The organism is Streptomyces prunicolor NBRC 13075 (assembly GCF_000367365.1).
Classification (GTDB): Bacteria; Actinomycetota; Actinomycetes; order Streptomycetales; family Streptomycetaceae; genus Streptomyces; species Streptomyces prunicolor.
Window position 1 is genome coordinate 1 of record NZ_BARF01000113.1, and the last position, 57,671, is coordinate 57,671.

Annotated in this window: 41 protein-coding genes, 1 tRNA gene, 4 pseudogenes and 1 riboswitch (1 of these 47 running past the window's edge); of the genes and pseudogenes, 22 read left to right on the plus strand and 24 right to left on the minus strand. The window is 67.6% G+C overall.

The genetic code is table 11. From position 1 onward, the window contains the following. Positions 1-170: 170 nt before the first annotated feature. From SPR02S_RS57885 to SPR02S_RS46185, 4 genes are all read left to right on the plus strand, one after another. Entirely contained in the window at positions 171-848 is a 678-nt protein-coding gene (locus tag SPR02S_RS57885; protein WP_245607744.1) for a sensor histidine kinase, read from the plus strand. Then, positions 845-1,537, plus strand: coding sequence for a response regulator (locus tag SPR02S_RS46175; protein ID WP_019063848.1), 693 nt, complete (start codon positions 845-847; stop codon positions 1,535-1,537). Before SPR02S_RS57885 ends, SPR02S_RS46175 begins: the two co-directional genes overlap by 4 nt. Before the next feature lie 63 nt (positions 1,538-1,600). Beyond that, positions 1,601-1,933, plus strand: a complete 333-nt coding sequence (locus SPR02S_RS46180) for an SCO4225 family membrane protein (protein WP_019063849.1) — start codon at positions 1,601-1,603, stop codon at positions 1,931-1,933. A 94-nt stretch (positions 1,934-2,027) separates the two neighbouring features. Further along, complete coding sequence (locus tag SPR02S_RS46185) at positions 2,028-2,426, plus strand: ANTAR domain-containing protein (protein WP_026151494.1); 399 nt, start codon at positions 2,028-2,030, stop codon at positions 2,424-2,426. 128 nt (positions 2,427-2,554) lie between these two features. Here the strand turns inward: SPR02S_RS46185 and SPR02S_RS57890 are convergent, their stop codons facing one another. Continuing rightward, positions 2,555-2,932, minus strand: a complete 378-nt coding sequence (locus tag SPR02S_RS57890; RefSeq protein ID WP_019063851.1) for a hypothetical protein — start codon at positions 2,930-2,932, stop codon at positions 2,555-2,557. A 154-nt stretch (positions 2,933-3,086) separates the two neighbouring features. Between SPR02S_RS57890 and SPR02S_RS46195 the strand changes: the two genes are divergently transcribed. Continuing rightward, entirely contained in the window at positions 3,087-3,911 is an 825-nt protein-coding gene (locus SPR02S_RS46195) for a SigB/SigF/SigG family RNA polymerase sigma factor (RefSeq protein ID WP_019063852.1), read from the plus strand. Positions 3,912-3,918: 7 nt separating this feature from the next. Here the strand turns inward: SPR02S_RS46195 and SPR02S_RS57895 are convergent. From SPR02S_RS57895 to SPR02S_RS46210, 3 genes and pseudogenes are all read right to left on the minus strand, one after another. Then, positions 3,919-4,389 (minus strand): annotated as a pseudogene (locus tag SPR02S_RS57895) (DUF5994 family protein); the annotation flags it as partial. Between the two features lie 158 nt (positions 4,390-4,547). After that, the gene (locus SPR02S_RS46205; RefSeq protein ID WP_158697988.1) at positions 4,548-4,940 is read right to left on the minus strand and encodes a hypothetical protein; all 393 of its coding nucleotides are present in this window, start codon (positions 4,938-4,940) and stop codon (positions 4,548-4,550) included. 83 nt (positions 4,941-5,023) lie between these two features. Next, a complete protein-coding gene (locus tag SPR02S_RS46210; RefSeq protein ID WP_019063855.1) occupies positions 5,024-10,132 on the minus strand; it encodes a DUF3320 domain-containing protein in 5,109 nt (1,702 codons plus the stop codon). A gap of 790 nt (positions 10,133-10,922) precedes the next feature. Here SPR02S_RS46210 and SPR02S_RS46220 point away from each other — a divergent pair. Further along, positions 10,923-11,294: a recombinase family protein gene (locus SPR02S_RS46220; protein ID WP_019063857.1), complete on the plus strand. Its 372-nt coding sequence runs from the start codon at positions 10,923-10,925 to the stop codon at positions 11,292-11,294. Here SPR02S_RS46220 and SPR02S_RS57900 read toward each other — a convergent pair. Next, positions 11,252-11,788 (minus strand): annotated as a pseudogene (locus tag SPR02S_RS57900) (ISKra4 family transposase); the annotation flags it as partial. The gene SPR02S_RS46220 and the pseudogene SPR02S_RS57900 sit on opposite strands and share 43 nt — an antisense overlap. 516 nt (positions 11,789-12,304) lie before the next feature. Here SPR02S_RS57900 and SPR02S_RS66500 point away from each other — a divergent pair. Then, positions 12,305-12,445, plus strand: a pseudogene (locus SPR02S_RS66500) (IS630 family transposase); the annotation flags it as partial. A 38-nt stretch (positions 12,446-12,483) separates the two neighbouring features. Continuing rightward, positions 12,484-13,644: an aminotransferase class V-fold PLP-dependent enzyme gene (locus SPR02S_RS46230; protein ID WP_052347165.1), complete on the plus strand. Its 1,161-nt coding sequence runs from the start codon at positions 12,484-12,486 to the stop codon at positions 13,642-13,644. A gap of 26 nt (positions 13,645-13,670) precedes the next feature. On the opposite strand, the gene SPR02S_RS57905 is transcribed toward SPR02S_RS46230, so the two are convergent. The 6 genes from SPR02S_RS57905 to SPR02S_RS46260 form a co-directional block, all read right to left on the minus strand. Beyond that, positions 13,671-15,128, minus strand: coding sequence for a 4-hydroxyphenylacetate 3-hydroxylase family protein (locus tag SPR02S_RS57905; RefSeq protein WP_019063859.1), 1,458 nt, complete (start codon positions 15,126-15,128; stop codon positions 13,671-13,673). A 37-nt stretch (positions 15,129-15,165) separates the two neighbouring features. Further along, positions 15,166-16,422 carry an MFS transporter gene (locus SPR02S_RS46240; RefSeq protein ID WP_019063860.1) on the minus strand — a complete coding sequence of 419 codons (1,257 nt, stop codon included), beginning with the start codon at positions 16,420-16,422 and terminating at the stop codon, positions 15,166-15,168. Between the two features lie 15 nt (positions 16,423-16,437). Next, positions 16,438-17,526 carry a GNAT family N-acetyltransferase gene (locus SPR02S_RS46245; protein ID WP_158697989.1) on the minus strand — a complete coding sequence of 363 codons (1,089 nt, stop codon included), beginning with the start codon at positions 17,524-17,526 and terminating at the stop codon, positions 16,438-16,440. A 71-nt stretch (positions 17,527-17,597) separates the two neighbouring features. Further along, positions 17,598-18,350 carry an ABC transporter ATP-binding protein gene (locus SPR02S_RS59660; protein WP_063746317.1) on the minus strand — a complete coding sequence of 251 codons (753 nt, stop codon included), beginning with the start codon at positions 18,348-18,350 and terminating at the stop codon, positions 17,598-17,600. Between the two features lie 44 nt (positions 18,351-18,394). After that, positions 18,395-19,306 (minus strand): ABC transporter permease, encoded by a 912-nt coding sequence (locus SPR02S_RS57915; protein ID WP_158697990.1) that lies wholly within the window; start codon positions 19,304-19,306, stop codon positions 18,395-18,397. Between the two features lie 81 nt (positions 19,307-19,387). Continuing rightward, positions 19,388-20,455, minus strand: coding sequence for an ABC transporter substrate-binding protein (locus tag SPR02S_RS46260; protein WP_019063864.1), 1,068 nt, complete (start codon positions 20,453-20,455; stop codon positions 19,388-19,390). Positions 20,456-21,054: 599 nt separating this feature from the next. On the opposite strand from SPR02S_RS46260, the gene SPR02S_RS46265 reads away from it, so the two are divergent. Beyond that, the gene (locus tag SPR02S_RS46265) at positions 21,055-22,458 is read left to right on the plus strand and encodes an FAD-binding oxidoreductase (RefSeq protein ID WP_019063865.1); all 1,404 of its coding nucleotides are present in this window, start codon (positions 21,055-21,057) and stop codon (positions 22,456-22,458) included. Here SPR02S_RS46265 and SPR02S_RS46270 read toward each other — a convergent pair. The 4 genes from SPR02S_RS46270 to pabB form a co-directional block, all read right to left on the minus strand. Beyond that, entirely contained in the window at positions 22,437-23,102 is a 666-nt protein-coding gene (locus SPR02S_RS46270) for an FMN-binding negative transcriptional regulator (RefSeq protein ID WP_063746318.1), read from the minus strand. The two genes, SPR02S_RS46265 and SPR02S_RS46270, sit on opposite strands and share 22 nt — an antisense overlap. 69 nt (positions 23,103-23,171) lie before the next feature. Next, a complete protein-coding gene (locus SPR02S_RS46275; RefSeq protein ID WP_019063867.1) occupies positions 23,172-24,392 on the minus strand; it encodes an FAD-dependent monooxygenase in 1,221 nt (406 codons plus the stop codon). Positions 24,393-24,397: 5 nt separating this feature from the next. Further along, on the minus strand, positions 24,398-25,891 hold the full coding sequence (locus tag SPR02S_RS46280; RefSeq protein ID WP_019063868.1) for a benzoate-CoA ligase family protein: 1,494 nt from the start codon (positions 25,889-25,891) through the stop codon (positions 24,398-24,400). Positions 25,892-25,925: 34 nt separating this feature from the next. After that, positions 25,926-28,031, minus strand: coding sequence for an aminodeoxychorismate synthase component I (gene pabB / locus SPR02S_RS46285; protein WP_019063869.1), 2,106 nt, complete (start codon positions 28,029-28,031; stop codon positions 25,926-25,928). A gap of 531 nt (positions 28,032-28,562) precedes the next feature. Between pabB and SPR02S_RS46290 the strand changes: the two genes are divergently transcribed. Continuing rightward, entirely contained in the window at positions 28,563-29,846 is a 1,284-nt protein-coding gene (locus SPR02S_RS46290; RefSeq protein WP_019063870.1) for an ATP-grasp domain-containing protein, read from the plus strand. Positions 29,847-29,945: 99 nt separating this feature from the next. Here SPR02S_RS46290 and SPR02S_RS61200 read toward each other — a convergent pair whose 3' ends face one another. Then, the gene (locus SPR02S_RS61200; RefSeq protein WP_078623206.1) at positions 29,946-30,731 is read right to left on the minus strand and encodes a chorismate mutase; all 786 of its coding nucleotides are present in this window, start codon (positions 30,729-30,731) and stop codon (positions 29,946-29,948) included. Positions 30,732-30,982: 251 nt separating this feature from the next. On the opposite strand from SPR02S_RS61200, the gene SPR02S_RS59670 reads away from it, so the two are divergent. Then, on the plus strand, positions 30,983-31,906 hold the full coding sequence (locus SPR02S_RS59670) for a prephenate dehydrogenase/arogenate dehydrogenase family protein (RefSeq protein ID WP_043258960.1): 924 nt from the start codon (positions 30,983-30,985) through the stop codon (positions 31,904-31,906). A 28-nt stretch (positions 31,907-31,934) separates the two neighbouring features. Here SPR02S_RS59670 and SPR02S_RS66570 read toward each other — a convergent pair whose 3' ends face one another. After that, positions 31,935-32,492, minus strand: a complete 558-nt coding sequence (locus tag SPR02S_RS66570) for a hypothetical protein (RefSeq protein ID WP_506410166.1) — start codon at positions 32,490-32,492, stop codon at positions 31,935-31,937. Between the two features lie 135 nt (positions 32,493-32,627). Here SPR02S_RS66570 and SPR02S_RS66505 point away from each other — a divergent pair, with 135 nt between their 5' ends. The 11 genes and pseudogenes from SPR02S_RS66505 to SPR02S_RS46375 all read left to right on the plus strand — a co-directional run bounded on the left by SPR02S_RS66505 (position 32,628) and on the right by SPR02S_RS46375 (position 46,047). Next, positions 32,628-32,858: a hypothetical protein gene (locus SPR02S_RS66505; protein WP_019063875.1), complete on the plus strand. Its 231-nt coding sequence runs from the start codon at positions 32,628-32,630 to the stop codon at positions 32,856-32,858. 377 nt (positions 32,859-33,235) lie between these two features. Continuing rightward, positions 33,236-33,328: riboswitch (ZMP/ZTP riboswitch) on the plus strand. 48 nt (positions 33,329-33,376) lie between these two features. Continuing rightward, positions 33,377-34,273: a dihydropteroate synthase gene (gene folP / locus SPR02S_RS46320; RefSeq protein WP_218006606.1), complete on the plus strand. Its 897-nt coding sequence runs from the start codon at positions 33,377-33,379 to the stop codon at positions 34,271-34,273. Positions 34,274-34,868: 595 nt separating this feature from the next. Beyond that, positions 34,869-35,459 (plus strand): annotated as a pseudogene (locus SPR02S_RS61205) (transposase); the annotation flags it as partial. Positions 35,460-36,068: 609 nt separating this feature from the next. Then, a complete protein-coding gene (locus tag SPR02S_RS57940; protein ID WP_052347166.1) occupies positions 36,069-37,892 on the plus strand; it encodes an amino acid adenylation domain-containing protein in 1,824 nt (607 codons plus the stop codon). Between the two features lie 44 nt (positions 37,893-37,936). Continuing rightward, positions 37,937-38,896 (plus strand): chlorinating enzyme, encoded by a 960-nt coding sequence (locus SPR02S_RS46345; protein WP_019063881.1) that lies wholly within the window; start codon positions 37,937-37,939, stop codon positions 38,894-38,896. Then, on the plus strand, positions 38,896-40,089 hold the full coding sequence (locus SPR02S_RS46350; RefSeq protein ID WP_106437156.1) for an alpha/beta fold hydrolase: 1,194 nt from the start codon (positions 38,896-38,898) through the stop codon (positions 40,087-40,089). Before SPR02S_RS46345 ends, SPR02S_RS46350 begins: the two co-directional genes overlap by 1 nt. Then, a complete protein-coding gene (locus tag SPR02S_RS46355) occupies positions 40,086-41,501 on the plus strand; it encodes an FkbM family methyltransferase (protein WP_019063883.1) in 1,416 nt (471 codons plus the stop codon). The genes SPR02S_RS46350 and SPR02S_RS46355 overlap by 4 nt, the downstream gene beginning before the upstream one ends. A gap of 20 nt (positions 41,502-41,521) precedes the next feature. Beyond that, on the plus strand, positions 41,522-42,766 hold the full coding sequence (locus SPR02S_RS46360) for a benzoate/H(+) symporter BenE family transporter (RefSeq protein WP_026151498.1): 1,245 nt from the start codon (positions 41,522-41,524) through the stop codon (positions 42,764-42,766). Next, complete coding sequence (locus SPR02S_RS57945; protein ID WP_019063885.1) at positions 42,763-43,524, plus strand: thioesterase II family protein; 762 nt, start codon at positions 42,763-42,765, stop codon at positions 43,522-43,524. The genes SPR02S_RS46360 and SPR02S_RS57945 overlap by 4 nt, the downstream gene beginning before the upstream one ends. Before the next feature lie 22 nt (positions 43,525-43,546). Then, positions 43,547-44,734, plus strand: coding sequence for an acyl-CoA dehydrogenase family protein (locus SPR02S_RS57950; protein ID WP_019063886.1), 1,188 nt, complete (start codon positions 43,547-43,549; stop codon positions 44,732-44,734). A 14-nt stretch (positions 44,735-44,748) separates the two neighbouring features. Then, a complete protein-coding gene (locus SPR02S_RS46375) occupies positions 44,749-46,047 on the plus strand; it encodes a cation:proton antiporter (RefSeq protein ID WP_245607746.1) in 1,299 nt (432 codons plus the stop codon). 641 nt (positions 46,048-46,688) lie between these two features. Here SPR02S_RS46375 and SPR02S_RS46380 read toward each other — a convergent pair. From SPR02S_RS46380 to SPR02S_RS46410, 7 genes are all read right to left on the minus strand, one after another. Next, positions 46,689-46,762: transfer RNA gene (locus SPR02S_RS46380), tRNA-Thr, on the minus strand. Positions 46,763-46,869: 107 nt separating this feature from the next. After that, positions 46,870-48,534 carry an alpha/beta hydrolase gene (locus SPR02S_RS46385; RefSeq protein WP_245607747.1) on the minus strand — a complete coding sequence of 555 codons (1,665 nt, stop codon included), beginning with the start codon at positions 48,532-48,534 and terminating at the stop codon, positions 46,870-46,872. A 120-nt stretch (positions 48,535-48,654) separates the two neighbouring features. Further along, complete coding sequence (locus SPR02S_RS46390) at positions 48,655-49,860, minus strand: DNA polymerase III subunit delta' (protein WP_019063889.1); 1,206 nt, start codon at positions 49,858-49,860, stop codon at positions 48,655-48,657. Positions 49,861-50,036: 176 nt separating this feature from the next. After that, entirely contained in the window at positions 50,037-53,402 is a 3,366-nt protein-coding gene (gene tmk / locus SPR02S_RS46395; protein ID WP_019063890.1) for a dTMP kinase, read from the minus strand. A gap of 167 nt (positions 53,403-53,569) precedes the next feature. Beyond that, on the minus strand, positions 53,570-56,410 hold the full coding sequence (gene topA / locus SPR02S_RS46400; protein ID WP_019063891.1) for a type I DNA topoisomerase: 2,841 nt from the start codon (positions 56,408-56,410) through the stop codon (positions 53,570-53,572). Between the two features lie 249 nt (positions 56,411-56,659). Next, on the minus strand, positions 56,660-56,857 hold the full coding sequence (locus SPR02S_RS46405; protein WP_019063892.1) for a hypothetical protein: 198 nt from the start codon (positions 56,855-56,857) through the stop codon (positions 56,660-56,662). 95 nt (positions 56,858-56,952) lie between these two features. After that, positions 56,953-57,671 carry the final stretch of a serine/threonine-protein kinase gene (locus tag SPR02S_RS46410; RefSeq protein WP_019063893.1) on the minus strand. Its footprint extends 1,801 nt past the window's final position, so only the last 719 of its 2,520 coding nucleotides appear in the window; the start codon falls outside the window, past its right edge; its stop codon occupies positions 56,953-56,955.

Sequence of the window (57,671 nt, forward strand, 5' to 3'; positions counted from 1 at the left end):
AGCCCCCACCGGCCCACACACACCAACTACCGCAAGTCCCCTTCTCTCTGTTCCTACTTGCAGCCACAGCCGCACACATCACCGCCCTGACGATCGCCGTCCTACACCGCGACACGGCTCTCCCCACCTGGGCGGTAATCCTGTTCGCAACGGCAGGGGTGTCACTGGTGATGGCCACCGCACACTGGATCGGCGCCCTCCTCGCCCACCGCACCCGGACAACCCAGGGCGCCCAAACAACACAACTAGCCACCTGGACAGAGGAAGCCGTAAGAGACGCCTGGGCCGAACGCCGCCGTATCGCAGCGGGACTGGAAACCACAGTCCTGGCCCGCACCGCAGACATGATCACGGAGGCAGAGGCAGGCCACCTGGACGAAACAGCGACCCGCGCCCGAGAGGCCCTCGCAGCGATGCGCGCCCTCCTGGACGCGGTCCGAGACGCCGACGAAACAACGACCCCCGACCTACGGCCCCAACCCACCGTCCAGGCGCTCGACTTGCTCGCCCACCAGTGCAGGGCCACCGGCCGTGACGTACAGATACGCCTCACCGACCGCGTACCCGACCGCCTCCCCACCGAGGTGGACCTCGCCGCCTACCACGTCGCCGAAACCCTGCTGGCGACCGGCGACAACGACCCCGCCGTACTCGAACTCGACGCGGACGACGGTACGTTGACGATCACAGCCACCGGCGTCCCGCGCGCCGCCGACCCCGCCGTACGGGCCCGCCTGACCGCACGGATCGCGCCGCTCGGCGGCACCCTGACGGCCGGGCACCCACCGGGCACGGTCCATCTCCGGCTGCCGCTCGCGGCGCCGGACGACGAGGAGAGACAACGATGAGCCTCAGGGTGCTGGTCGTCGACGACCAGGGCATCGTCCGGGCGGGCTTCGCCGCCGTGATCGACGCCGAGGACGACATGACGGTCGTGGGCGAGGCGGCCGACGGCGCCACCGCGGTGGTGCTGGCCGCCGAACTCGCCCCGGACGTGGTCGTGATGGACGTACGGATGCCCGAACTGGACGGTATCGCCGCCACCCGGATCATCACCGGCAAGGAGAACGCGCCGCGCGTCCTCGTGCTGACCACCTTCGACCTGGACGCGTACGTCTTCGACGCCCTGCGCGCGGGAGCCTCCGGCTTCCTTCTCAAGGATGTGCACGCCTCCGAACTCCTGGACGGCATCCGGGTGGTGGCGAGCGGCGAGAGCGTGCTCGCCCCGTCCGCGACCCGGCGGCTGATCGGCCACTACGCGTCCGGCGCGGGCACCGGTTTCCGTTCCGCCGCCGAGAACGGCCCGCGCGAGCTGGAGAGCCTCACCGGCAGCCAGCGCAACGTCCTCGCCCTGCTCGCCTCCGGCCTCAACAACGCGGAGATCGCGGCGGAGTTGGACATCACCGTCGGCACCGTCAAGTCCCACGTCAACGCCCTGCTCCGCAAACTCGGCCTGCGCGACCGCGTCCAGGCAACGATCCTCGCCTACGACCTCGGCATCACCCGGCCGAACCCGCCCGGCGCCGACCATCTCTGACGATCTGTCATAAACCGCGATCGACCAACAACCCTTCACTCAACGCCACTCAGGAGTACAGCCATGCCCAGTACCGACGCCAACGCCGCCAGCTCCCCGCTCCACCGGCTCGGCCGGAACCTCCGCAACCCCTTCGCCCTCGGCTACCTCGCGCTCTGCGTGGCCCTGCTCGTCTGGACCGTCGTCGTGAGCGTCATGGACGACTCGGGCGAGTCCATGGCGGGCGTCGTCCCGGTCCTGGCGACCGCCCCGGGCAGTCTCGTGTTCCTCGTACTGCCGGACGGCAAGGCGATGTTCTTCGTCGCCGTCGCCATCGGCGCACTGGTGAACGCCTCGGTCATCGGCTGGTGCGTCCGCGCGCTGCGCCGCGGCAACCAGGCGGACCCGACGCGCTGACCCGACCCGCTGAACCCCGGGCGGGACTAGGCTGGGGCCGCGGTGTTCGCCCTGCTTCGCATCGGGCCCAACCACCGCGTCGAAGGACTGCGGCATGAGGCACGCACCCAGCACCACGCACCACCCGACCACCACCTCCGAAGAACGGCCGCTACGACCCCTACGACCCCCGTTGACGGCCGTTCCCTCTCCCCCCGACCCGGACCTGTTGACCGAACTGGTCCAACTACGCGCCCAGAACAGTCAGTTGGCGCTCGCTCTGGAGACCCGGGCGGTGATCGACCAGGCGCGCGGCATGGTGATGGCCCTCGCACCGTGCACCGGCGACCGGGCCTGGGACCTGCTGGTGGGCGTCTCCCAGCACTGCAACGTCAAGCTCCGGGTCGTGGCGGCGGCACTGGTCGCCACGACGGCGGACAAGGCGCTCCCGGCCGATATCCAGCGGGAGTTGCGCCGAGCACTGCGCCGCCTGCACGCGGCGGACCGGCCGTAGGACGTACGGATGCCGGAGTACGTACGGATGGGGACGGCGCCGGGAGCTGTGGTTCCAACTCTCCGGTGTCTTCGTCCAGAACGGCCGACGGACGCCCCTGCTGAGTAGCCCGGCCCGCGCGACCTAAACTACCCGGGTCGTTGGGTCCGGTCGTTGTGCACCAGCCCGTCCGGATGGTCCTCCGTACGCTCACCGAGCGGAAGTACCAGTACCCGTACGGGAGTTGCGTCGTCCTCGCGCTGGATTCGCCCCACCTCCCGCCAGCCCCGGCCCTGGAGCGCGGCCAGGGTCCGCCGGGCGGACTCGTCCACCAACGTGACGCCCAGCGAGGCCTGGTGGTCGGTGAGCAGACTCTCCTGCATCCGACGGGCGAGCCCGCGCGCGTACTGGTGGGGATAGACGAGGGTCTCCAGGATCGCGAACACATACCCGGACGCGGTGAGTTGCTCCAGGTTCTGCGGCAACGGTCCGTCGAACCCCTGCCACCACGACCCGTCGCGCGGCACGGAGAAACCTGTTTGAAGCCGCTCCGCCCGGGCACCTGTCCGGTGTGCTTCGGACCGGAGGCACCCCCGTGGGAGCGGTGCCCTCTGCTCCCCAGAGTGCTGCGGTCCGCCGACCCCACGGTGAGTGACACCACCGAAGAGGGAGCACGCCCCCATGCAGCCCGACCGCACCCCCAAGTCCCGTACCACCAAACGGACTTACGACGACTCCCCCGACACCGCCGAGGCGTTCCGCCGTATCGCCGCACTGCCGGACGGTCCGGAGCGGGCAGCGCTGTGCCAGGAGGTGGTGCGCGCCTGGATGCCGATGGCCGTACGGCTGGCCCGGCGCTTCCGGCACCGCGGCGAGTCCGCCGAGGATCTCGCCCAGGTCGCCCAACTCGGCCTGGTCAAGGCGGTGTCGCGCTTCGACCCGAGTCTCGGCAACGCCTTCCCCAGCTTCGCGATTCCGACGATCCTCGGCGAGGTGAAGCGGCACTTCCGTGACGAGCTCTGGGTCGTCCACGTCCCGCGCCGGGTGCAGGAGCTGCGTGGCCAAGTCCGGTCCGCCGACCACGAGTTGAGCGCGACGCGGGGCGGGACGATCTCCGCCGTCCACGAGATCGCCACGCACACCGGCCTGACGGAGGCCGAAGTGCGGCTGGGCCAGGGGGCGTTGGAGGCCTACACCGCCTGGTCCCTGGACGCCGTACCCGGGCATCCCACGGACGGCCACCCGCTGACCGACACCCTCGGCGACATCGAGCCCGACTTCGACCTGATCGTCGACCGCGAGGCCCTGCGCCCCCTGCTGCGGGCGCTGCCGGAGCGCGAGCGCGAGATCCTCTACATGCGCTTCTTCTGCGAGATGACCCAGGCCGGCATCGGCGCACGGCTCGGCGTCTCCCAGATGCACGTCTCCCGCCTGATCACCCGCACCTGCGCCCGCCTGCACGCCCAGGTGATGGCCGAACCACGCGCGTTCAGGAAGGCGTCGTAACGCCGTCGCGCATGCTCGCCGCTTCGGCGACCAGCTCACGCCCGGTCGACGTACGCAACGGGTCGCTCGCGGCGGTCATCAGCCAGGCCGCCGTGACGGGGTCCGTCTCAGGGGGTACGACGAGCAGGTCCCAGCGGCTCGTCCGGTACGACAGGAGCAGCAGCTGGTGCGGGTCCTGCTCGGCCAGGAACCAGCCCACCTTCACGACATGCCCGTCGACCGGCACCTTGCGCGGGAAGTCGGCCGGCCAGTGCGTGGGATTCACCGTGACCCGCGTGATCCGCCCCCACAACGGATCGAGCACGGCGACCAGCGAGGGAAGCTCCGCCCCCAGATCCCGGGACCGGGGCCACCAGGCACCGTCCAGCAGAGCGGGCGCCGAACCGAGCGGGGCCAGCGACATACGAAGCGCGAGGTCGGGTGCGGGGGCGGGTATCCCGCCCTCGGGTGTCGGCGTGATGGAAACGGGCGCAGTCATGACGCGAACCCTGCTCTGGGCCGACGCGACCGGCCCGGCGTAATCAATCGCCGAAAACGACACGGGCATGGAGGCCGGTGCGCGGAATACCCTCGGTGATTTCGAGCGTACTCCTCAGGTACTAACCGGCCGCCCGCCGTTCCCGGTACTCCGCCTGCTCAGGCACCGCCCCAGCCGGTCGAGTGGTCGTCCGGGTCCTCGGTCGCGTACAGGGCGGGCCCGAGGCGCGCGGCCAGGGTGTCGCCCGCGATGTGTGTCAGGGTCACCGTCCCGCCGTCGTCGTCCGACGTCAGCTCGGCGTAGTACGCCGGGGCCGCCCAGTCCATCGGACGGTGGAAGAAGAAGTCGACCGTGTCGTCCGGATACTCCTCACGAAGCAGCGGAAGCACGGTCTCCAGGTCGTTCTCCGCGCCGTACCCGCTGATCACCACGGCAACCCGCCCCAACTCCGTCCGCCACACCCGTACATGCGCCGGGCCGACCCCCTGGCGGGGCGACCACGCGCCCTCGTCACGGATCAGCCGAGCCGGATGAGCGCCCTCAACTGCCATACAAGGCCCCCGCTTTCGACCACGTCATCATCGCGTACGACCCTCGTACTTCCGGCTTCCGGCCGAGGCACGGCCCCGTTCCGTCACCCGACCGCCGTGATCTGCCCGTCCGCCTCCTTCAGCCTGCCCTGGCCGAGCAGTTCGTCGATGTCGGAGTCGAGGAAGGCACGGATGTCCCGGCCCATGCGACGCCAGCCGAAGAACTCGCCGGTGTGCCGGACCAGTTCGTCCTGCGACATGCCCGGGCACTCCGCCGCGAGCTCGTACAGCGCCAACTGCCGCTCGGCCGGGGCGATATGCGCGGCCTTGCGGACGGCGTCGCCCGCTCCTGGAACGCGGGCGCCCAACTCGTCCCGGCCTGCCACGTCGAGGAACAGGCCGTCGACACTGACCTTCCCCGAGCGGACGAGACCGCGCACCACATCCCGTACGTTGTCGCGGATCCTGCTGCCCGCCCGGCCGACGCCCCACGCTTCCCGGGCACGCTGCACCAGCAGTTCCTCGTGGATGGGGCCCTCGATCCCGATGACCCTGGTCAGCAGCGTGCGCAGGGCCGGCCGAGCCTCCGGGGTGTGCAGTTCGTACGGCGAGGACACCGCCATCTCGCCCGTCTCGTACAGGGAGCTCCACGGCCGATCGGGCTCGGTGTCGACAGGAACGCGCTCATGGTCCGTAGGCGCGGGGGCAGTTGGCGGCATGCCGTGCCGCGGCTCCGAGGCGCCGGGCGGCACCGGCACGTCGGTGAGCAGCGGAAGCAGCCTGGGGTCCGAGGCGATCTTCGCTTCATCGCCCTCGGCGGTCACCGGCACGGGCGTCCGCACCGCCGCCGGTGCGGAGTCGGACATCGGCCCACGCTCGACCGCCAGCTCGACCGCCTCACGCAGTCTCAGCTCGGCGGCGGCCCGCCCGCGGTACCAGTCGGTGCCCCAGATCCGGTGCAGCCGCCAGCCGAGCCCGGCGAGTACCTCTTCGCGCAGCCGGTCGCGGTCGCGGGCCGTCCTCGACGAGTGGTACATCGCGCCGTCGCACTCGATGCCGAGCGCGTAGGCGCCGGGGAACTCCGGATGACGCACGCCGATGTCGATGCGGTATCCGGCGACACCGACCTGCGGCTGGACGCGGTAGCCCCAGTCGCGCAGCACCTCCAGCACCGACTCCTCGAAGGGGCTGTCCGGCTCGGCGTCGGCCTGCACCACGTCCTGCGCGAGGACGGCCGGACCGTTCTCGGCGTACTCCAGATACCGCTTGAGATGCTGGACGCTCTCGTTCGGGCTGTCGGCCAGGCCACTGCCGCGGAAGGACGCGACGACCTCCATACGGAATCGCGCCCGGGTGACGGCGACGTTGAGGCGCCGCCAGCCGCCCTCCTTGTTGATGGGCCCGAAGTTCGTGCCGAACTTGCCGAGCTCGTCGGGGCCGTAGCCGATGGACATGATCATGACGTCACGCTCGTCGCCCTGGACGGATTCGAGGTTCTTGACGAAGAACCCGTCGAGCCGGTCCTCGGTGAAGCAGTGGTCCAGGTCGGGTCGGAGCAGCCGGGCCTGCTGGACGGCCTGGTCGATGGCCGCCGCCTGGGCCTGGGAGAGAGCGACGACGCCGAGGGTGCGATCGGGGCGGGTGTCGAAGTGGTGGATGACCCGCCCGGCGACGAACTCCGCCTCCTTGCGGTTGTCCCGCCGGCCGCCGCGGTCGTACACACCCTGTGCGGGGAAGAACTCGACGCCGATGTCGTTGCCGAGGTCCAGTGCTCCCGGGAAGGTCACCATCGAGTTGCCGTAGAAGGACCTGTTGCTGAAGGTGATCAGGTCCTCGTGGCGGCTGCGGTAGTGCCAGCGCAGGGACAGCTCGCGCAGCGCTCCCGCCTTGCAGGCGTGCAGCAGGGACTCGAAGGTGTCGGGGACGTCCTCGTCGTACTGATCGGAGTCGTCCTCGACCGACGAGTCGAAGAAGGAGGTCGGCGGCAGCTGCTTCTCGTCACCGGCCACGACGAGGGAATCCGCCCGGTACACGCAGTTGATGGCGTCGGCCGGGCGGACCTGTGACGCCTCGTCGAAGATGACCACGTCGAAGTGGTAGTCCGCGGGCAGGAGTTGACTGACCGTCAGAGGACTCATCATGAAGCACGGCTTGATCAGCCGGACGACGTCACGGGTCCGGCCGAGCAGTTCCCGCACCGGCATATGACGGCGTTTCAGCTCCGCCTGCTTCTTGATCACCAGAGCCGCTCCGCCGCTGAACCGGCGTGGCCGGCGTTTGTTGCACGCCTCGATCACGGCCCCGCTCGCAGCGGCGACCAGCCGACGGTCGGCCTCCTTGAAGTCCGCCACCCGGGCGTCCAGGTCCGCGGAGCGGGTCGTGGTCAGCCGGGCGTCCGTGGCCAGGAGGTCGTCCGCCCAGCACTTCAGCACCGCCTGCTCGACGACCGCCCCCAACTGCCCGGGCAGGACGCCTCGTTCGACAGCGCGGGCGACCAGTTCATCGACACCGTGACCCGCCAGAACGTCCAGCCCGGTGCGGTACGCCCGCCATTCCTCCGGGCCGCGCGGATCGGCCGAGAGCTCGTCGACAGCCTGCTGGGCCTGCTCGAACGTACCGAACAGAGCGAAGGACAACTGGACTTGGCGAGGCTCCTCGAAGAGCTCGTTCAGCGCGGTCGAGGACTCCGACCAGCGAGCGGCACGACGCGTCGCCGCATCGCACCAACTCGCCAACGCGCCCCGGATTCCACGAGCCAGCAGCCCCGGCATCGGATCGGCCTCGGTGCCGTCCGCGAGACGGGCGGTGAGCAGATCCCGCTCGGCAACTCCGCCGGCGAGCGCCGCGATACGGTCCGCTACGGCCAACACCGCGTCCAGGGAGGCCAGTTCGCCCTCGTCGCGGGGGACGTAGCCACCCAGAACCGTCTCGTGGCGAGCCACCAGCCGCGCGAACTCGGCCGCGGTGTTCTGCCACACCAGGGCATCGTTCAAGCGCTGCGGCAGGGTCTTGTCCCAAACGCCGGCTCGCGTAAGCCCGACGGCTGCCTCGCGGTCCTTCCGGTACGGGCCGGACATCCGCGAGAACACGCCCCGGTACTGCTCGGCGAACCTCTCGACCAGCGCGGACAGCCCTTCGGCCGTCAGCACCTGTTCGCCGAAGACATCCTCGGCCGCCGTACGAGCGGCCTCGCGAGCGGCGAGCGCGTCCCGCAACTCCTCGGCGGCTCGATGCGCCTCGCCCAGCCCTTCGCCGTCGAACCATCGCGCGGGCGGGCGCACCGGCGCGGCGGCCAGATCGGCGAGTTCCAGCAGGCCGAACGCGGCCTCGGCGGTTTCCGGCTTGGGCAGTCCGAACAGCTCGGCCAGTTGCGCGAGGCTTCCGGCGGGGTCGTCCGGCAGTCCGGTGCCAACTGCCTGTGCCGCAGCGGGATCACGACCGGGCAGGCCCGCTTCCAGGATCCGTACGATCTGCCGTACGTCGTGCACCGTACGCGGTTCGGGAGTCGTCGCCCCGAACGGGCGGCGTTCCGCGGCCGTCCGCAGATCCGCGAGCGCGTCCGCGGCCTCGGCGAGCACCGAGGCGGCGGCGGAGTCCCCCTTCAGCCCGCGCCAGACGAACGCCTCGCCCTCCGCCGCCGGCCGCCAGGCCCGGCTGATGGCGCCGGCCGCGGCCAGGATCGCCTGGAACTGCCCGGCCGCGAGCCGCCGCACCGTGCCCGTGCTCCTGGCACCGAGAGTCAGCGGCGGGGTGCCCGCCCGCTCCAGGAGAACCAGGCGGCCCAGGACATCGTGGAGCGTGCGGCCGAGTGGTTCACGGGTCAGGTTCATCGCCGCCGCGTAGGCGGACAGCTCCTCGCGCAGGCGCCGGGCCCGGTCAAGTTCGTGCTCGGCCGCGCCGGTGATCCGCACCTCGGTGGTCAGCACCCGTTCGAGCTCCGTCGCCACCGACTTCTTGCTGGTGTCGCCGCTGTGCAGGGCCATCACGAAATCGCCGAGGCCGACCCCGCGAAGCCTGTTGCGGACCACGTCGAGCGCCGCGGCCTTCTCGCTGACGAAGAGAACGGAACGGCCGGCGTGCATGAGCGCGGCGATCATGTTGGTGATCGTCTGGCTCTTGCCGGTACCGGGCGGACCACTCATCACGAAGGAACGGCCGTCCACCGCGGCCGCGATGCACTGCCGCTGCGAGGAGTCCGCGTCCAGCACGAGCGGGGTCCGCTCGGGCAGCTGGATCTCGTCGATGCGCTCGAGCTCCGGGGGCTCGAAGCCGATCAGGTCGTCGGGCAGCCCCGCGTCGGGTCCGAGGCCGACGGCCCTGACCAGTGGATGGGCGAGGATACGCTCCTCGTTCTGCTGGAGGTCCTGGTACATGGCCTCCTTGTGCGAGGCGAACAGACCGAGCACCACACGCTGGTCGACCGACCAGCGGTCCTGCGTCCCCGCGACCTCCCGGGCCGCGGCGAGAACGGCACCGGGGTCGGTCACGTCGCAGTCGGCCACCGGGGTCCAGTCGACGCCCAGCCGCTCCAGTTTGACCGCGAGCGCGGGGTTGTGGATCCGGTCCTGCTCCTCCGCCAGGTGCAGGCGCGACTGCCCGCGGCCGTCCCGGCGAATCTCCACGGGTACCAGCAGCAGCGGAGCCGAACTCGTCTCCTCGGCGCCCGCCTCCCGCCAGTCCAGCATGCCGATGCCCAGCCAGAGCACCCACAGACCGTAGTCGTTGTACATCTGGCCGGATTTCTGGCGCAGTTGGTAGAGCGACGCGTCCAGACCGGTCTGCGTGGTCTTCTGTGTCACGAGGCCGGAGGCACGATCGGGACGACGGCCCGCGGAGCCGGTGCGGTACTCGGCGCCGTACTCGGTACTGTTCTCGGCGCCGTGCTCGGTGTCGTACTCGTAGAACACCTCGCTGTCCGGAGCCGCGCCCTCGTCGCCTTCGGCGGGTTCGGCAGGTTCGGCGTCCTCCACAGGGGCGAAGGACCAGCCTCGGCCGAGCCCCGCGAGCACCGCGGAGACATCAGGAGCCGTGATCTCCAGGGTGCCGGTCCGCGTATGGCGGAAGTTCAGCAGCCGGTTGCGCCCGCCGAGGTCCAGCAACGAGCTGCGCCAACCGCCCAGCACGACCTTCAACCGGTCGAGGGCGGGGTCACTGCCGCCCGCAGAGCCACCACTGCCACGCTGCGCGGCTCCGGTCGTGCGCGAACTGGGCATACAGACATACCTCCGGTGCAGAAGACACGCAGGAGGCAACCCACCCGGACCCCCCCAAGTCCGGTAATTATTCAGTGCCGACAGCCCGCCACACCAGCCTCAGCGGAGACACATCTGCGATCCAGGAGTTCCGCGCCCACCACCACACCCACCAAAAGCAAAAGCCCCAGGTCCCGAAGTGTTCCCTGGATGTCCGGTCTGATCACGGGATGCCGTGAAGTTCGAGGATCTGGTTCGGCAGAAGCCGTGTCGGCCTTTGTCCCACGCACCTGGGCCCTTGACCTCGGTTCTTCCGAGGGCCGGCGGCGACGTGGCGAGTGGCTGTTTTCCTGATCTCACCGGTGTCGTGGGCTGGTGGCCGACCGTCAGGTGTGGGCCGGGAGCTGAGTGGCCCGCTGCCAGGCGGTGGTGAACGCTGCTGTCCAGGGCCAGACGCGGTCGAGGTCGAGGGTGCGCCGGCGGGCGTGGGGGAAAGAGCCGGGCGGGCAGGTGGTACAGCTTCATGCTGATCGTCTCCGGCTCCGCGGCGGCGAGTTCGGGCTCGTCGTGCAGGAGGAGGAGCCGGTTCCAGGCGTCGAGGTCAGCGGCGATCGTGGCGGCCGGCACCCGGGCGGCGTTCAGCTGCCGGGACTTCGAGGGCAGCAGTCCGAGGCCGACCCGCTTGACCGCTTTGACGCGGTCCTCGGCCTCGGCATGATCACGCCAGAAAGGGTCGACGAACCATACGGCCCGGAGCCGGGCACCCCGGACAGTCCCTGGTGGACAGGGACGTTCGTGGCGATGATCTTTGGTGCGGCTGGTTTTCACCGAGTTCGCGGAGATCGGCTCGATGCAGGGGGTGGTGCGGTTCCTGGTGGAGAACGGCCTCGAGATCGGGGTGCGGCAGCGAAGTGGTCCGGACCGGGGCGAGATCGTGTGGAAGCGTCCAGCCCGGACGACGGTGACCTGCATGCTCAACAGTCCGGTCTACGCCGGGGTCTACGTGTATGGCCGCCGTCCGCTGGACCACACCGTCCCGCGTGGTGCGCGGGGCGGCGCCCGGCGACGGACCGCCCGCCGGGATGGCTGTCCGACGTGGATCGAGGACGGGGTGCGGATCCTCTCAAGTGACGGTCGGGATCAAGCCGTGAGGCTGTACTTCTGCTGGTCGGGGTCGAGGTAGAGGCGTTGATGTTCACGGGTTGCGGGCCGCGTGGAAGACCCGGTAGTTGTCGAAGTCTCCGTTCGTGATCAGCGCGCGGAGTCGGAGGACGGCTTCGGGACCGTCAAGGCCCCAGCGGGCGCCGGTGATATCGAGACGGTCGGCGATCAGGTGACGACAGGCGCCTTCGACAGGGCCGTTGGCGATCGGCCGGCCGGCCGCGAGGGCGGTGTCGTAGTGAAGCTGATCGAGGTGGCCGGCGAGGTAGCGGGGCAGGTGGTGACTGCCCCGCGGCGGGCGGCAGGAAGCCGTTCAGCTGCAACCTGAGCGGTCATCTCGGTGGCGGCGCACTCGGCGTGTCCGGCGAGGATCGCGGTGAGTTCGTCCGCGGCCCAGGTCTCGGCCGCACGGCTGCCGGGCGAATGGAAAACATGCGCGGCCGTCCAGCGGTACTCGGCGACGTGCACGAAGTCGAGCAGAACGATGAGGCGGATGTCGCGGCGGGCGGCTTCGGCATCGCCGATCAGCTCAACCGCGACGGCTTCCGCTCGGCACGCGGTGACGACCCCGTCCGCCGACGCGTCGTCGCACAGGTCCCCCAACGCAACGGCAGACCACTGCCGCCCCAGACGGGGCCACGGCCGGTCGATCCTGCCGAAGCGCCCGGGAACACGAGTGGTGGCTGGGCGACCTCGCCGCCCACCTCGGCTGCACCCTCCGCACCGTCCACAAATGGATCACAGACGGGCACCTCACCGGACGACAGGAGACACAGCACCCCTGCCGGTTGATCATGAGCGCCCCACCAGGCAAGTTCACCGAACTCGAAGAACGCCTCGCCAAGCCGCGCGGGCGACGCACCCACCCCGCTTCGCCGAACTCCTCGACGAAGGCAACTCATGGGCGCAGCCTGCTTGACGCATCGAAAATTCCAGCCACCACATCAGAGATGTGGTGTTCGCCGAGGACGCCTCCACCGTCCGCACCGGCAGCGCGCCGCGGGCGATGGCCGCCCTGGACGGACCCAGGGCAGACCACTGGCGAACCTCGCCGAGCACGCCAGCGACCAACTGACCGCACTGGTCAAAACTCGGCCCAAATGGATGCAATACAGGCCCGGCTTCCTCGACGGCTACCTCACCAATACCGGGCTGAACCTCACGTCCTCGTAACCCCGCCGCTATTCATCTCTATGCATTTGCGAGGTGGCATGGATACACCACTGGACCGTGATCAGTTTCCCGTTTGTCGGCAATGGGCGTATCTCGACAACGCGGCGATCGGCCCGATACCTTTATCCGCTGTTGAAGCGATGGGCCATCACACCATGGAGTTGGCGACGTGCGGCGGACTCACCTTCGACGACCACCAGGTCAGCATTGAGCGGATACGCGCGGCGGCGGCGCGGATGATGGGGGTGCCCGCCACGGATGTCGCGTTCGTAAAGAACACCACCGAGGGACTTGGCTTCATCGCAAACGGGTTGCAGTGGGCGCCGGGCGACCGGGTTGTGGTCCCCGCTCTGGAGTTCCCTTCAGCCACCTTTCCCTGGTCCACGCTCCAGGACCGCGGCGTGTCGGTGAGCTTCGTCCACCCCCGTGGACCTGGCCGTACCCTCCCGGTCTCGGCCTTCGCCGAGGTCATGGATGCCGGCCCGGCACCGAAGCTGGTGGCCACGAGCTGGGTGCAGTTCGGTCGCGGATGGCGTACGGATCTAGCTGAGCTGGCCGAAGTGTGCCGAGAGCGGGGTTCCCTACTGTGCGTCGATGCCATCCAAGGGCTCGGCGTCGTTCCGGCCCGGTTCGAGGAATGGGGCGTTGACTTCGCCGCAGCCGATGGGCACAAATGGCTGCTGGGCCCGGCGGGCAGCGGAGTGCTATACGTGCGCCGATCCCACCTCGGGCTGCTCCGCCCGCTGGAACCGGGCTGGCACTCGGTCCGCAATCCTCAGGCGTGGGACGAACTGACCTTCGATCCCGACGACACTGCGCGTCGACTGGAAGGCGGCATGCTCAACGCCGTCGGCATCTTGGGGATGGGGGCCTCCTTGACCATGTTCGAAAACGCTTCGGTGGCAGCGGTCTGGGAGCACGTCCATCGACTCTGCGAACACGCGGTCGCCCGCCTGAGGGAGGCCGGAGCGACCGTGCTGTCCAGTCGCTCACACGAGGGGCGTTCGGGAATCCTGACGTTCAGGGTGGGGGGAGTCGCCCCTGAGGCGGCCGTCACCGCTCTGAAGGAGGCAGGCGTGGCATGTTCGGCCCGTGGCGGCGGACTGCGCGTCTCACCGCACGGCTACAACAATGAGGAGGACATCGACCGTCTCGTCCGGGCTGTCGCGATACTGCGCCACAAGGGCCAGCACAGATGACGGACCGGAGAAGAGCAGAAGTAAGCTCAGTTCCCGTCGTCCTTCTTCGCCCCGGGCAGTACGAGCCAGCCCCGTGCGAACTCCTCCGCCTTCTCCGTGTCGGCCAGTTGCAGGAAACGCTCTTTCAGGACATCCGGGGGACCAAGGTAGAAGCGCTCGTAGAGCAGATGACGACCGCCGAACTCTCCCACCGTCAGCTCGGATGCCAGCCGCAGGAGAGCCGCGTGCTCGTAGGCATTCAGCACCTGACCGGAGAAATAGTCACACAAGAGCGATGCGGCGGGTCCTGACAGGTCGGCTTCGGACGGGCGCATGATCAATCCGCTGGAGCCGATCAGCTGAAGGAACTCATTCATCCGTGGGAAGAACGTGCTGCTCAGGACGGAGGACGAGCCGAGCGGGGCCGTGGCCGGCACGTGATACCCCCCGGGCCCAGGGCTCGCCAGCGCTTCGGCGGCCGTGACCAGTGAACGAAGGGTCTCGGCCATCGCCGCCATCTCCCCCAGCATTACCCGGGTGGGAGCCTGCCGGTCGCGCCCGCTCACCCGGGCCAGCAAGCTCGCGACGCCCAGCAGGAGTTCGGCCTTCACCGCCGCGCGAACCGAGCTCTGGTGCCACTGATAGGTGGTCATGCCGGTCTCCCGGCGCAGCGCATTGGCCAGCTCCACATCGCCGTTGATGAACACGTGGTCCCAGGGCACGACGACGTCGTCGAAGACACACAGCGCGTCCATCTCGTCAAAGCGTTCACTCAACGGCGCATCGAAGAGCCGTGCGTCACGCGCCAGGGGGTCTCGGCAGAGGAGACGCAGCCCCGGGGTGTCGATCGGTAGCGCGAACGCCAGCGCCTGGTCGGCCTCCGCCGGGGCCAGGGGCCGAAAAGGGTAGACGAGCAGCGCGTCCGCGACCGGCGCGAGCGTAGCGAGCATTTTCATCCCCCGGACCACGATGCCCGCCTCCGACTCCCCCGTCTTGCGCAGGGTCAGCGGCTCGCCCTCATCTCCCTGGTACCGATCGCGGGGCGGATCGCTGATCGCGTGGGTGTGGCACAGATTGTGCTGCCGAGCGTGGTGGTAGTAGGCGACGACGTGGTCCGCGAACCGCGCATCGCGTCGGCCAAAGACCTCGCTGGAGGCATACCAGCTCGCCAGCAAGGTCGCCAGGAAGTCAGGGCTGCGGCCCATGAGGCCTGCCGTGGCCCGCGCGATGACATCAAATGATCGTCCGCGTGCGCCAACACCCGCGGCATCCGTGGCCAGAGCGTAGGACCAAGGAATGTCCTCACCGGTCCGAGGACAGGTCGTCATCAGTTCGTCACGGGTGCCGGAGTCGTGGTGCAGATCCAACAACGCGGCTATGGACTTCGCGCTGCCGCGCAACGCGCTGTGAGATGTGACGTCGGTGACCGCGTCACCATTGATGATCACGTCACGGTGGTCGCGGAGCGCGCAGAGATACCGCTCTCCTGTTCGCATGGTGGCCATGAAGACCTCCTCATCCGATGTCTGGCAAAGGGATGTGTCAGGGATTGTTCGCGCAGACCAACTGGTTGGCCTTCGCGTAGCATGCGGCGGCGACCAGCGCGAGTCCGGCGGTGGCGATCCAGATGACGCCGTCGCCGTAGTGCTCGCGGGCGGGCAGGCCGACGGCGGGCGCGACCGCGCTGCCGACCCACATCGTCGAGGTGACCGCGCCCACGTAGGCACCCGTACGGCCTTCCGGCGCAACCCGCACCACTAGGGCCTCGCTCGCAGGGCCCCAAACCATGTCGCCGAGAACGAAAGCGACGATGAACAACAGCAGGCTTCCAAGCGCGAAGCCCTCCCAAAAGAGCGAAAAGGCGAACCCCATCAACAGGACGCCTCCAGTGAGTCGACTGGCGGTGGAGAACCCGCGGAACCAGCGTTGAACACGAAACTGACCCACCAGGCAGAGCAGTGGCCCGAGCGAGTAGATCAGCCCCCATTCGCTCGCCGACACCGCGTGGCTGCTCACGACCAGGATCGGAATCAACGACTCATAGACGTAGACAATGGTCCACGCGCTACCCGACCCGGCAAGCAGCAGCAGGAGTCGACGATCCGTCAGCATCGACGCCGCAGGCACCGGGGCGGCAGCGGAGCTCGTGGACGTCCCGGAATGGGCGCCGATCCGCCGGTCCCGGTACAGCGCAACGGCTGGCAGCAGTGACAGGGCGTAGAGAGCGCAAACACCGATGCGGAGCGCCTCCCAGCCCCAAAGCAGCAGGCCTGCTCCCAGCACCGGGCCGCACAACAGCCCCACGTTGAGTACGAGCCGGAAATCGGCGAACGACTTCTCACCCGTTCCCGCATCGCTGAGCAAACCAATGAGGGTGCGCTGCGCCACCCCGCGCAGCGGTTGTGTGCCGGCGATCGCCACCAGCGCGCCGACACCGACCCACGTGTCGACGGGGAGTGCGAGGACCGCGGTGGCGAGGACATGTAGCGCTGAGATACCAACGATCATTCCGCGAGCACCATACCGATCCACGGCAGACCCAGCGGCGAACGCCCCAGCCGCCCCCGCCAGTCCGGCCAACAACAACGCTGTCGATACGGCGCCTATGTCGGCATGGCGCGCCTCTATCAGCCAGAGCCCGAAATAGCCCATCAATGCCCCGAAGGCCGTCATGTTCGCCCCGACGATGGCCAGCACCGGCAGCAGGACACGCTCGAAGCGACCGCCGAGCACAAGGGTCAACGTGCTCCTACACGCCGAGGCGAGTCGGTGAACGACGGTCTCGCTCAACATCTGCATCCTTCGCATCATTGGCTACGAACGCGGCGGCGACAGTTGGGCGAGATCGAGGACCCTTCGCTGGATCTGCGGGGCAAAGCTCTTGACATAAGCGATCTGCTCGACACCTGCACACCCTCGGGATTCTTTAACCTCTCCAGCCCCTATGGAGTAATGGATCGCGGAAAGCCCACGGCTCTGTGCCAGCCTGACGAGTTCATAGAAAATAAGGCCGAAATAGAGCGGCAAGGACCCTTTGACCGAGTAGTCGAAGCCCGCCTGCCGTGCATAGAGACCATGTCCGTGCGTGAAAATCAGTACGAATCCACCGAGTTGACCGTCGACTTCCGCCGTGACTACCTCGGAATGCCCCGCGACGCTGTTGGAGATGCTATGGAGGACGGCGCGGAGGGATGCCTCGTCCCCGACGGTGCCATGCCGGTCATAGAGCTGGGCTTCAAGGGGGGCCAGTTGTCCGACCAAATCGTCGGACAGCGAACGGACACGATAGGTGACGCCCGCAGCCTCGAGTGCGCGCATATCACGTCTGACGCCGCCGCGCCGGTGCGTCCGGAGGCGAGCCAAGTAACCGGCAAAATCTTCCGACGGCGGTAACGTCAGCGAGTACGTCGTCTCGCAGTGGAGCGCTGCGTACCCGGCCTGTTCCAGAACCGCTCTGAGCCCGTCGTCCGTCGCGTCGACGTAGAGGAAGGCAACCGACTTGAGCGCGTCGTCCCGGGCTACGCGCTCAGCCTTCTCGACGACGGCTTCGTACATTGCGCGCTGTGTTCTCATATCAAGGTCGTCAGCTGCGGCGATCCCGGAATGCGACGGATTGCGCGCGCCACAGGCCAGGCCGGGCATCAATTGTTTACTCCACCCCGTCGGCAGGCCCGTTGCCTCGACACTGATCCGGTCGATTACGTGGTCTGGACGGCAGAAGGTGAACGGGGCCTCCAGACTCAGGGGGTAGGCGGGCATCACCGCACACAAGCGATCACCGTCGACTGCAGTGAAGTAGAGCGGCGGGCGATCGGCGGTCCGCTCAGCGTGTCGCAGCCAAGGACTCGACGAATAGAAACCTCCGTCGGGTTGTAATGAATCCCACTGGATGAGGTCCAGCAATTCTAGACGACGGTGTACCGGGATAGAAAATCTCACGCCTTCAACCTTATCGACACCGGGTAACTTTGAATTCACTCAAGACCGCTCTTCTTTTCCGTCTGAAGGTCGGCCAATGTGCGCTCCACGAAATCGATCTTCTCGCCGATGATTTTTTGAGACAGCGTTCTCGGCCTGGGGACATCAATATGTTCGACATGGCGGACCCGGCCACCGTGAAGAATCATCACCCGATCGGACAGCAACACCGCCTCGCTGGCGCTGTGCGTGACAAGGATTATCACCTTTTTCGTGGTCTTCCAGATATTCAGCAGCTCCGATCCGAGTCGTCGCCGGGTCAACGCGTCCAAGGACGCAAATGGCTCGTCCATGAGGAGCACTGGCGGATCGATTATTAAGGACCTCGCGATGGCGACTCGCTGACGCATCCCGCCGGACAACTGACGCGGGTAGAGACCACGAAAATCCGACAGATCCATCATCGCAAGCAGGGCTTCCACACGTTCGCTCATCTCGCGTCGCGAATTCCTGGTTACGGTGAAACGCAGCCCAAACCTGACATTCTGCTCCACGGTCAGCCACGGGAAGAGGGCATAGTCCTGAAATACCACACCACAGGAGACGCGGCCCGGTACCACTTGCTGCCCTGCGACCGATGCCGAACCCTCAAAGCTCTCCAAACCGGCCAGACAGTTCAACAGGGTACTTTTCCCGCACCCACTGTGGCCGACAATCGACACAAACTCATTGTTTCCGATATCAAAATTCAATCGATCCAGAACAACATTATCACCGAAACGCTTCGTCAGATCCCTGACTTCCAGCATGTTCCTCCGCCACAAGTAAAGTCGGTCAGGCAAAGTCCCGGACGTCAGCCGACTACGGTCTCGACATGCCACCTGCAGAATCTACGTTTCGCCAGGAGAAGTATCCGGTCGAACAGGGTCCCGAGAACTGCGACGGATACGATCCCGACAAATACCGCAGGCGTGTCGAAGACCTGGCCAGAGTTCAGGATCAGATAGCCGATGCCGTTGTCCGCACCGATCATCTCGGCGGCGACGATGACCAGGAGTGCCATGGCGATCCCGATGCGCAGAGCATTGAATATCGCGGGGGCGCTGATGGGGATGACGACATACCGGAAGGTTCGCCACCGGCCTTGGCAGTTCAAGGTCCGCGCCCCGCGAAGGATCTCCTCAGGAACGGAACGCACCGCTCCGTGGACGGCGATGAGCACCGGGAAGAATACCGTGATCCCAATAAGCACATATTTCTGCAGCTCACCGGTGCCCAGCCACAGCACTGTCAATGGCACCAGAGCCAGGGGGGATATGGAGCGCGCGGCCTGGACGGGCCAGTCGAAGATGTCCTCCGCAAGGGGACTGCTGGCCAACACATAGCCGCAGATGATAGCCGCACCGCCGCCGACGATGAATCCGACCACCACGCGGCGCAGACTGGTGCCGAGGTCCTCCTGATAGACGCCGCTCGACCACAAGGTACGGAATTCTGTGATCACAGCGCCTGGCGAGGCCACGAAGAGCGGATTGAGTACTCCGGTCACGACCAGCAGCTGCCACGTCGTTATCAGACAGGCCAACGCCACCATACGGCGGAGCAGGCGACCGGACGGCCAACGGAGCGATGACCGAATCACGCCCCGCCGAAGCGCCGGCTCGGCGATTGGCGTGCGGTCACTCTGTCCTCCGAACCCGGTGCCTTCCTGATCGGCATCAGCCGGTCGCTTGGCGCGCGGACCGACCCGCCCGTTCTCTGTCACGGCTGCCCCACCTCTCTCAATCAACGCATGCTCTCCGCGCACGCACGCGACGGCGCCCCCGATCATGCGTTCCTCAAGTATTTAGCTGTCCGCGTGCCAGGCTTGCTGTGCCTGCTGGACGAGACTGCCGTATTCGTAGATGGCGTCGACATCCACTGAATGATCGATCATGTCCCAACGACGGAGGGCGATTTCATCCTGCGGCACCGTCGAACGCGCTATCGGAACATAGAACTGGGTCTGAAAACCATCGAGCCGGTAGCCGTCGACCCAGTCAGCCGCGGACGCCGCGGTGATACCGAGGTTCTTCAGAAGGACGTTCTTTGCCTCCTGCTCATGGTTGACTATCCAGTTGTTCGCATCGAGCGTAGCCATGAGGAGGGCAACGACCGCCTTCGGCCGCGTCTTCAGGAAATTGCGGTGAAAAGCGAAGCTGGCCATATTGTAGTTGTCGTACGGCGGGGCGCCGAGCACATTCGTGAGGATATGCCCGTAGCCCTGTGAAACGATTCCCAGGGCAGTGACATAGTCCATCAGGGCGGCATCGACGGTGTGATTCTTCAGCGCTGCGCCCATCGCCGAGAAAGGCATCCGACTGGATCGGATGTCGGCAGCGCCGGTGCCGACGTGCAGCCCGTTTTGCGCCAGCAAAGTTCTGGCCTGCATAAAGAATCCGCTGACAACGTCGTGGGTTGCCAGGGTCTTGCCCCGGAGATCGCTGATCTTATTGATCCCGGACCGCGCGACGATGGCTGTACCGGGGTGATCCGGCGTTGCTTTGACCCAGAAAGCCGGCACGGGCACAAGCGGACCCGATTTCGCCGTTATGATCTTTTGCGTAGCGTATTGGATTGCGAGCGGAGGCAGGATCGTAGTCACATCCGCGCGGCCGGTGACGACCGGCGGGTAGAGCGATCCACCGCCGGTGGTGTTCACGTATTTCAACGCAAAGCCGTGCCGGGTGTCGAAGTGTTTCTCCCGGATCACCCAGAAGGGAAGATATGTGGATGTCGGGAAGCCCGTCATCTTGATGACGCCGTGCGGCAATGATTCGTCCGAAGAGTCTTCGGAATTCCCGCATCCGGCGGCCAGGAGGAGCGGGAACGACGTAAGTAACGCGACCGCTTGGCGGCGGCTGAGCTGGGACACCTCGATACTCCCGCAAACCTAGATGTCGAAATTTCAGAAACAAGTGATACGACCGATAAGCCGTGCCGGCCGGAGCGAGACTTCTCGCACGGTGTGGCCTCGGAAAATCAGTGAACCCATTTCAGGACCGGTATGGGGCACTCCAGGTCACCAACGTAATCGTGCGTGGTTCACCGGATATCAGGCTACGGTGCCGCACTGCCATGGTCGCGTCAACCCTGAACTACGTGTCCGGCTCACCCGCCGGCACCGCATGACGGTCCGTTCACTGTTGCCGCCGCTCACCCCGCGCCCACATGCTGCCGGACCACGGCAACCCGCCCCTCGGGAGCGAGTCGACCGTCCCCCCGTCCCCCCCGTCCGCACGGATCAGGAGAACGCGCGAAAGCCCAACTGAAAACCTGACGCGTACTGCAGGAAATCCACTACTGTCGCCACCCGAGACAGGGCCGTCCTGACCATCCATCTTCAGCAAGGCCGTACGAACCTCGGATACGGCGAATAAAAAGCGATCGGTGCCGAGCGAGTTCGAAACAATGAGCATGCGGCATTACCCCGGGAGCCCAATCATGGGTCAAGGCGAACCAGAGGAGTCCCCGATGGCAAGTACCTCGCGTCCCGACGAAGCGTCGGTCGAGCACCTCCGCAGTCACCTGCGTGGGGTGGTGATCACCCCCGACCATGCCGATTACGACAGCGCACGGTCAGTCTGGAACGGCGCCATCGACCGCCGTCCCTTCGTAATCGCCCGACCGGCCGGCACGGCCGACGTCATCACGACTCTCGCGTTCGCCCGTGAGCATCGTCTCCCGGTGGCAGTACGCGGCGGCGGTCACAACGTGGCCGGCTTCGCCACAGTCGATGACGGTATCGTCATCGACCTGTCGGCGATGAAAGGTATCCGAGTGGACCCGGTCGCCCGGACCGTTCGAGCCCAAGGCGGGGCCTTGTGGAGCGAGCTCGACCAAGAGACCCAGGCGTTCGGCCTCGCGACCACTGGCGGGCTGGTCAGCAGCACCGGGATCGGTGGTTTCACCCTCGGCGGGGGAATCGGCTGGCTGATGCGCAAACACGGTGTCGCTGCCGACAACCTCATCTCGGCCGATGTGGTCACTGCGGACGGCGAGTTGGTCATCGCGGATGAAGAGGGCAACCCCGAACTACTGTGGGGATTGCGCGGAGGCGGCGGGAACTTCGGCGTCGTCACCGCGCTGGAATACCGCCTGCACCCAGTGGGCCCGACAGTGTACGGCGGGGTCATCTTCCATCCGGTCGAGCGAGCGGGGGAGCTGCTGCGCTTCTATTCGGAATGGACACGCAGCCTGCCCGACGAGCTGACGACGATGGTGGTGTTCCTCTCCGCACCGCCCGAGCAGTTCATCCCCGCCGAGATGCACGGCCGACAGATGATCGCCGTCGCCTGCTGCCACACCGGCACAGCAGCCGAAGGGGAAGAGTCGCTCAAGGCGCTCCGGGACTTCGGGGATCCGGTCGCCGATGTCGTCGGCCCCATCTCCTACAGTGCTCTGCAGGGCATGTTCGACGCCTCCGCGCCCCGTGGTATCCACGCCTACTGGAAGACGCACCATCTTCCCGATCTGCCGGAATCCGCCATCGACACGATCGTTGCCCAGGCCGCGGCCATGACCGAGCTCTTCCCGCTCAGCGCCGTCCACCTGCACCACGTGGAGGGCGCCGTCGCGCGCGGAAGCTCCGACCAGGGCGCATTCTCCCATCGGGACTCTCGTTTTGTCCTGAATCTCCTTGGCCAATGGATGCAAGACGTCACAGCGGACAGTCATATCAGTTGGGTTCGGGACAGCTGGGAGGCGCTACGCCCGTATGCCACCGGGAGTCCGTACCTCAACTTCCTGGGTGACGAAGGGAGTGCGCTCGCTCGCGCCGCCTACGGCGCCGACACGTTCGCCCGGCTCACCGCCTTGAAGAAGAAGTACGATCCGACCAACACCTTCCGCCTGAATCAGAACATCCCGCCGGCCTGATCGGAACGGCTCACGGCGGCCTGGGCGTTCTCGTCCCGTTCGATATTCCGCATCGCGTAGCCATGGCCTTCGAGGTCGGCCGGCTTGGCGCGTTCCACCAACCGGTCGGCCACGGCCCGCCTGTGCGGTATATCCATATTGCCACCGAATTTGAACTTGCCATTCAATTCAAGGATCGTGAGGCGAGCACCACGAATTCCCGGGAGCAGGTGCCCGTGTGCGCTCGGGTCCGTCTTGCGGTCCGGTTCCTTCTGCTGGAGTTGACTCCGTAGCACCTCGAGTTTCGCTTCGGGCCTGCTCAACAGTTCAGCCCGGCAACGCGCCTGTACTGCGGCAAAGTAGATCGTCGGGATACCCATATCCGGATCTTCGTCACCGATGGCTCGCCAATACCCCGGTATGTAGGAATACGCCGAGGTGACACTCAGCATCACGGTGGCGCTCTCTTCCATCGCCGACCAGATCGGGTTCTTCTGCGCCAGGTGGAGGAAGACCGTCTCGTCATCGACCACGACGAACTGGGTCGGCACCACCACTGGAACCTCTCGATCCCTGCCCCCGGCGACAAGTTGCCCGAATTCATGGGTCCGAAGGAACTCAAGCGACTCTTCACGACTCGCACGATCGACTGCAGGTATCAACATTTTCTTCCCTTCACGGTCGGTTCGTCCGGCTCTGTTGGCGCACGAGAACGGCGCGACTGTGACGCCCCGTCAATATCTTCCACGAGTCATCCCGGATGGGTCGGCTGGGCCTGCGGCGGCGCCGTAGGGCGCCGATTCCATCCATCGGCCGCAGGCGGGTAGCACGGGGTTCAGCACGGCGGCGGCCGCCTGGCGGATACGTCCGCCAGGGCCGGGCATCAGGTGGGCCAACACCCGCTCGGTAGCGGCCGCGTTACGCAGCGCTGCCCCATGCCGTACCTCCGCGAACCGGCCAATCAACGCCGCCCGCTCCCGCTCGGTGCCGGCACGGAAAGCCTCTGCCACCGCTGAAGCGGCCACGGCGGCGTCGGCGAAGCCGCTGTTCATGCCGCGGGCGCCGAACGGCGGGAACAGGTGAGCGGCTTCCCCGATCAGCAGCACGCGCCGATGTACGTCGGTGAACTGATCGGCCACGACCCTCAGGAACCGATACGTCGACGCCCAGCGGATTGGCCCGGCATCCGAGTCGTCCACAACCAGTCGAAGCCAACGGCGGGCTCCCTCCTCGCTCCCCCAGTCCGCCGGGGAATCGTCGGGTCGGCACTGCACATCCACCTGGAAGCCTCCGGTGAACGGGACCAGGAGCACGTTTCGCCCACCGAGGCCTGGATGACGGTAGTGAAAGGTCCGCTCCCGCAAGAGAGGGCTGCCCTCGTCGGCTTCCACATCAATGACAACGTGGAACGCGTCGACAGGGGGCCCGGAAACTGCGATGCCCGTCGCTCGCCGCGCAGTGGACCGCGCGCCGTCGGCGCCGATGACATACGCCGCCGACCAACGACTCCCGTCCGCCGCACGGACCGTGACACCCTCCGACGAGGCCGACACACTCTCCACGCGGCTCCCCCATACGATCTGCACTTCCGCCGCTGTGCACGCCTGGAGCAGGAACCGTTCGGTGTCCACTTGGCGCAGGCTGGTGAAGGCCGGCATTCGGCCGAGTAAGGGCTCTGGGTAGGTTCGTTCGAAAAGCTGTCGCCCGCGATACAGCGTCCGGCGCACGCGCCAGACCAGGCCGTACCTGGCTATGGCCGTGCCCAGCCCCGGGCTCGCTGCCTCAAGCAGGCGCAGCGAGTCACGGTGCACGAAGAGGGCCCGGCTACCGGGCCGCACTCTTCCCTGTTCCTCGGCTTCCAGCAGCGTCACGGCAACGCCGCGGGCGCGAAGGCTCAGCGCCGCGGCGAGACCGGCCGGGCCGGCGCCGATGACGAGGACCGTCGGGGCCGCCACCGTGATCAACCCGCCCCTGCGCCCGAATCGGACGGATCGCGGCGCAGCATGAACCTGCGCAGCTTGCCCGTGTCGGTCCTCGGCAGTTCGTTGACGAGCCGCACCGACTTGGGGACCTTGAACGGCGCCAGCTGAGACCGGGCGAGGGCGGCAAGGTCCGCTCTCAGGGCCGCGGCGTCGATTCCCGCGGTCTCCAGGACGACGAACGCCGACAGGGTCGTCGTCCCGTCATCGCTGAGCACAGCGGCCACCGCCACCTCCCGCACGTCCGGATGCCGCGAGATGACCGCTTCTATCTCCGTGGGTGCGACGTTGATCCCACCGACGATCTCGATGTCATCGGTCCGCCCGCAGTGCGTGTAGGTGCCGTCAGAATTCCTGATGGCGCGGTCACGCGTATTGAGCCAGCCATCAGCGAGAAGCGGAGCAGCAGTACCGGACTCCGAGAGGTAACCCGTCATAACGCTCGGGCCGCGCACCCATAATTCGCCGACCGTGCCGTCCGGCACAACCCCGCCTGCGGAGTTCCGTATTTCCAACTCAAACTCCGGTACCGGCCGTCCCAGTGTCCCCAACACATTGCTGTGGACGGTGTTGGCGCAGAATGCGTGTCCGGCTTCCGTCGAACCGATCTGCTCAAGTACCGGTGCTCCCAGAAAACGGGTCAGGCGTTCTCCCGCAGATCGAGGAAGGCCCTCTCCTGCCGAGACCGCCGCGCGGACCGTGGAGAATTCCTCCGGTGCGCACGCGTTGACCACCTTGGCGTAGAAGCTCGGAACTCCGAACAGCACGGTGACACCATGGTCCCTGACCGCGGCACCCACCTCACCGGGACTGGGCCGCGCGGCAAACAGAACGGCGCTCGCACCGCATGCGAGCGGGAAAACGAGGGCGTTTCCGAAGCCATACGCGAAATAGATCTTCGACACCGACAGGATCACGTCGTCCGGTCCGATGTCGAGGACACCGCGGGCGATGCACCGCCGGTAGAAGGCCACATGGCCATGTGTGTGCACGGCGCCCTTCGGCCGCCCGGTGGTTCCCGAGGTGTACTGCACGTACAGCGGCGCATCGACGTCAAGATCGGCCGGGGCCGGCAAGGCGGCATCCGGGTCAGCGACCAGCAGCCTCTCGGGGGTGGAGCTGACCAAGTCCTCGAACCGGTCAGTGAGTTCATCACCTGCGATCACCAGGCGTGGGCGGCAGTCGGCAACGATCCGCGCGTGATCTCCCGCCGTCAGAGCGGGATTGACAATGACGGCCACCGCGCCGATAAAGGCCGCACCGAGGAAGGAGGCGACAAGACCCCCGCCGTCGGGCAGGGCGAGCAGCACTCGGTCGCCCTGGCGAACACCGCGGGCAGCCATCCCCGCTGCGGCCCGGGCCGCGAGCTGATGGATCTCGCCGTGTGTGAAGCGCCGATCGCCTTCCACGAACGCGACCCGGTCCAGCCAGCCCTCGTGCCTCGCCAAGTTTTCCAACTGGGTCGCGACATTCATAGACGTGCCTTCCTTCGCGTCGTCGCCGGTGCCCTTAGCGACGGGATGCCAGCCGTGGGCCGGGACTCGCCGGTTTGACAAGACTCACTGCGGGCAACCCGAGCATGGGCGCCATCGCCTTGAGGAGCATCTCCTCGTACTCGGCCGCCGGGTCGGAATCGAGCACGATCGCACCGCCCGCGCCGATGATCATGTCCTCTTCGGTGAACACCGCCGTCCTGATCGTGATGTTCAAATCTGCCGCGCCATCGCAGCTCAAGAACCCGATCGCCCCGGAGTAGGGGCCCCGTGCCCGGGTCTCCAACTCGTCGATGATCTCCATCGTGCGCAGTTTGGGCGCCCCGGTCATTGAGCCGCCCGGGAAGCAGGCGCGCACGCAGTCCACCGCGGAGACACCTTGGCGCAGTCGGCCGCGCACCGTCGACACAAGCTGGTGCACGGTCGCGTAGGACTCCACCTGCATGAGGTTGGGCACATGGACACTTCCGGGCTCGCACACCCGGCCGAGGTCGTTGCGGAGAAGGTCCACGATCATCAGGTTCTCGGCGCGCGTCTTCGGATCCGACGCGAGCTCCCCTCGCAGCCGCTCGTCCTCGTCGGGGGTCTCGCCTCGGGGCGACGTCCCCTTGATCGGCTTGCTCTCGACCACCCGACATCGATCGATCTTGAGGAACCGCTCCGGCGAGGAGCAGGCGATCTGCACTCCGCCTGCCGAAATGTAGGCGGAGTAAGGTGCCGGGTTCCGCCGGCGCAACCGCTCATAGAATCGGAGCGGGTCGACCACGCGGGGCAGAAGCACCGTGTTGGTCACGCAGACCTCATAGGTCTCACCCGCGAGCAGTTTCTCCTGGCAATGCAGGATGTCGGCGACATACTGATCACGGTCGCGGGCGAGGGCAGCCTCTACCAAAGGCCGCATCCTGCCCGGGTCCGGCCTCTCGGGACGATCGGGCTCCGACGCTGCGTCAGCGCTGTCGGCGGTCTTCTCGACGATGGCCTCGGCGGAGTCGAGCCACCGCAGGGCAGCCCTCTGCGACGCCGACGAGGCGTCGCTGAGGGCTACGAGATACACGGTGTCGGCGGCGTGATCGACAACCGCGAGGCGGTCGGCGAAGATCCAGACCGCGTCCGGTAAATCGGAGATGTGCTGGGCCGAACCTCCGCACTCCGCCTTGAGTTCGTACCCGAAGTATCCGATGAATCCGCCGGAGAAATCGAACGGCAGCTCAGGGGCATTCACGACGCGACGGCCGATCTCCTTGTCCAGCACCTGGAAGATGGATCCCGGCACACGGCGCACGGCACCACCGACCTCTTCGAGCGACACCTGTCCGTCGGCCAGTCGATACGTCAGCACCTCCCCCAATTGGGGGGATGCCTCGGCAAGGTAGGAGAATCGGGCCGATCCGGTGTCGGCAGAGGCGCTGTCGAGCCACGCTGTGTGCGGAGATTGGCCGAATAACGCTGAATAGAGCGTCACGCCATCAGCCCGGAATTGGACTTTTCGAGTATGCGCCGTGTATCGGCGTCCACCTGTGGGGGCAGTGACTGAACGCCCGTGCCGCGAGGAAACGATTTCGCCGAAGTTCGACAAAATCCGGGATCCGTATTCGGTGAGGACGGACTCCGGGTGGAACTGTACGCCCCAGAAAGGGAGTCGCCGGTGACGGAGCGCCATGAGGACGCCATCCTCCGAGCGGGCGATCGCCTCCAAATCAGGCGGCAGCGGTTCCCCCACGCACAACGAGTGGTAGCGCACCGCCGAGAAATCTTGAGGTATTCCGTGGAAAAGCTCATCGCCGGTGTGCCGTATCTTACTGACGAAACCGTGCCGCGCCCGCGGCGCGCGCACCACGTCAGCTCCTGCCGCCGCGCCCATCCCCTGGTGGCCCAGACACACCCCCAGTATCGGCACCCGCGCATTCCGGAGCACCTGCGCGCACATGCCGAAGTCGAGCGGAACACGCGGATTCCCCGGCCCGGGCGAGATGACAACGCATCCCAGGTCCTCGGCGAGCTCAACGCAGCGGGGGTCGTCGTTGGCAACAACCACCGGATCCACGCCGTAGACCTGCGCCATGAGCTGGTACAAGTTGTAGGTATAAGAGTCGTAGTTGTCTATGAGCAGAGAGCGGATCACGGTCCCTCGATTCCCAGAAGATCCGCCTGGCCATCGGGCGGTACCGGCAAAACCACGCAACCGACCAAAAATTGAGCGTCGTTCCCGTAACTCGGAAATTTACCTCGCTGACTGGCGATACCGGGCGGGTACCTCCGAAAATTACTCGGCGCGATTCTCACAGGTCACTCCGCAAATACACTCAAGAATCCCGGAACCGTACCCGTCGGCAGAGCGACGGCAGCCGGTCGGCGTCGGGCCGGCCCACTACGCACTGTCGCGAACGGAGCACGTGCCGAACGTGACCGCCCGGCGGACTGGTAGCCCTGACTCTTCCTCCGACCGTACCGGCCGACGAAGGCCGAGGGAACAGTTCGGAGGTTGGACGGCTGTGGAGCTCGCCTGCAATCATGTGAGTTCGAGGAGCCGCGATATTCCGCTCTGACTCATAATCAAACGTCCTGCACAAAGTGAAGTTCATGGAGGAGAAAGATCGATGTGCACCACAGAACATTACGCCCTTTCGCTGAATTACACTCTTCCGAGTTGCCGATGACAGCGCCGGACACCTTGGTGCTGATCGAGGGCGGCCGCCTGCAGCCCTTTGGTTTTGACCCCTTTCAGATCAGCAAGGACCTGGGACTGCGCACCATCCTGGTCACCGGGGATACGACCGAATACCTCAAGTCCGCGGTCTCCAGAGAGAGCGTTGAAAAGAACGTGGACAGGGTGATCGAGGCGGATATCTCCGATGCCGCGAGCGTCGTCGCGTCGCTCCGGGACGAGCATGCCGCAGGGAGGCTGCTCGGGGTGTTCTCCATTACTGAGTACTGTGTGGTGGTGGTAGCCGAGGTGGCTCACGCGCTCGGCCTGCCCGGGCTCTCGCCCGCCGCAGGCCGCGATGCCCGGCAGAAGCAGCGAACGCGGCAGATCTGCAGTACTGCCGACGTGCCCGTCCCCAACTTCGCCTGGGTGCAGTCGGCAGACCAGGCCAGGAAGGCGGCCGAAGAACTGGGCTCCCCGTGTGTGGTGAAGCCGCCCAGCGAGGCGGGTGGCATCGGGGTGAAGCTATGTTCCAGTCCCGACGAGGCAGGGCTGCACTACGACATCATCGCTGCCGCCCCTACCGACCGCCGGGGGAACCCGCGCCCTATGGGTGCCCTGGTCGAGGAGTACGTGGTCGGCTACCAAGTGAGCGTCGAAGTGGTCCATTTCCGCGGCGCGCACCACGTCATCGGAGTCACCGACGAGCTGTACGGGCCGCACCCGCACTTCGTCGCTGTGGGAGAAACCTATCCCTCCCTGCTCCCGGAGAAGACGCAGCGGGAGTGCGCGGACGTCGCTGTCAAAGCCCTTCGTGCGATCGGCCACAACTTCGGCGTGGCACATGTGGAAGTCAAAGTCACCGCCAAGGGTCCGCTGCTCATTGAGGTGAACGCCCGACTGCCCGGAGCGCAGATCACGCGGTTGATCCACGAGGCGCACGGCATCCACCTCCCGCGGGAGGTGATCAGGATCCATGCCGGGCTGACGCCGGACCTCAACACCCATCGCGACCAGGCCGCCGCGGCCCGCTACCTGACGAGTCCCGCGGCTGGGGTGCTGACCGGGGTGCGAGGTCTCCCGCTCGCCGAGGAGCTACCAGGCGTCGCCGAAGTGGCACTCTATCTGGCACCGGGTGACCGGATACAGGCCGCGGAGAACATCAGGGACGTCCTCGGCTATGTGATAGCCCTCGGCGAGACCGCGGGCGAGGCCGCCCGGCGCGCCGACGCTGCGGCCCTGGAGATCGGCTTCGACGTTGCCTCACCGGAAGTCTCAACCCTGCACGGATAGTTGAGCGACTCGGCAAGGCCGGCTGGCAGCCCCCGGCTGTCGTTCACCGCACCGGCCGCCCGGAGCCGGACGATGCGGCCCCGACGCGCCGCCTCGGTCTCAGTAGACGTTCTCCCGCTCCATCGCGGTGAACAGTTCCTTGACGTTGTTGAAACCGACGTTGTCTGTGCGGGTCACGAACTCGAGCTGCATACCGGTGTTCGCGTTGCGTCGAGTGAAGGCTTGGTCAAGCCCTGGAGAGCTGATGATTCCGGTCAACAGGTCGGCTTGCCGCTCCCGCAGATCTTCCACCACGCCCGGCTGGTCGCGCACCTCAATGGCGACGTGCTGGACTCCAGGGCCGTATTGATCGATGTACTGGCAGACGTTCGACTTCGGCGAGTCCCCCTCGCAGAGTACGAAGGTGACCCCGCCAGCCTGCATCGTCACCATCGTCATGCCACTGAACTCGCCCTCGACCTTCTGGCGTTCGACCACCTGGAAGCCGTAGCGCTCCGCAAACATGGCTACTGCCTCGTCCATGTCCCGAACAGCGATGGCAACGTGATCGATTCGGCGGGCGCGGCTTCCCAGCGCGGCTGGCGCCTGTCCGTCGACGGAGCCGATGATCTCGTTCTCCAGCCGGCATGCCTCCGCGATGATTACGTCGAAGACGTCTTCGAAATACGTCGGATCGGTCCCATGTCCGTCCGCGAACTCCCGAATTTTTGTGCGCAGCGCGTCGAGCCGTCCCTGCTGCATCATCGGAATGCCGCGATCGCGCTTGTGCTCGGCCACCCGTCGGCACAGGTCGGCCCGCTCCAGCAGGAGAGCGAGCAGAGAGTCGTTTACGCGATCGATCTCATCACGTAATTGCGTCAGTTCCGGAGTTTCGGTGTCAGCCATCGTCTTCCCTTCGAAGGCAGGTGCTGCTGGCAGTCATTCGGCGGCCCAAATTCCGGCCCCCTGTACCCGTACACGTGGCCACTGCGTTAATCCGCTGCGGCTGAGCCCGCATCCAAAATACGGCGGTCGTAAACATCGCCCGTGGAATAGGCCCATCGACTCACCATCTGATACGGGCTATAGTCTTGCATGTGACCGGAGACTCACCAATACCCGTCAGGCACCCACTCCCGGAGCATTTCAGGCGATCAGTGATCCTGGGTGGTCAGGGCGGAGTCGGGCAGTTATTTGCTGAACTGCTGGGCGATGAAGGCAAGGTAACGCTTGTCGACCTCCGCGCCAGCACACCGCCGTCCGGCACCTTCGCGATGGTGGCTGACGCCTGTCGGCCGAGCCCGCAGCTGATTGCCGAACTGGCCGATGCGGACGTTGTCATCGTCGCGTTGCCCGAGGAGGTCGGTGCTGCGGCGATAGAGGCGGCCGCAGCGCATCTGCCGCGGGGAGCGCTCATCGCGGAGACCCTGTCAGTGAAGAGCACCATCGCGGGACCGCTGGCAACCGCCGCCGAGAGGCATGGACTCGAGGCACTCGGGGTGAACCCGATGTTCGCCCCTGACCTGGGTTTTCCAGGACGACCCGTCCTCGTCTCCGAGGTGCGTGGCGGATCACGCTGCCGACGCCTGGGGATGCTGATTGAGGAGCGTGGCGGCCGACTCGTGCGCATCTCGATCCCCGAGCACGACCGGCTCACGGCATCCCTCCAGGTCGCCACACATGCGAGCCTCCTGGCTTTCGGGCTGGCATCGAAGGCGCTCGGCGCCGATGTCGCCACCCTGGTAGCGGCGGCTCCTCCGCCGCATCGGACCTTGCTGGCACTGCTCGCCCGCATCATCACAGGCACCCCCGAGGTGTACCGCGATATCCAGGCGGCCCACCCGTACGCGCACGAGGCCCGCCGGGCGGTATCGGACGCCATCACGCAACTGGATGACGCCGCCACGAGCACCTCGGCCGCCCGATTCGAGGAAATCCTCGCTGAACTCGCCGAGTGGCTGGGGCCGGAACGAGAACGGCTCGCCGGCGACTGCGCGGAACTCTTCGCCCATCTGACCGACATCGTTGTCCCGGAGCCAACCGACGACATGACGGCGCGTCCGTTCTGTACCCCACCCTGACCTGGCCGACGGTGATCCAGACGGCACACTAAGAGGTGCCGCTTCCGCCATCCACGCTGGTCAGCTCCACCAACCGGTCCGCGAATCCGTCCCACTCCCGGGCCAACGAACGAAGCAGTTCGGCCACGACGACGGTGCTGTGCGGCGGAGCGTTCGAGAATGTCTTGGACAGTCCCTCCGTCCCCGCGACCAATGTGGAGAGTAACTTCAGGATTGTCCGGCCCGATTCGGAGAATCGGAGCGAAGGGTCCTGCCGGAGGTGGCCCATGAGCTTCGTCGGCGGTCTCGGAGAACGAGACCTCGTCCCGGTAGAACGCCGCAGCGGGCTTCTCGGAGGTAGCTCGGTGCCGGGTTGAACCTCGCGTTGTCCCGCCGGGACCGGATCCTGGCCACAAGCAAGTCTGCGACGAACATCCTGCACGGTCGCCAGCGAGATACCCGCCGCCCTCGCCACCTCCCGCAGCGACGCCTCAGGTTGCTCGCGGATCAGCCCGGCTGCCTGCCTGCGTCCCTCAGCGGTGCTGAGGGGACGTAATCGGCCATCCCGGCCGAGCCGTGCGTTCGACTGTCCCATTGGGACAGTCATACGCCTGCGGATCCGTCCGACCGTACCGGCCGCCAGTCCTGCCAGGCGCCCTATAGCCCGATCCGACCAGTGGGGATAGAACTCGAGGATCCGGACCGCCGCCGCGCTGCGGTCCGCCGCGGTCAGCGGTAGGCCATGTTCGATGTTCGATCGAACCGCGAGAACAAACGCGGCCGCTTCGTCCCCGTCGAACAGGCGCGCCGCTATCTCGTCATCACCTCGGAGCTTCGCAGCTTCGAGCCGGTGCACCCCGTCGATGACCCGCATCGTCGGACAGTGCACCACGATCGGGGGCAGTTCATGTCTGACCTCAGCGAGGCTTTTGACATATTCAACGTCCTGGCCGGCAACACGCGGACTGTCTGAACAGATCAGCACTCCGAGCGGCAAACTCTGTACGGGAAGCTCTTCGTTGTGGTCAGGTGGCTGCCCACCTTCCGCCCGAGGGGGGCGCGCGCTGGTGACGCTGTTCAGTGTTCGGGAGTGGCCGTCCAAAATCCGTTCTCGCAAAACACCCTTGACCGGCTCGAACGTCTCTCGCGGTAACGCCATCGACGAATTTCCTCCCCCGGAGAAGCAAACGTGATCTTGTGGGATCCAACGAACGGCCTACCCAGTATGCCTAGCTACTGAACATCGTCAACGAGATTTCCGTCCCCTCCGCCACTACGGTGTCCGAAACCATTCGCGCCCCAACCGGCCCGTGCGAGTGTTGTATCTGATGCCCGCCTGTTGGTACCGTGCGCCCGGGCTGTGACTGGCGTGTAGAGATGGACGAAACCATCGGGGAGCAGCCCCGTCGTAAAGACGTAGCGTCGTGCGCCTGGGCTTGTGGAATCGACCTGGGAGACACGACTGTGTTGCAGCACCCCGCTTCCTTGCTTGTGGCCCCAAACCGTCCGCTACTGGTCGGGATTGTAAATATCACTGCGGACTCGTTTTCGGACGGCGGCCGGTTCCTGGCCGCCGAGGACGCGGTCAGGTATGCCCGACGGCTAAGCGCAGAGGGTGCCGACATCATCGAACTCGGGCCCGCGGCCAGCCACCCCGGAGCCGAGAAGGTGACCGCCAGTGAGGAGACGAGGCGGCTGGCCGATGTCATCGATCCCTTGGTTGCGGCCGGCATCCCGGTGTCGGTGGACTCGTTCCTGCCGGAGACTCAGCGATTCGCCATCGCTCACGGGGCCTCGTATTTGAACGACATCCAGGGATTCCCCGACCCCGGCTTGTACGAGGAACTGGCCGCCAACCGTTGCCGGCTCATCGTCATGCACTCCGTGCAGCGCACCGGGCCCGCCACCAAGGTGCTCACCGACCCCTCGGCGGTACAGGGAGGTATCGAACGGTTCTTCGGTGAGCGCCTGTCCGCGCTCCAAGCAGCGGGAATCAGCAGGGAACGGCTGATCATCGACCCGGGCCTCGGGTATTTCCTGGGCAGTACCCCGGAGCCGTCGGTGATGGCCCTGGCCAGGCTTCGGCGAACGAAGGCCCAGTTCGATCTACCGGTCCTGGTCTCGCCCTCCCGGAAGTCGTTTCTCCGTACGCTGACCGGGCGCGAGCTCGAGCACATCGGCCCGGCCAGCCTGGCCGCTGAACTGTACGCCGCCTGCCAGGGCGTGGACTTCATCCGTACCCACAATATCGCCGCCATCCGCGACGCACTCACTGTCTTCAACACCCTGCAGGCCCATAGGGAAGTCCCATCCCGAACAAGTGAGGACCGACCGTCGCAATGGCATCTCAGGGCGGTCGAGTCCTCGTCGTCCAGCGAGGCCCCGTAACTGCTTCCAGCACAGGTCGCCCCGGCGTCATCTGCCGCGACGTTACTTGCCGACGGCGACCGTCTCCGAGGCCACAGCAGTGATCACCTTCAGCCGGGTGCCATGCCCGTCATCCGATCAGCCGTTCGTGACCCCAACGACTGCTACCGGTGAGCTGAGAGGTGTTCCCCGCCAGGAGTTCGGACCACGAACACCAACGAATGGCCCCCCCCAGTCCGCGCTGTTCCACCCCAGAGGCGGGGACGGCGAGCCCGTCTGACCTGAGGGCTCGGAGCCCCATGGTGTTTCTGGCTTCACCGACCCCGTGACTCACCATCAGGTGGTGCTTGCTGCCCGACTTCCGCCGGTCGACCGGCGACGGCCCGGTGTCGGCGCCCTCTTTTTTTCGCGCGGACGTGAGACCCATCCACACACGCCCGGGACCAGTCGAGCGGCCGGCCGCATTCAGGTCCGCGGGCAGTACCCGGTGCAACTGATCGAAGACTCCGGCTCGTTGCCACCGGTCCCGTCGTCGCCGGTAGATCTGACCGAACCCCAACCCCAGCTCCAGCCGCGGGAGTTGCCAGACGATGCCGCTGCAGAAGGCACTGTCAGGATGCTCTGCTCACTGCGTACGTCCGACGGACTCGAACTCGTGCGGAGTGCGGCCGAGCGGCTGCTGCCGGAACTGCTCGAGGCCGAAGCCACCTCGCTCGGTCATCATGGAGGCGTACGCGCTGGGGGTGTCCACCTGCTCGGTCGACGACCTGGTCAAGGCACCCCGGGTCGGACACCGGGATCTCCAGGAGCGAGATTTCCCGCATCTGTGCCGACCTCAACGCGGAGGTCTTCCGCAACCGTCCCCCGGACCACACCCGCTTTCCCTGCAGCTACCTCGACGCCACCTACATCAAGGCCCGCGGTCAACCTTCAGATCGCCTCCCAGACCGTCGCCATCGCCATCGCCGCAGAAGACGGCGGCCGTGAAGTCCTGGGCGTGATGGTCGGCGGCAGCGAGACCGAGGCCTTCTGGAGCCACTTCCTGCGCTCCCTGCGTGAACACGGCCTGCCCGGACTGCGCCTGGTGATCTCCGACCACCAAAGCGGCCTGGTCAAGGCGATCCGCAAGGTCATGATCGGCGCGTTCTACCAGCGCTGCCGGTTCCACTTCGTCCGCAACGTCTTCGGCGTGATCCGCAAGGGGAGCCGGGATGGTGAAGTTCCCCGCACGGCCGACAGAGGCGAATTGACTTCACGCTCATTCTGCCCGCCACACGGAAGGCCTGTTTGGCCTAATTTTCTGTCAGGATGAAGGGAAATGTCAGGCGGATGCCCGGCGCGGTTGCCGCAGAGTCGCCGTCGCCCGCCGCGACGGAATATGAGATTCCTGTGATTTCGTTGCAGTGACCCGACCACCCGGAGTCGGTGGCGGCCGTGACGAGGAATCCAATATTCCGGACGCGGTGATATGAGGAAAGCAAATCGATCATGGCTCGAAATGATTGTCCGGCGTCTCGGATCGTGCGGTCCGGCGGGCAGCGCCCTCGTATTCCCTGGTCAGCCCAACCTTCCTGACATCGCGGCGCCTTGCTGTAACTTGACGTGCATCATGCATTACGGGATTGGGGGGTTGCCTGTGATGCGAGTATCACGAGAGGATGAATTCCCGCCGGGTCTCATGTTTTGGGATGCGTGAGTCGTCCCTGATGGCCTGGTGCATCCATTGGGAAAAGCTATCGATCATTGGAACGTGACCGCTCGTGCGCCGTTCCACGTGCTGAGTGCTGCCGAATCGACCAGGATGGATGGAAGATACATGGAGTTAGGGGAGCGCACGCTTGTCGCGTTGTTCAAAAGTGCGGCCGCACGGTTCTCGAACAGGGTGGCGGTGACGGCAGACGACGACGAACTCACCTATCACGAACTGAACCGGCGATCCGATCTGCTCGCCGGCAGACTGCGGGCCGCGGGCGCGGGACCCGGAACTCTGGTGGCCCTGCTGGCCCCGCGCAGTGCCCGGCTGCTGATCGGCGTGCTGGGAATCCTGAAGGCGGGTGCCGCCTATGTCCCCGTCGACCCCAGCTATCCGCAGGAGCGGATTGCCTGGACGGTCAAGGACAGCGGGGCCTCCGTGATCGTGTCGACGTCGGAGCTGGCTGAGGCGGTCTCAGGCCAAGGGACCGACGTTGTGCTGCTGGACCATCCGGCAGCGGAATCCGCGGACGGGACAAAGCCCTCGGTGGAGGGCACGACGACCGCTGACAGTCTGGCGTACGTCATCTACACCTCCGGTTCCACGGGCGTCCCCAAAGGCGTGCAAGTGGAGCACCGCAATGTTGTCCGCCTCTTTGACGTCACCCGGGAGCAGTTCAGCTTCGACGAGCACGACGTCTGGACGCTGTTCCACTCGGCGGCCTTCGACTTCTCCGTCTGGGAGATCTGGGGTGCTCTGCTGTTCGGCGGGCGGCTCGTAGTCGTTCCGCTGGAGACCGCGCGCTCACCCGAGGCATTGCATGAACTCCTGCGCAGCGAGCGGGTGACTGTCCTCAACCAGACGCCGTCCGCCTTCGGCCGGCTTGCGGCGGCCGACGCACGGTCCGCCGAGTGCCTGTCCAGCCTGAGGATCGTCGTGTTCGGCGGTGAGCGTCTCGAGCCGACGGCGCTGCGCGATTGGATCGAACGCCACGGCGACGAACACCCCCGCCTGGTCAACATGTACGGCATCACGGAGGCCACCGTCCACGCCTCCTACCGGCCGCTCACCGCAAGCGACTTGGACACGCACGGGGTGAGCCCCATTGGTGATCCGCTGCCCGACCTGATCTTCCACGTGCTCGGCGACGACACGCAGCCCATGGCGGAGGGCGTCCCCGGCGAGCTGTACCTCGAAGGGGCCGGCCTCGCGCGTGGCTATCTCGGACGACCGGACCTCAACAAAGAGCGCTTCGTCGACCACATCGCTTCCGACGGCACAGTGCGTCGCTGCTACCGCACCGGGGACCGAGTTGTCGCGCTGTCCCAGGGCGGATATGGCTATGTCGGCCGCACGGACGACCAGATGAAGATCCGGGGTTACCGAGTGGAGCCCGGCGAGATCGAGGCGGTTCTCGTCCGTCACGCGGACGTGTCGACGGCCGTCGTACTCCCCCACGACTACGGCGGGGGAGACGTGCGCGTCGTGGCCTACGTCGGATCCGGGGCGCAGGCGGAAACACTCGCTCCCGAACTGGGTGCGGCGGCTGCCGCCACCCTGCCGTCCCACATGCGTCCGTCCGCGTACATGGTTCTGCCGCAACTGCCGCTGACCCTCAACGGCAAGGTGGACAAGGAGAGGCTGCCGGCACCGGTGGCCGCGACCACGCCTGTCCACGTCGTTGCCGTCGACGGCCCGGAACTAACCGGTACGGAGCGGCGCATCGCCGGGATCTGGCAGTCCGTCCTGGACGTTCCCGCGGTAGGCAGCGACACAGACTTCTTCGATCTCGGCGGCACATCGCTGTCGTTGCTGCGCATGTTCGGCCAGGTCAACGAGGCCTTCCGCACCGAACTCGAGATCACCGTACTGATCGATGGCGCAACAGTAGGGTCGCTTGCCCGCCACGTCGACAGCGCCCTGTCAACGTCGACGCCCACCGTCTGAACACATCCGGCCGAATCGGCCGTGCATCCACCTCGGAGAGACACGTGACCACCGCACAGCACTCCAACTTCTCCCTCAGCGACGAGGAACTGGCGGCCTTTCACCGCAACGGCTACGCCGGCCCCTTCACGCTGTACGAACCCGACGAGATCAAGAAGACGTGGGGACGCACCCGCCTGGAATTACTGGACCGCAGTGCCGCCGTCTACCAGGACGAGGCGGCGGTGTCCGGCGCGACGAACATATCCAACTACGACCGCCACCTCGATCACGGTTTCCTGGCGGAGCACATCACCCGACCGGAGATCGTCCACCGGGTCTCCAGCATCCTCGGGCCGGACGCGCTGTGCTGGCGCACCGAGTTCTTCCCGAAGTACGCGGGCGACGAGGGCACCGACTGGCACCAGGCGGACACCTTCGCCAACGCCTCGGGTACCCCGCAGATCCAGTGGCCCGGCGGCTCGGACTTCGGCGGCACCATCACCGTGTGGTGCGCGTTCACCGAGGCCTCCGTCGACATGGGCTGTCTGCAGTTCATTCCCGGCACGCACCGCACCATGTTCTACGACGAGACCAAACGGATGCACTACGACCCGAGTGACAACACCTCCGTCGAGAAGGACGGCGTACGACGGGGATTCTTCGGCTACGACTACCGCGAACTGCAGATCGACCCGGATTGGAAGCCCGACGAGTCGAAAGCCGTGTCCATGGAGATGAGGGCGGGGCAGTTCATCGTGTTCTGGTCCACGCTGATGCACGCCTCGCATCCGCATGAAGGCAGGACCAAGGACATGCGCATGGGCTTCGCGTCCCGTTACGTGCCCACCTCCGTGGAGATCTACCCCGGCACCACGGACATCGAGGAGTACGGCGGTCGGGTCAGCCTCGAACGCTACGGAGCGGTGCTGGTCAGCGGTGCTGACGAGTACGGCCACAACCGGCTCGCCGAATGCACGACCCAAGACCAGCCCTTCCGGCCCGCGTCCAGGGCCGGGGCTTGATGCCGACGAGTACCGCGGTAGGTGCCGTGCCGGACACCGGGTCGCTGAGTGCGCTGGCGCAGGCCCTTCTCGACACGGCATCCCTCACCCGGGTCATGCCGGAGCGGGTGAGAGTCGCCCCTGTCGAACCGTTCCCCGGAGACGGAACGTCGTCCGCTCAGGCCCTCCTCGACCGGCTCACCGGTGCCCTCGGGCTCCCGGAGGTCGAGATGGTTCCGGAGCCCGGACCGCTATCGGCCGCGGAACTTGCCGTCAGCCGACGCTTGGCGTTGCGTCCGCCCGACAGCGCTGAGGACGAGGATCAGCTCGAAGATGTGGCGCGCCAGGTCCTGACGGCCTTCCCCGGCCGGCCCATCGTCGTGCCCGCCTACGACGGCAGCCCGTTGCGCTGCTGGGCGGCCGGGCCCGAGGACGCCCCGGCGGTCGCGGTCGTCAGCGCCTGCGGTATGCCGGTCGGGCTGGCGTCGAACTGGTTGGCGGCGCTGTCCTCCTCATACCGCGTCGTGACCTGGGAGAGCCGCGGGCTGTTCGCGGGGGACGACGGATCCGGGCTCAGCGAGCTGGTGGGCCACAGCCTGGACGTCCAGGGCGACGACCTGCTCGCGGTGCTCGACGGCTTCGGCATTCCCCGGGCACACGCCATGGGGCTGTGCGGAGGTGCGGCGATCGCCCTGGCGGCGACTGCCCGCTCGGACCGCATCACCTCCATGAGTCTCTGGCACGGGGACTACGAACTCGGGGACGAGGCACCCAAGACGGCGCACCAGCGGGACGTCGAGTCGCTGCTGGCCATGGTCGCGCGCGGTCGGCAGCAGGCCGCCGGGATGCACCGGCTGATGAGCCGCCCCGCAACGCTGGAGGCGCTGCGCCAGGACATCGCCCATTACCTGATCCATCCGTACGCGACGTCCGAACTGCTGTACCGCTACGGCCTGCTGAACGGGGCGATCATGTCCACCGACTGTCGACCGCTGCTCACGGCCGGGCAGCCGACCCTTGTGGTCACCAGCGCGAAGGACACCACGGCGCACCCCGCGGGCTCCGAGTTCATCGCGGCGCACCTGCCGCGGGCAGAACTGCGCAGCATGCCGGAAGGCGATCACCTCACGGCCTTCGACGCAGGGAGTGAACTGGTCGACCTGGCCCGCGAGTTCCTGCGTGACGTGACCACCGAGGACCGGAAGGGCACATGAACGACTTCACCGACAGCTCTCGGGAACGAGCACTGGCCGAGGTGCTGCGGACGCACCCCGCCGTGGCCGATGCGGCCGTCATCGAGAGTACGGACGGGCGGAGGCTCTCTGCCCGGATCGTGCCCGACCCGGGTGCGGCGCCGATGCTTCACCGGTCCGCCGCCCTCGAAGCAGCCGGGCGACTCGGTGACCTCAGCTGGCACGAGCCGGCGAGTGGGGTGCGCGTCGCTGGATTCAATCGCAGCGAGACGGACTTCCTCCACCGGGAGATCTTCGCCGAGAACGCCTATTTCAGACACGGCATCACTTTGCCGCCCGGCGCGGTGGTGGTGGACGTCGGAGCGAACATAGGCATGTTCACGCTGTGCGCCGCGCTGCACAGTCCCGGTGCCCGGGTCATCGCCGTGGAACCGGTCGCGGAACTGGCAGAGGCGGTCGCGCTGAACGCCGAACTCCATGGGGTGGACGCCACCTTGCTGTGCGGTGCGCTGGGCCGTGCCGAAGGCGAGACCGAGTTCACCTTCTATCCCAACAACAGCGTGATGTCGGGCCGGTTCGCCGACGCCTCCGAGGATCTCGCCGTGCTGAAGGGCTACCTGCTCACTGGGCAGAACGCCGAGAAGGGAGCGCAGCTGGACCGGCTCGTCGCGGACCGGATGCGCGCCGAGCACAGGCGCGTGCGGGTCACCACGCTCGCGTGTCTGGCGGACGAACTCGGGCTTCGGCACATCGATCTGCTGAAGATCGATGTGGAGAAGGCGGAGGCCGAGGTCCTCGAGGGGGTCGGGGAGGCACTGTGGCCCCGGATCGAGCAGATCGTCATGGAGGTCCACGACACCGACGGTCGGCTGGATACCGTCCTCAAGGAGCTCCGCTCCCGGGGATTCGAGGTCGCGCACGAACAGGATCCGCGACTGCTCCTGACGCCTTGTCACAACGTGTACGCGCGACGGCCCGAGGCAGCGGCCGGGAGGGCGCTGGAGGCAGCATCGGCGTCCCCGTTCGACGGCGGCCCGACGCAGCGCGAGCTCGAACAGGAGCTGCGCGAACTCATCGCCCGGAGCCTGCCCTCGGCGGTGCCGCCGGATCGGTTCGCCGTGGTCGCGGATCTCGCCGTGGTGGACGGACAGCCTGCCGCACCGGGAGCGGTGCCGGACCTCGCCGATGGATCGCGTACCGCCATACTCGCCCGGATATGGGCGGGTCTGTTCGGCGCGGAGGCAGTGCAACCAGACGCCGACTTCTTCGATCTGGGCGGGGACTCCCTCACCGCTGTGCGGCTACTGGCCGAGATCGAGGCGGAACTCGGTGAAGGAGCGCTGGCCCCGGACCTGATCTTCACCGACAGCACGTTCGGGGCTCTGGCAGCCGCGATGGAGACCGACCCGCTTCCGGGGAGGGCAGTCAGCTGAAGCAGTCCCTTGCCTGGCAGCTGCAGCGGGCGGCGCCGGCCTCGGCGGTAGTCGCCGGTCTGATCGCGGTGCTGATAGGCATCACCAGCTCAGCGGCGATCGTCTTCACAGCGGCCAAGGCCGCGGGCGCCACATCCGATGAACTCGCCTCATGGATGCTGGTCCTGGGCATCGGCATGGGAGTCACCTGCATCGGGCTGTCCCTTCGCTACCGCACCCCCGTGGTCACGGCATGGTCCACACCCGGTGCCGCCCTGATGGCCAGTGGCCTCAAGGGAGTGACCATGGCGCAGGCTGTCGGTGCCTTCGTGGTCTCGGCGGCCTTCATCACACTCAGCGGAGCGACAGGCCGGTTCGAGCGGATCATGGACCGGATCCCGGTGCCCCTGACCGCGGGACTCCTCGCCGGGGTGCTCGTTCAGTTCGGCACCCAGCTGTTCAGCACCATGCACGGCGGCTTCGCCGTGGTGTTTCCCATGTTCGCGACGTACCTGCTGTGCCGACGCTGGCTACCCCGGTACGCCGTCCTCGCAGCTCTGGCCGTGGGCGCCACGGCCGCCGCCACGGAAGGCTCGCTGCAACTGGGCAAGGTGGAACTCGCCGTTGCCGCACCGATCTTCACGGCTCCCGAATTCTCCTGGCAGGTGATCGTCAGTGTGGGGCTGCCGCTCTTCATCGTGACCATGGCCTCGCAGAACCTGCCAGGGGTAGCAGTACTGCGCAACGAGGGATACGGCGTCCCCATCTCACCACTGATCGGCTGGACCGGCGGAGTGAATCTGCTGCTGGCTCCGTTCGGCTGCTTCGGGCTCAACCTCGCCGCCATCACCGCCGCCATCTGTACCGGCCGAGAGGCCCACGAGGACCGGGACAGACGCTATCTGGCGGCCGTCTGGGCCGGCGTGTTCTACCTCTGCGTCGGCATCTTCGGCGGTGCCGTGGGCTCCCTGCTCACCGCGCTGCCCGCCGCCCTCGTGCTGGGGATCGCCGGACTGGGTCTGCTCGGGACCATCGCGGGCTCCCTCTCTTCGGCGCTCTCGGACGAGAAGTGGCGGGAGTCCGCGGTGGTCACGTTCCTGGCCACCGCCTCCGGCATGACACTGCTGGGAATCGGCTCCGCCTTTTGGGGTCTGCTCGCCGGTCTGCTCACCGCCCTGGTCACACGCGGCGGTCGCCGTGTCCTGGACAGCACGCCGCAGCGGCCCACGGTGCGGGCCGAATCGCCGAAAGTGCCAGAGAAAACCTTGCCCGGAGAGCCAATATGAGCATCGCGACGAGTACGCGGAGCAAAGAGTCAGGGCGGTGGTTCCACCGTCCTGCCACACGGCCGACGGCCAGGCTCCGGCTGGTCTGTGTGCCGTACGCCGGAGCAGGGGCCGCGGCGTTCGGTACGTGGAGTGACCGGCTTCCCGCGGACGTCGAATTCGTCGGGGTACGGCTGCCCGGTCGGGAGAGCCGGCTGCGTGAACCCCCGTTCCGTGACTGGCGGGCACTGGCCGAGGCCTTCGGCGACGCATTGGACGAGCAGGTACGGTCTCCGTACGTGCTCTTCGGCCACAGCATGGGCGCCATGCTGACGTACGAGACGGTGGTACGCGGCAAGAGTCGTCGGCCCGAACACGTCATCCTCTCCGGCTGCAGGGCACCCGGTGTACAGCGTGCCCTCCCCGCGATCCATGACCTGCCGGACGAGCAGTTCAGAGGCGAACTCGGCCGGCTGGCCGGAACGCCCCGGGAGGTACTGGCCAATCCGCACCTCATGGCCGTACTCGAACCCATGCTCCGTGCGGACATCCAGCTTGCCGAGACCTGGTCGCACCGGACACCGCCGCCTGTTCCCGTGCCCGTCACGACCTTCTGGGGGACGGATGACGAGGTGGCACCGCCAGAGGCCGTGGCGGCCTGGCGGACGCTGGCACCCCATGGGATCAGGAGCCACGGCGTGCCCGGCGGTCATTTCTACCTCCAGGACCGTGCCTCGGAGTTCTTCCGCTTGCTGAACCGTGAACTCTCGCTTTGCTGACACAACGGAGGAGGAGCGGATCGTGAGATCCCCCTATTTCACCGCGGATCACGAGGTGTTCCGGGCCAAGGTCCGTACTTTCCTGGCCGCCGAGGTGCTGCCCGACGCCGCGCGCTGGGAGCAGGAGGACGGACTCCCCCGTGAGCTGTGGAAGCTGTTCGGGGAGCAGGGCTACCTCGGGCTGCTCCACGCGAGCAGCGTGGGCGGCGGCCGGGACATGTTCACTTCGGTCGTCTTCCTGGAGGAGCTCGGACGCACGGGATTCGGAGGTCTGCGGGCCGCCGTCTCCGTCCATGCGTACATGGCCACCCACTACCTCGCCTGGGTCGGCAGTCGTGAGCTGCGCCGCACGTATCTGGAGCCGGCGGTGCGGGGCGACTCCGTGGCGGCCCTGGCGATCACCGAGCCGGCAGCCGGGTCCGATCTCGCGGGGCTGACCACCACGGCAACTCCGGACGGCGATCACTATGTGGTCAACGGCACCAAGACGATGGTCAGCAACGGCATGGTGGCGGACTTCGCCGTCGTCGCCGTCCGCACCGGCGCGTCCGCCGACTCCGACAAGTCGGGTATGACGGGGCTGTCTCTACTGGTGGTCGACTCCGACCTTCCCGGTATCAGCCGTGCGCCCGTGCGGACACTCGGCTGGCGTTCGGCCGGGACGGCCACCGTCGTCTACGACGACGTGCGTGTTCCGGCGGACCGTCTGATCGGACGGCTCAACAGCGGCTTCTACTACCTCGTGCGAGGACTGCAGCTGGAGCGGTTGGTGGCGGCCACGCTGGCACTGGGTGGCATCGAGCAGAGCCTCGACGACCTGCGCGGTTTCCTCCGGGGACGTCGAGTTGCGGGCAGTGTTCTCGCGGAGAAGCAGGCGCCCGTGCACCGCGTCGCGGATCTCGTCACCGAGCTGGCGGCTGCCCGGCAGCTTGTTCACCACACCGCCTGGCTCTACGACCAGGGAGAGCTGCCCACCGAGGAGTGCTCGATGGCCAAGCTCTACACCACCGAGCTGGCGTGCCGGCTGGCCGACACCAGTCTGCAACTGCAAGGGGCGCACGGCTACCTTGAGCAGTCCGACGCGGCCCGGGCATACCGCGACGCCCGAGCGGCCACGATTGCCGCCGGGCCCAGTGAGGTGATGCGGGATCTCATCGGACGGGCCGCGATGAGAGGGCCGGCCGGCAGGGGCGCAGGCGCACAGCGATGAACGATCAGACCGCGGTGTTCTTCCTCTCCCTCGCCGTGGTCATCGGAATGGCCCGGTTCTGCGCGGTCGGGGCACGCAGACTGGGCCAGCCGGCTGTCGTCGGCGAGATCGTCGCGGGTATCGCGTTGGGCTCCACGCTGCTGTCTGATTCGTGGGGACCCTGGCGGGAGACCATCCCGTACGACGAAGTGCGGCCCCTTCTCGGGGCGTTGGCCAATGTCGGCCTTGCCCTGTTCATGTTCGTCATCGGCTACGAGATGGACCGTACCTTTCTGCGAAGCAACGGCCGGCGGGCGCTCGGCGTCGCCGTCGGCTCGGTACTGCTGCCCTTGGTCGGCGGCTGCCTGGCGGCGATGCTCTATGCCCAGGAGCACGGTCCGTCGGGCGGTACGGGCTTCGTCCTGTTCATCGGGGTGGCTATGTCCGTGACCGCGTTTCCCGTGCTGGCGCGTATCCTCGCCGATCAGGGGTTGAACCGTTCGTACATCGGCCGCATCGCGATGGGGGCGGCAGCCATGAACGACCTGATCGCGTGGGCCTGCCTCGCCGTGGTCGCCGCGTTCTACAGTTCGGCTCAGTCGTGGCGCATGACTCTCGTGCCCGTATATCTGGCCGCCGTCGTCCTGGTTGTGCGCCCGCTGGTGGCCAGGCTGCTGCGCGGTCGCAAGGACGGTGTGAAGGACTCGGCAGGCACCATGCTCGTGTTGGTCACTGGTCTGATGGGCACATGCGCGGCCGCGGAGTGGCTGGGCATCCACTTCATCTTCGGCGCGTTCATCTTCGGTGCGATCACGCCCAGGGAGAGCGACGAGAACAGGCTGCGCGTCGCGGTCATGGACGGATTGGAGAAGTCGGCTATGCAGATCCTGCTGCCGATCTACTTCGTCGTGGCTGGTACACGGGTCGATCTCGCCGCGTTTCGCGCCTCGCACATCGGTAGCCTGCTGGTGATGCTGTTCGTGGCGGTCGCGACGAAGATGCTCGGAGCCTATCTGGGCGCCTGGCTGTCGGGCATGCCGCGCAGCGATGCGCTGCCGATCGCCGTGTTGATGAACACCCGGGGTCTGACTGAGGTGGTGATCCTCACCGTAGGACTCCAACTGGGGCTCATCGACTCACAGTTCTACTCGGTGCTTGTCGTGATGGCGGTGCTGACCACGGTCATGACCGGTCCGCTGCTGGGAGTGCTACGCCGGATCGAGCCGATGAACACGCATGCGGGCCCCGCCGGTGAGACTGTCGGGGAGGGAGCTGCCCCTGCCGGAGGCAAGGCCTCCGGCCGACGACTGACGTTCGGTCGACCGCGTCGATAAGGTGCCTTTGTCCGCGGGTTCTGGGCTCTGGGTTCTGGGTTCTGGCACAGATCTTGGGGAGCGGTCGCGGAGGGTTACGAGCGCGGGATCATCCTACGGAGGAGTTCGAGTTCGGCGCGTCCGTAGAGCCGCCCCTTGAATTTTTGACGCGGTTCACGGCACCTTCGGTGCCGCCGGAGCTCCACGGAGCGCCAACGCGAGCCGGCTCGCTCGGCTGCACAGACGCGGAGCACGGCCGCGAGCCGCGCACGCCAGTCGCCGCCCGCCTGTGCCGCACCGAGTTCGGCTTCGCCCACACCATCAGGCGACACCAGAACCACTCATGGACTCACGAACCGCCCACTGAGCATCCAGCAGGATCTCGGACATCGCGCCAGTGTCGGCAAGGGGCAGTTGGAACGCGCGATTGTCGGGTCGACACAACAGCCGTTCCCCTGCGTGCCCCCAGTCGCGCGGCCGGGCAGGAGCCCGTTTGCACGACGGCTGCACGCTTGGCCACCAAATGGCCACCGCGTCATCCCGAACCTACGCATTACGGCGCGTAGACCACGCATGTCCGTTGAGCGCGAATCGCAAGGTCAAGGTCACACGGAAAAGCAAAAGCCCCAGGTCACGGCGAGTGAGTCCTGAGGCTTCGGCAGAGCCGCCTTCGGGATTCGAACCCGAGACCTACGCATTACGAGTGCGTTGCTCTGGCCATCTGAGCTAAGGCGGCGCGCTGTCCACACCATGGTGCGATCAGCAACGTCGGAAAGTCTACACAGTTTCCGGGGGTGCTCCGTACACCCCCCGGAGGCACCCCCGAACACAGCCGCGCCGAGGCTACGAGCAGCGCTTCCCCTCCCCCGGCGCCGTCCCCCGGAGCAGATACCGGTCGATCGCGGAGTCGATGCACGCACTACCTCGCCCGTACGCAGTGTGGCCGTCCCCCACATACGTCAGCAGACGGGCCGAGGAGAGCTGGTGGGCCAGGGACTGGGCCCAGCGGTACGGGGTCGCCGGGTCGCGGGTCGTGCCGACGACCACGATCGGGGCGGCGCCCTTCGCCTCGATGCGGTGGGATTCGCCCGTCGCCTTGACCGGCCAGTACGCGCAGTTCAGGGAGGCCCAGGCGAGGCCCTCGCCGAAGACCGGGGACGCCTTCTCGAAGGCGGGGAGGGCTTTCTCGACCTGGTCGGGGGTCGAGAAAGCGGCTGGCAGATCGAGGCAGTTCACGGCGGCGTTGGCGAACATCAGGTTCGAGTAGCGGCCGTCGGCGTCACGCTCGTAGTAGCTGTCGGAGAGGACGAGCAGGCCCGCGCCGTCCTTCTCCTTCATCGCCGACGTGAGCGCCTCGCGCAACTGCGGCCAGGCCGCCTCGTCGTACATCGCCGCGATCACGCCGGTGGTGGCGAGCGCCTCGCCGAGCTTGCGGCCGTCCGCGTCGCCGGTGGGGATCGGGTGCGCGTCGAGCTTGCGGAAGAAGGCCTTCAGGTTCGTCCCGACCTTCGCGGGCCTCGTGCCCTTGCCGCCGAGCGGGCAGTCGGTCTGCCGCACGCAGTCCTTCGCGAAGGACTGGAACGCCGTCTCGAAGCCCGCCGTCTGGTCGAGGTTCATCCGGCGCGCGGGCAGCGACGGATCCATCGCGCCGTCCAGGACGACACGGCCGACCCGGTCCGGGAACAGTCCCGCGTACGTCGCCCCGAGGAACGTCCCGTACGACGCCCCGACGTACGTCAGCTTCTTGTCCCCCAGCACCGCCCGCAGCATGTCCATGTCCCGCGCCGCCTCGATGGTCGAGACATGGCGCAGGACATCGGGCGAGTGCGCACCGCAGCCCTCCGCGAACTTCTTGTACTCGCCCACGAGTTGAGTGGTCTCGCGCTGGTCGTCGGGGGTCGTGTCGGTCTGCGTGAACGTGTCCATGGCCCGCCCGCCGAGGCACTCGACGGGCTCGCTGCGGGCGACGCCGCGGGGGTCCATCGCGACCATGTCGTAGCGGGCGCGGACCTCCGCCGGGTAGCCGATCCCGGCGTACTGCTGGAGATAGCCGACCGCCGAACCGCCCGGCCCGCCCGGGTTCACCATCAGCGAACCGAGCGGCTTGCCCTTGCCGGTGGCCTTCTTGCGGGCGACCGCGAGCCGGATGTCCCCCGCGGCGGGCTTGGCGTAGTCCAGCGGCGCCTTCATCGTGGCGCACTCGAATCCGGGGACACCGCAGGTGTGCCAACCGAGCTTCTGCCCGTAGTACGACGTCAGGGTGGACGGCGTCGACTGCGGCAGCGGGGCCAGCGCCACGTCGGCGGCCGGACTCGTCGCCGTCGTCGAACTCCCCGAGGAACACGCGGACACGAGCAGCGCGGCTACGGCGAGCAGCGTGCCGCCGGTCCGACGACCGCCTCGGCTCCGGCGACCTCGACTGACCTCGGCCTCACCGACCTCGGCCTCACTGGGCTGACTCGGCTGGCTGCTCCGGCTGGGCCGGCGATGGGGACGCCTGATCTGCATCGAACGAGCGTAACGCTGAGCGATCACTTGAATGCCCTGCGTGCGCGATCCACCCCGGACGAGTTACGCCGTCAATCCCACGCCCGAAAGATCAGCCCCCACTCGGCCCGCGCAGCCGGTTCACCCCGCTCTGAGCGCCAACGTCATCGCCTCCACCGCGAGCAACGGCGCCACATTCCGGTCGAGCGCCACTCTGCACGCGCCGATCGCCTCGATACGGCGCAGCGTGGACTCCGGGGAACCGGCGCGCGCGAGCCGCTCCAGCGCGTCCTCGGCGTCCGCGTTGGCGATCGCCACCCGGGAACCGAACTGGAGGGCGAGGACATCCCGGTAGAACGCGGTGAGGTCGGTCAGCGCGAGGTCGAGGCTGTCGCGCTGCGTACGCGTTCTCCGGCGCTTCTGCTTGTCCTCCAGGTCCTTCATCACTCCGGCCGTGCCCCGCGGCATCCGGCTGCCCTGGCCGCCGCCCATCGCGGCCCTCATCTCCTCGGTCTCCTTGTCGTCCATCTCCTCGGCCAACTGCTTCGCGTCCTCGGAAGCGGCGTCCACCAACTCCTGGGCCGCCTTGAGGCAACCGCCGACGTCCTCGACACGCAACGGCAGCTTCAGTACGGTCGCCCGGCGCTCGCGCGCCGCCGGGTCCGTGGCCAGCCGACGGGCCCGGTCGACATGGCCCTGCGTGGCGCGCGCGGCGGCCGCCGCCACGGCCGGCTCGACGCCCTCCCGCCGTACGAGCAGGTCGGCGATGGCCTCGACCGAGGGCGTGCTCAGGTTCAGGTGCCGGCAGCGGGAGCGGATCGTGGGCAGGACGTCTTCGATCGAGGGGGCGCAGAGGAGCCAGACCGTGCGGGGAGCGGGTTCCTCCACGGCCTTGAGGACGGCGTTGGCCGACTTCTCGTTCAGCCGCTCGGCGTCCTCGACGAGGATGATCTGCCAGCGGCCGGTCGCCGGTGACGTGAACGACTTGCGGACCGTGTCCCGCATGTCGTCGGCGAGGATCTGCGTACCCACCGCGGCGACCGTGGTGACGTCGGCGTGGGTGCCGATCAGCGCCGTATGACAGCCGTCGCAGAAGCCGCAGCCGGGGGTGCCGCCGAGCGCGCGGTCGGGGCTCACGCACTGAAGTGCGGCGGCGAAGGCCCGCGCCGCCTGATTGCGTCCCGCGCCGGGCGGTCCCGTGAACAGCCAGGCGTGCGTCATCTTCGATGCCTCCGGCGGGGCCGTACCGGTGGTCGCCGCGGTGACGAAGGCATCGGCGTCCCGAGCAGCGGCATCGAGCTGCTCGCTCACCTTCTCCTGGCCCACCAGGTCATCCCACACGGTCATGGGTCACCGGCCCTTTCGTCACGTTTCGAGTTACGCGATCCATTGTGCGGGCCACCACTGACAACGGGGGCCGGGAGCGGCTTCAGTGCACTGCATCAGGGGTGCGGAACGCGGGTCCGGGGGGGGCGGAGCATGGGTCCGGGGGTGCGGAACGCGGGTCAGCACCCGCGCCGCCGTCAGCCCCTGCGCCCCCGACCGCGTCCCCGCCCACGACCCCGCCCGGTGCCGTCGTCGTCCGGGTCGAAGTCGCCGTCCTCGCGCGGACCGAGCAGTTCGTCGGCCAGCGAGGGCAGGTCGTCCAGGGGAGTCTCCTCGGCCCAGTCGGGGCGCGGCCGGCGCCGGGGTGCACCCTGCTCGTCGACCTGGGGCAGCTCGCGTGTGCTGTCCTCGCCGCCTTCGGTCCGGCCGGCCGGACGCTCGTCCCGGAAGAATCCCGCGGGCACCCGGTCCGAAGGACCCTGCCCACGCACCGGCGGCAGCACCGCCGTCTCATCCGCGGCACCGACCGGCGGCAACACAGCAGTCTCGTCGGCGGCATCGGACCGTACGGGCGGCAGCACGGCCGTCTCTTCGGCAGCCGACACCGGGGGCAGTACGGCCGTCTCGTCCGCGGCCCCCGCAGGAGCGGGCGGTTGCGGCAACTCGGCCGTCGTCTCGGAGTCACGTACGCCGGAGTCGCGCACTTCGGAATCGGGTGCCCCGGAATCCCCGGACACCGACCGCAACACAGCCGTCTCGTCCCCGGAACCGGAACCGGAACCGGAGCTCACCGGCCGCAGCACAGCCGTATCCTCCGCCGACCGCCCACGCGCGCCCGTGCCAGTACCCGCACCCGCCGGCTTGACCACCGGCGTAGGCACGGTCGACGCCTCGGGCCTGCCCTCCGGGGCGGCCGGGATCACCGGAGCCGTCGGCTGGCGAGCCGCCAGCTCCGCCGCGGCCGCCGCCTCCGCCGCCAACCGGCGGGCCTCCTCGGCCGCGAGCAGGGCCGCCTCGGCCTTGCGCTGCTTCTCCAGCCGCCGTGCCTCCGCCTCGGCGCGCAGCCGGGCTTCGTCCTCGGCCTGCTTGCGGAGCCGGTCGGCCTCGGCCCTGCGGCGGGCCTCCTCGGCGGCGCGGGCCTCTTCCTCGGCGAGAAGGCGGGCCTTCTCCTCCTCGGCACGCCTGCGTGCGTCCTCGGCGCGCTGCCGGGCCTCCTCCGCCTGGCGTTCGGCCTCGCGGCGCTGGGCCTCCTCCAGCTCGCGCCGCTTGCGCTCCTCCTCCTCGGCGCGCAGCTGGGCGAGCTGCTCCTGGCGCTCACGCTCCAGGCGCTCCTCCTCGGCCTTGCGGGCGGCCTCTTCCTCCGCCTTGCGACGGGCCTCCTCCTCGGCGGCCTTGCGCGCTTCCTCCTGGGCCTTGATCTCGGCCTCGGAGAGCGGCAGGACGGTGTCGAGTCGGTGCCGGATCACCGTGGTGACGGCCTCCGGCTCCTGGCCCGCGTCCACCACCAGGTAGCGGCTCGGGTCGGCGGCGGCCAGGGTCAGGAAACCGGACCGTACGCGCGCGTGGAACTCGGCGGGCTCCGACTCCAGTCGGTCCGGCGCCTCGGTGAACCGCTCGCGGGCGGTCTCCGGGTCCACGTCCAGCAGAACGGTCATGTGCGGGACCAGTCCGTCGGTCGCCCAGCGGTTGATGCGGGCGATCTCCGTCGGGGACAGGTCACGGCCCGCGCCCTGGTAGGCGACGGACGAGTCGATGTAGCGGTCGGAGACGACGACCGCGCCGCGCTCCAGGGCGGGCCGTACGACGGTGTCGACGTGCTCCGCGCGGTCGGCGGCGTACAGCAGCGCCTCCGCGCGGTGGGACAGTCCCGCCGACGACACGTCGAGGAGGATCGACCGCAGCCGCTTGCCGACCGGTGTCGCGCCGGGCTCGCGGGTGAGCACGACCTCGTGTCCCTTACCCCTTATCCACTCGGCGAGGGCCTCGGCCTGGGTGGACTTCCCGGCGCCGTCGCCGCCCTCCAGGGCGATGAAGAAGCCGGTGCTCGCGGGCACCGTGTCCGGGTCGTCGCCACCGAGCAGCGCGTCCCGCAGATCGTGCCGCAGCGGCACTCCCGCGCGGTCGTCGACCTTGGCCAGCACCAGCGCGGCGACCGGCAGCAGCAGGGCACCGACCAGCATCAGCGTGAACGCGGCACCGCCGTGCGCGAACACGAACTTGCCGTTCTCCAGGCGGTGCGGGCCGATCAGCGCCGCCACCAGGGGGGCGATCAGCGCACCGAGCGCCACCGCGACCCGGACGACCGCGTGCAGGTGCTCGGTCGTGCGGGGCCGCCGGTAGTCCTCGGCCTCCTGGTCGAGCAGGGTGTGCCCGGTGTTGGCGGCCACGCCCGCGCCGATACCGGCCAGCGCGACGATCAGCAGCACGGTGGTGACGTCCGGGACCAGGCCCGCGGCGAGCAGCGCGATGCCGGTGAAGGCGATGGCGAGGGTCAGCAGGCGGCGCCGTGACAGCGTGGGCAGCAGGGCGGGCGCCGTACGGATGCCGACCACGACCCCGCCGGTCAGCCCGAGGACCAGCAGCCCGAAGGTCACCGGGCCGCCGTGCAGATCCTTGGCCTGGAGAACGGATACGGCGACGGCGGCGGAGATCGCCGCGGCGACGGCCGCGCAGGCGACCACGAGCAGCGCGATCGCCCCCGTACGGCCCTTGTCGACGCCGGTACCGGTCCTGGGGCGGCGCAGCCCTTCGAGCGGCGACCGCGCGCGGGGGGTGCGGATTCCGGGCAGTTCCAGGGCGGTCAGCACCGAGAGCGACGCGGCGAACAGTCCGGCAGCGACGTACGAACCGAGCGCGGCCTGGTGCTGGTCGAACCAGGCGACGCCCGTGCCCAGCAGGTTGTTGAGCAGGGCCGCCGCGACGAGAGTCGCGGCGGCGAGGGGGATCGCCACGAAGCTCGTGCGCAGCGAGAGCCGGCGCAGCGCGTCCATGTGATCGGGCAGCGGCCGGACCGTGGCGCCCTCCAGCGGCGGGGCCGGCAGCAGGGCGGGCCCGGCGCTCTCGCGGCACACCGTCCAGAAGCGCTCGGCGACTCCGGTCACGAAGGCGGTCACCAGGAGCACGGCCAGTGCGTTGTCCGGAGTCCAGTCGATCCACAGCGGGGCGACGATCAGCAGCGCGGCCCGCAGACCGTCCGCGCCGACCATGGTCCAGCGCCGGTCGAGCGGCCCGTCCTGGGAGGTGAGCGAAGTGAGCGGGCCGAGCAGCACCGCCCCGAAGAGCAGCGTCGCCAGGATGCGCGCCCCGAAGACGGTCGCCACCGCGAACGCAACGCCCCGATAACCACCGCCGAACGAGCCCTGGAAGATCGCCGCCTGGAAGGCGAGCACGACCAGGACCAGCAGGGCGAGGGTGTCACCGACACCCGTCACGAGCTGTGCGCTCCACAGCCGCTTGAGCTGCGGTTGGCGCAGCAGGGCGCGGACGGCACGCTCGCGGGAGTCCGCGACAAGGGCGTCGTCGGGGGCCGGCTGGTGGGCCGTTGGCTGCTCGGCTGGCGTCATGCTTTCAGCCTATCGGCAGCCACCGACAACAAGCCGCGCCCGCCCGGACCTGCACACGCCCCGACACCAAAGTGATGCCGGGACGTTCGTTTCGCGAAGCCGAAGTGACCGATGTGGAGGACGCGAAACCGAAGTCGCCGACCCGAAGCCGACGACCGGTGCGCGGGTCAGTCCTCGGACGTCACCTTGGAGGTGGCCGTCTTCTTGGCCGTCGCGGTCTTGGCGGCGGTGGTCGTCTTCTTGGCGGCCGTCGTCGTCTTCTTAGCGACGGTCTTCTTCGCCGTCGTCGTCTTCTTGGCGGGCGCCTTCTTGGCCGCCGTCTTCTTCGCCGGGGCCTTCTTCGCCGTCTTCTTGGCGGGCGACTTGGCCCGCTTCTCGGCGAGCAGCTCGTAGCCGCGCTCCGGGGTGATCTCCTCGACGCTGTCGTCGGAGCGCAGGGTCGCGTTGGTCTCGCCGTCGGTGACGTACGGCCCGAAGCGGCCGTCCTTGACGACGACGGGCTTCTCGCTGACCGGGTCGGTGCCCAGTTCCTTCAGCGGCGGCTTGGCCGCGGCCCGGCCGCGCTGCTTGGGCTGGGAGTAGATCTCAAGCGCCTCTTCGAGGGTGATCGTGAAGAGCTGGTCCTCGGCCGTCAGCGAACGGGAGTCCGTGCCCTTCTTCAGGTACGGCCCGTAGCGCCCGTTCTGCGCGGTGATCTCCACGCCCTCGGCGTCCTTGCCGACGACGCGCGGCAGCGACATCAGCTTGAGGGCGTCGGCGAGCGTCACCGTGTCGAGGGTCATCGACTTGAACAGCGAGGCCGTACGCGGCTTGACGGCGTTCTTGCCGGTCTTCGGGGTGCCCTCGGGGAGCACCTCGGTGACGTACGGGCCGTAGCGGCCGTCCCTGGCGATGATCTGGTTGCCCGACTCCGGGTCGGCACCGAGCTCGAAGTCACCGCTCGGCTTGGCGAGCAGCTCCTCCGCGAGCTCGACCGTCAGCTCGTCGGGGGCCAGGTCCTCCTGCACATCGGCGCGCTGGTGGTTCTCGGAGTCCTTCTCGCCGCGCTCCACGTAGGGGCCGTAGCGGCCGACGCGCAGCATGATGTCGTTGCCGACCGGGAAGGACGACACCTCGCGGGCGTCGATCGCGCCCAGGTCGGTGACGAGTTCCTTGAGGCCGCCCAGGTGGTCGCCGTCGCCGTTGCCGGCCTCGGCCGCGCCCGTCGCCTCGCCCTCGCCGAAGTAGAAGCGCCGCAGCCACGGCACGGCCTGTGCCTCGCCGCTGGCGATGCGGTCGAGGTCGTCCTCCATCTTGGCGGTGAAGCTGTAGTCGACGAGCCGCCCGAAGTGCTTCTCCAGGAGGTTGACCACGGCGAAGGACAAGAAGGACGGCACCAGGGCCGTGCCCTTCTTGAAGACGTAGCCGCGGTCGAGGATCGTGCCGATGATCGACGCGTACGTCGACGGGCGGCCGATCTCGCGCTCTTCGAGCTCCTTGACGAGGCTGGCCTCGGTGTAGCGGGCCGGGGGCTTGGTGGCGTGCCCGTCGACCGTGATCTCCTCGGCGCTGAGCGCGTCGCCCTCGGCGACCTGCGGCAGCCGGCGCTCGCGGTCGTCCAGCTCGGCGTTCGGGTCGTCGGCGCCCTCTACGTAGGCCTTCAAAAAGCCGTGGAAGGTGATCGTCTTGCCGGAGGCGCTGAACTCGACGTCCCGGCCGTCGGACGAGGTGCCCGCGATCTTCACGGTGACGGAGTTGCCGACCGCGTCCTTCATCTGGGAGGCGACGGTCCGCTTCCAGATGAGCTCGTAGAGCCTGAACTGGTCGCCGGTCAGGCCGGTTTCGGCGGGCGTGCGGAAACGATCACCCGACGGGCGGATCGCCTCGTGCGCCTCCTGGGCGTTCTTGACCTTGCCGGCGTACACGCGCGGCTGGGCCGGCAGGTAGTCGGCGCCGTACAGCTGCGTCACCTGGGCGCGGGCGGCGGTGATCGCCGTCTCGCTCAGGGTCGTGGAGTCCGTACGCATGTAGGTGATGTAGCCGTTCTCGTACAGCTTCTGCGCGACCTGCATGGTGGCCTTGGCGCCGAAGCCGAGCTTGCGGCTGGCCTCCTGCTGGAGCGTCGTCGTACGGAACGGGGCGTACGGCGAACGTCGATACGGCTTCGACTCGACGGACCGGACGGCGAACCGCGTGTCCTCCAGGGCGGCGGCCAGCGCGCGGGCGTTGGCCTCGTCGAGGTGGAGGGTGTTCGCGCCCTTGATCTGGCCCAGGGAGTCGAAATCGCGACCCTGGGCGACGCGCTTGCCGTCGACGGCCTGGAGGCGTGCGACAAGGGTCGACGGGTCGCTCGCGTCGCCCGCCCGGCCGGTGCCGAAAGTGCCGGTCAGGTCCCAGTACTCGGCGGAACGGAACGCGATGCGCTCGCGCTCCCGCTCGACGACGAGCCGGGTGGCGACGGACTGGACACGGCCGGCCGACAGGCGCGGCATGACCTTCTTCCACAGGACCGGCGAGACCTCGTAGCCGTAGAGGCGGTCGAGGATACGGCGGGTCTCCTGGGCGTCGACCAGGGGCTGGTTGAGGTCGCGCGGGTTGGCGACGGCCGCGCGGATCGCGTCCTTGGTGATCTCGTGGAACACCATGCGCTTGACCGGGACCTTGGGCTTCAGGACCTCGAGGAGGTGCCACGCGATGGCCTCGCCCTCGCGGTCCTCATCGGTGGCGAGGAAGAGTTCGTCGGAGTCCTTGAGCAGGTCCTTGAGCTTCTTGACCTGGGCCCGCTTATCGGCGTTGACCACATAGATCGGCGCGAAGTCGTGGTCGACGTCCACACCGAGGCGACGGACCTCGCCGGTGTACTTCTCGGGCACCTCCGCGGCGCCGTTGGGAAGGTCGCGGATGTGCCCGACGCTCGCCTCGACGACATATCCGGGGCCGAGGTAGCCCTTGATCGTCTTCGCCTTGGCAGGGGACTCGACGATGACGAGTCGGCGGCCGCCGTGTGCGGTCTCGCTGGTCGGGGACAACTTCGCTCTTCTCTCCGGTCGACGCTGGGGCCTCCCCCGGGATTGCTGAGTCCCGGGGTCGGGTCATGGTGACGCTGCGGAGTGTGACGGTACATCCCGCCCCCGTGTCAAACGGGAAAAGCCCGCAACGGCCACTCGAACGGTAACCCGACTACCGCCATTCCTGCCGCCCGGAGTCCCCACCGGCCTTTTCGGAGCCATCCGGACGGTGATCTCTTACTTGCCCGCGCCGCAGCTCCGGCACGGCGCTCAGACGTGCAGGAAGCACCAGGTTCCGAGGAGCAGGGCGGCGATCGCGGCGAGGCTCGCGAGGGCCGCCGATGCGACCGGGTTCACACCTTGGGCGACGGGTTCGCGGTGCCGGACCCTGACCACGGTCCACAGCAGCAGCGCGCCTCCGAACAGGGCGAACACCGACCCCGCGAAGATCGCCGGCCCACTCTCCATGCGTGTCCCCTCCCGACCCGTTACCCCGGTCCGGGAGGTTGGCACCCGTGGGCGACGGGCAGGCCAACTCCCGGTGAATTCGCGGCGGACAGCCCTCAGGCGGTCGTGCCGGAGGACGATATCGCCCCGGTCGTCCGGGAGCGGTCGGCCTGCCCCACGGTGCACACGACAGAGTTGAATCCGGCCTTCCAGTTGCTCTCGTCGGACAGATACCCGAAGACGGAACGGTCGGATCCGGGCGCCCAAGTCGACTCGAACTTGTTGCCGCACAGCTTGTTCCCCTGCTGCAGCGCCTCCTGGAACGTCATCGTGCTCGGGGCCGTCACGAAACCGATCACCTGGTCGGTGTGCTGATCGGCACAGTCGGTCAGGGTCGCGGTGAAGTAGGTCTTGTGGTCGACGTACGACCAGCAGTCACCGAGGCTCATCTCGGTGGTCCACACGTTCGACCCGGTGCTACGGAAGCGCCCTATCTCGCCGCCGATCGGCACATGCCGACCGAGAACGAGGCACGCCGTACCGCGCCCGGCCGCCCCGAAGCCCGCCTCCGTCGGCGTGAGCGCGTAGACACCCGCGTCGGCCAGGGATCCGGCCGCCTCCCTCACCTTCCCCGCGCACCGCTCCGCCCCGTGGTCACGCGCGTCGGCGAAGTCGCTCGCCGTGTCGACCGCCATCACCTGCCCGTCCGGAACATCGTGCGCACAGCTCACGACCCCCAGGTTCGGCCGCGAGGCGAACGCCGTCCCGGTCCACACCGCGTGCACGCAATAGCCGGTCTGCAGCGCCTTCTTGAGCCCGACGTCCTCGCCGTACG

Bases quoted from the DNA above. Each gene is read 5' to 3' on its own strand.
- SPR02S_RS46290 (WP_019063870.1), top strand. From the start codon at position 28,563: ATGACAGCGCCGGACACCTTGGTGCTGATCGAGGGCGGCCGCCTGCAG.
- SPR02S_RS46350 (WP_106437156.1), top strand. From the start codon at position 38,896: ATGCCGACGAGTACCGCGGTAGGTGCCGTGCCGGACACCGGGTCGCTG.
- SPR02S_RS61200 (WP_078623206.1), bottom strand. From the start codon at position 30,731: ATGGCTGACACCGAAACTCCGGAACTGACGCAATTACGTGATGAGATC.
- SPR02S_RS66505 (WP_019063875.1), top strand. From the start codon at position 32,628: ATGTTCGATGTTCGATCGAACCGCGAGAACAAACGCGGCCGCTTCGTC.
- SPR02S_RS46405 (WP_019063892.1), bottom strand. From the start codon at position 56,857: ATGGAGAGTGGGCCGGCGATCTTCGCGGGGTCGGTGTTCGCCCTGTTC.
- SPR02S_RS57940 (WP_052347166.1), top strand. From the start codon at position 36,069: ATGGAGTTAGGGGAGCGCACGCTTGTCGCGTTGTTCAAAAGTGCGGCC.
- SPR02S_RS46205 (WP_158697988.1), bottom strand. From the start codon at position 4,940: ATGGCAGTTGAGGGCGCTCATCCGGCTCGGCTGATCCGTGACGAGGGC.
- tmk (WP_019063890.1), bottom strand. From the start codon at position 53,402: ATGACGCCAGCCGAGCAGCCAACGGCCCACCAGCCGGCCCCCGACGAC.
- SPR02S_RS46355 (WP_019063883.1), top strand. From the start codon at position 40,086: ATGAACGACTTCACCGACAGCTCTCGGGAACGAGCACTGGCCGAGGTG.
- SPR02S_RS46210 (WP_019063855.1), bottom strand. From the start codon at position 10,132: ATGCCCAGTTCGCGCACGACCGGAGCCGCGCAGCGTGGCAGTGGTGGC.
- SPR02S_RS46390 (WP_019063889.1), bottom strand. From the start codon at position 49,860: ATGACCGTGTGGGATGACCTGGTGGGCCAGGAGAAGGTGAGCGAGCAG.
- SPR02S_RS57905 (WP_019063859.1), bottom strand. From the start codon at position 15,128: ATGGCCACCATGCGAACAGGAGAGCGGTATCTCTGCGCGCTCCGCGAC.
- SPR02S_RS59660 (WP_063746317.1), bottom strand. From the start codon at position 18,350: ATGCTGGAAGTCAGGGATCTGACGAAGCGTTTCGGTGATAATGTTGTT.
- SPR02S_RS46270 (WP_063746318.1), bottom strand. From the start codon at position 23,102: ATGTTGATACCTGCAGTCGATCGTGCGAGTCGTGAAGAGTCGCTTGAG.
- SPR02S_RS46265 (WP_019063865.1), top strand. From the start codon at position 21,055: ATGGCAAGTACCTCGCGTCCCGACGAAGCGTCGGTCGAGCACCTCCGC.
- SPR02S_RS57885 (WP_245607744.1), top strand. From the start codon at position 171: ATGGCCACCGCACACTGGATCGGCGCCCTCCTCGCCCACCGCACCCGG.
- SPR02S_RS46175 (WP_019063848.1), top strand. From the start codon at position 845: ATGAGCCTCAGGGTGCTGGTCGTCGACGACCAGGGCATCGTCCGGGCG.
- SPR02S_RS46240 (WP_019063860.1), bottom strand. From the start codon at position 16,422: ATGCAGATGTTGAGCGAGACCGTCGTTCACCGACTCGCCTCGGCGTGT.
- SPR02S_RS46280 (WP_019063868.1), bottom strand. From the start codon at position 25,891: ATGAATGTCGCGACCCAGTTGGAAAACTTGGCGAGGCACGAGGGCTGG.
- SPR02S_RS46185 (WP_026151494.1), top strand. From the start codon at position 2,028: ATGAGGCACGCACCCAGCACCACGCACCACCCGACCACCACCTCCGAA.
- SPR02S_RS66570 (WP_506410166.1), bottom strand. From the start codon at position 32,492: ATGACTGTCCCAATGGGACAGTCGAACGCACGGCTCGGCCGGGATGGC.
- SPR02S_RS46180 (WP_019063849.1), top strand. From the start codon at position 1,601: ATGCCCAGTACCGACGCCAACGCCGCCAGCTCCCCGCTCCACCGGCTC.
- SPR02S_RS46195 (WP_019063852.1), top strand. From the start codon at position 3,087: ATGCAGCCCGACCGCACCCCCAAGTCCCGTACCACCAAACGGACTTAC.
- SPR02S_RS46385 (WP_245607747.1), bottom strand. From the start codon at position 48,534: ATGCAGATCAGGCGTCCCCATCGCCGGCCCAGCCGGAGCAGCCAGCCG.
- SPR02S_RS46230 (WP_052347165.1), top strand. From the start codon at position 12,484: ATGGATACACCACTGGACCGTGATCAGTTTCCCGTTTGTCGGCAATGG.
- SPR02S_RS57945 (WP_019063885.1), top strand. From the start codon at position 42,763: ATGAGCATCGCGACGAGTACGCGGAGCAAAGAGTCAGGGCGGTGGTTC.